At 74.9% G+C, this 57671-nt stretch carries 50 protein-coding genes (2 of these 50 cut by a window edge); 28 read left to right on the top strand and 22 right to left on the bottom strand.

Annotated elements, in window-relative coordinates; genetic code table 11:
• Positions 1-284, bottom strand: the 5' portion of a protein-coding gene (locus ACI79A_RS06960; RefSeq protein WP_457081359.1) for a PucR family transcriptional regulator. The gene continues 940 nt to the left of window position 1, outside the view; only the first 284 of its 1224 coding nucleotides appear in the window; it begins with the start codon at positions 282-284; the stop codon falls past the left edge of the window.
• A gap of 96 nt (positions 285-380) precedes the next feature.
• On the opposite strand from ACI79A_RS06960, the gene ACI79A_RS06955 reads away from it, so the two are divergent.
• Entirely contained in the window at positions 381-1484 is a 1104-nt protein-coding gene (locus tag ACI79A_RS06955) for a ferredoxin reductase (RefSeq protein ID WP_457081357.1), read from the top strand.
• A 34-nt stretch (positions 1485-1518) separates the two neighbouring features.
• Positions 1519-2736, top strand: a complete 1218-nt coding sequence (locus ACI79A_RS06950; RefSeq protein WP_457081355.1) for a fatty acid desaturase family protein — start codon at positions 1519-1521, stop codon at positions 2734-2736.
• A 58-nt stretch (positions 2737-2794) separates the two neighbouring features.
• Here ACI79A_RS06950 and ACI79A_RS06945 read toward each other — a convergent pair whose 3' ends face one another.
• The 6 genes from ACI79A_RS06945 to pabB all read right to left on the bottom strand — a co-directional run bounded on the left by ACI79A_RS06945 (position 2795) and on the right by pabB (position 11754).
• On the bottom strand, positions 2795-4030 hold the full coding sequence (locus ACI79A_RS06945) for an esterase-like activity of phytase family protein (RefSeq protein WP_457081353.1): 1236 nt from the start codon (positions 4028-4030) through the stop codon (positions 2795-2797).
• 129 nt (positions 4031-4159) lie between these two features.
• Positions 4160-5563: a short-chain fatty acid transporter gene (locus ACI79A_RS06940; RefSeq protein WP_457081351.1), complete on the bottom strand. Its 1404-nt coding sequence runs from the start codon at positions 5561-5563 to the stop codon at positions 4160-4162.
• A 191-nt stretch (positions 5564-5754) separates the two neighbouring features.
• Positions 5755-7068: a glucose-6-phosphate dehydrogenase gene (locus tag ACI79A_RS06935; RefSeq protein ID WP_457081349.1), complete on the bottom strand. Its 1314-nt coding sequence runs from the start codon at positions 7066-7068 to the stop codon at positions 5755-5757.
• Positions 7065-7922 carry an NAD-dependent epimerase/dehydratase family protein gene (locus tag ACI79A_RS06930; RefSeq protein ID WP_457081347.1) on the bottom strand — a complete coding sequence of 286 codons (858 nt, stop codon included), beginning with the start codon at positions 7920-7922 and terminating at the stop codon, positions 7065-7067. Before ACI79A_RS06930 ends, ACI79A_RS06935 begins: the two co-directional genes overlap by 4 nt.
• A gap of 140 nt (positions 7923-8062) precedes the next feature.
• Positions 8063-9697 carry a glycoside hydrolase family 13 protein gene (locus ACI79A_RS06925; RefSeq protein ID WP_457081345.1) on the bottom strand — a complete coding sequence of 545 codons (1635 nt, stop codon included), beginning with the start codon at positions 9695-9697 and terminating at the stop codon, positions 8063-8065.
• A 272-nt stretch (positions 9698-9969) separates the two neighbouring features.
• Positions 9970-11754, bottom strand: a complete 1785-nt coding sequence (gene pabB, locus ACI79A_RS06920; RefSeq protein ID WP_457081343.1) for an aminodeoxychorismate synthase component I — start codon at positions 11752-11754, stop codon at positions 9970-9972.
• A 131-nt stretch (positions 11755-11885) separates the two neighbouring features.
• On the opposite strand from pabB, the gene ACI79A_RS06915 reads away from it, so the two are divergent.
• The 7 genes from ACI79A_RS06915 to ACI79A_RS06885 all read left to right on the top strand — a co-directional run bounded on the left by ACI79A_RS06915 (position 11886) and on the right by ACI79A_RS06885 (position 20697).
• A complete protein-coding gene (locus tag ACI79A_RS06915; protein ID WP_457081341.1) occupies positions 11886-13115 on the top strand; it encodes an ROK family transcriptional regulator in 1230 nt (409 codons plus the stop codon).
• 306 nt (positions 13116-13421) lie between these two features.
• Positions 13422-14999, top strand: coding sequence for a sugar ABC transporter ATP-binding protein (locus tag ACI79A_RS06910; RefSeq protein WP_457081339.1), 1578 nt, complete (start codon positions 13422-13424; stop codon positions 14997-14999).
• Positions 15000-15078: 79 nt separating this feature from the next.
• Positions 15079-16245, top strand: a complete 1167-nt coding sequence (locus tag ACI79A_RS06905) for an ABC transporter permease (protein WP_457081337.1) — start codon at positions 15079-15081, stop codon at positions 16243-16245.
• Between the two features lie 96 nt (positions 16246-16341).
• Complete coding sequence (locus ACI79A_RS06900) at positions 16342-17397, top strand: substrate-binding domain-containing protein (protein ID WP_457081335.1); 1056 nt, start codon at positions 16342-16344, stop codon at positions 17395-17397.
• Between the two features lie 70 nt (positions 17398-17467).
• On the top strand, positions 17468-18667 hold the full coding sequence (locus ACI79A_RS06895; protein WP_457081333.1) for a Gfo/Idh/MocA family protein: 1200 nt from the start codon (positions 17468-17470) through the stop codon (positions 18665-18667).
• The gene (locus tag ACI79A_RS06890) at positions 18667-19674 is read left to right on the top strand and encodes a sugar phosphate isomerase/epimerase family protein (RefSeq protein WP_457081331.1); all 1008 of its coding nucleotides are present in this window, start codon (positions 18667-18669) and stop codon (positions 19672-19674) included. The genes ACI79A_RS06895 and ACI79A_RS06890 overlap by 1 nt, the downstream gene beginning before the upstream one ends.
• Positions 19675-19731: 57 nt before the next feature.
• The gene (locus ACI79A_RS06885) at positions 19732-20697 is read left to right on the top strand and encodes a serine/threonine dehydratase (protein ID WP_457081328.1); all 966 of its coding nucleotides are present in this window, start codon (positions 19732-19734) and stop codon (positions 20695-20697) included.
• A gap of 30 nt (positions 20698-20727) precedes the next feature.
• On the opposite strand, the gene ACI79A_RS06880 is transcribed toward ACI79A_RS06885, so the two are convergent.
• The gene (locus ACI79A_RS06880) at positions 20728-21990 is read right to left on the bottom strand and encodes an FAD-binding protein (RefSeq protein ID WP_457081326.1); all 1263 of its coding nucleotides are present in this window, start codon (positions 21988-21990) and stop codon (positions 20728-20730) included.
• Positions 21991-22381: 391 nt separating this feature from the next.
• Here ACI79A_RS06880 and ACI79A_RS06875 point away from each other — a divergent pair, with 391 nt between their 5' ends.
• Together ACI79A_RS06875 and ACI79A_RS06870 are read left to right on the top strand one after the other, a co-directional pair.
• Positions 22382-23410, top strand: a complete 1029-nt coding sequence (locus ACI79A_RS06875; RefSeq protein ID WP_457081324.1) for an LLM class flavin-dependent oxidoreductase — start codon at positions 22382-22384, stop codon at positions 23408-23410.
• 117 nt (positions 23411-23527) lie between these two features.
• Entirely contained in the window at positions 23528-24112 is a 585-nt protein-coding gene (locus ACI79A_RS06870) for a hypothetical protein (protein WP_457081322.1), read from the top strand.
• A 61-nt stretch (positions 24113-24173) separates the two neighbouring features.
• Here ACI79A_RS06870 and ACI79A_RS06865 read toward each other — a convergent pair whose 3' ends face one another.
• On the bottom strand, positions 24174-25718 hold the full coding sequence (locus ACI79A_RS06865; protein ID WP_457081320.1) for an ATP-dependent DNA ligase: 1545 nt from the start codon (positions 25716-25718) through the stop codon (positions 24174-24176).
• An 83-nt stretch (positions 25719-25801) separates the two neighbouring features.
• Between ACI79A_RS06865 and ACI79A_RS06860 the strand changes: the two genes are divergently transcribed.
• Genes ACI79A_RS06860 through ACI79A_RS06850 form a run of 3 tightly spaced genes read left to right on the top strand, consistent with a single transcriptional unit; the run spans position 25802 to position 27398 of the window.
• Positions 25802-26452, top strand: coding sequence for a class I SAM-dependent methyltransferase (locus ACI79A_RS06860; RefSeq protein WP_457081318.1), 651 nt, complete (start codon positions 25802-25804; stop codon positions 26450-26452).
• Positions 26449-27024, top strand: a complete 576-nt coding sequence (locus tag ACI79A_RS06855) for a hypothetical protein (protein ID WP_457081316.1) — start codon at positions 26449-26451, stop codon at positions 27022-27024. The genes ACI79A_RS06860 and ACI79A_RS06855 overlap by 4 nt, the downstream gene beginning before the upstream one ends.
• Positions 27021-27398 carry a DUF4267 domain-containing protein gene (locus ACI79A_RS06850; RefSeq protein WP_457081314.1) on the top strand — a complete coding sequence of 126 codons (378 nt, stop codon included), beginning with the start codon at positions 27021-27023 and terminating at the stop codon, positions 27396-27398. Before ACI79A_RS06855 ends, ACI79A_RS06850 begins: the two co-directional genes overlap by 4 nt.
• 107 nt (positions 27399-27505) lie before the next feature.
• On the opposite strand, the gene ACI79A_RS06845 is transcribed toward ACI79A_RS06850, so the two are convergent.
• Both ACI79A_RS06845 and ACI79A_RS06840 read right to left on the bottom strand, forming a co-directional pair.
• Positions 27506-27685, bottom strand: a complete 180-nt coding sequence (locus ACI79A_RS06845) for a hypothetical protein (protein WP_457081312.1) — start codon at positions 27683-27685, stop codon at positions 27506-27508.
• Positions 27682-27834, bottom strand: a complete 153-nt coding sequence (locus tag ACI79A_RS06840; protein ID WP_457081310.1) for a hypothetical protein — start codon at positions 27832-27834, stop codon at positions 27682-27684. The genes ACI79A_RS06845 and ACI79A_RS06840 overlap by 4 nt, the downstream gene beginning before the upstream one ends.
• A gap of 75 nt (positions 27835-27909) precedes the next feature.
• Between ACI79A_RS06840 and ACI79A_RS06835 the strand changes: the two genes are divergently transcribed.
• Positions 27910-29559, top strand: coding sequence for a bifunctional 3'-5' exonuclease/DNA polymerase (locus ACI79A_RS06835; RefSeq protein WP_457081308.1), 1650 nt, complete (start codon positions 27910-27912; stop codon positions 29557-29559).
• A gap of 84 nt (positions 29560-29643) precedes the next feature.
• Here the strand turns inward: ACI79A_RS06835 and ACI79A_RS06830 are convergent, their stop codons facing one another.
• Positions 29644-29862, bottom strand: a complete 219-nt coding sequence (locus tag ACI79A_RS06830) for a hypothetical protein (protein ID WP_457081305.1) — start codon at positions 29860-29862, stop codon at positions 29644-29646.
• A 238-nt stretch (positions 29863-30100) separates the two neighbouring features.
• Between ACI79A_RS06830 and ACI79A_RS06825 the strand changes: the two genes are divergently transcribed.
• Together ACI79A_RS06825 and ACI79A_RS06820 are read left to right on the top strand one after the other, a co-directional pair.
• Positions 30101-31204, top strand: coding sequence for a glycosyltransferase (locus ACI79A_RS06825; RefSeq protein ID WP_457081303.1), 1104 nt, complete (start codon positions 30101-30103; stop codon positions 31202-31204).
• Positions 31201-31929, top strand: coding sequence for a GDSL-type esterase/lipase family protein (locus tag ACI79A_RS06820; RefSeq protein WP_457081301.1), 729 nt, complete (start codon positions 31201-31203; stop codon positions 31927-31929). Before ACI79A_RS06825 ends, ACI79A_RS06820 begins: the two co-directional genes overlap by 4 nt.
• On the opposite strand, the gene ACI79A_RS06815 is transcribed toward ACI79A_RS06820, so the two are convergent.
• Positions 31906-32886 (bottom strand): patatin-like phospholipase family protein, encoded by a 981-nt coding sequence (locus tag ACI79A_RS06815; protein WP_457081299.1) that lies wholly within the window; start codon positions 32884-32886, stop codon positions 31906-31908. The genes ACI79A_RS06820 and ACI79A_RS06815 overlap by 24 nt on opposite strands.
• Positions 32887-33078: 192 nt before the next feature.
• Between ACI79A_RS06815 and ACI79A_RS06810 the strand changes: the two genes are divergently transcribed.
• From ACI79A_RS06810 to ACI79A_RS06795, 4 genes are read left to right on the top strand one after another with little or no spacing between them, the layout of a single operon-like run.
• A complete protein-coding gene (locus ACI79A_RS06810; RefSeq protein ID WP_457081297.1) occupies positions 33079-35544 on the top strand; it encodes a molybdopterin oxidoreductase family protein in 2466 nt (821 codons plus the stop codon).
• Positions 35541-36023 (top strand): hypothetical protein, encoded by a 483-nt coding sequence (locus ACI79A_RS06805; RefSeq protein WP_457081294.1) that lies wholly within the window; start codon positions 35541-35543, stop codon positions 36021-36023. The genes ACI79A_RS06810 and ACI79A_RS06805 overlap by 4 nt, the downstream gene beginning before the upstream one ends.
• Entirely contained in the window at positions 36023-36706 is a 684-nt protein-coding gene (locus ACI79A_RS06800) for a GPR1/FUN34/YaaH family transporter (protein ID WP_457081292.1), read from the top strand. The genes ACI79A_RS06805 and ACI79A_RS06800 overlap by 1 nt, the downstream gene beginning before the upstream one ends.
• A gap of 34 nt (positions 36707-36740) precedes the next feature.
• A complete protein-coding gene (locus tag ACI79A_RS06795; protein WP_457081290.1) occupies positions 36741-38096 on the top strand; it encodes a DUF2254 domain-containing protein in 1356 nt (451 codons plus the stop codon).
• A 27-nt stretch (positions 38097-38123) separates the two neighbouring features.
• Here the strand turns inward: ACI79A_RS06795 and ACI79A_RS06790 are convergent, their stop codons facing one another.
• Positions 38124-38729 carry a copper chaperone PCu(A)C gene (locus tag ACI79A_RS06790; protein ID WP_457081288.1) on the bottom strand — a complete coding sequence of 202 codons (606 nt, stop codon included), beginning with the start codon at positions 38727-38729 and terminating at the stop codon, positions 38124-38126.
• Positions 38730-38888: 159 nt separating this feature from the next.
• Here ACI79A_RS06790 and ACI79A_RS06785 point away from each other — a divergent pair, with 159 nt between their 5' ends.
• Together ACI79A_RS06785 and ACI79A_RS06780 are read left to right on the top strand one after the other, a co-directional pair.
• Positions 38889-40436, top strand: a complete 1548-nt coding sequence (locus tag ACI79A_RS06785) for an LLM class flavin-dependent oxidoreductase (protein WP_457081286.1) — start codon at positions 38889-38891, stop codon at positions 40434-40436.
• Positions 40437-40782: 346 nt separating this feature from the next.
• On the top strand, positions 40783-41670 hold the full coding sequence (locus ACI79A_RS06780) for a hypothetical protein (RefSeq protein ID WP_457081284.1): 888 nt from the start codon (positions 40783-40785) through the stop codon (positions 41668-41670).
• Between the two features lie 207 nt (positions 41671-41877).
• Here ACI79A_RS06780 and ACI79A_RS06775 read toward each other — a convergent pair whose 3' ends face one another.
• Positions 41878-42171, bottom strand: a complete 294-nt coding sequence (locus ACI79A_RS06775; protein ID WP_457081282.1) for a hypothetical protein — start codon at positions 42169-42171, stop codon at positions 41878-41880.
• Between the two features lie 157 nt (positions 42172-42328).
• On the opposite strand from ACI79A_RS06775, the gene ACI79A_RS06770 reads away from it, so the two are divergent.
• Together ACI79A_RS06770 and ACI79A_RS06765 are read left to right on the top strand one after the other, a co-directional pair.
• Positions 42329-44092 carry a DUF2207 domain-containing protein gene (locus ACI79A_RS06770; protein ID WP_457081280.1) on the top strand — a complete coding sequence of 588 codons (1764 nt, stop codon included), beginning with the start codon at positions 42329-42331 and terminating at the stop codon, positions 44090-44092.
• Between the two features lie 38 nt (positions 44093-44130).
• The gene (locus tag ACI79A_RS06765) at positions 44131-45594 is read left to right on the top strand and encodes a protein adenylyltransferase SelO (RefSeq protein ID WP_457081277.1); all 1464 of its coding nucleotides are present in this window, start codon (positions 44131-44133) and stop codon (positions 45592-45594) included.
• Between the two features lie 10 nt (positions 45595-45604).
• Here ACI79A_RS06765 and ACI79A_RS06760 read toward each other — a convergent pair whose 3' ends face one another.
• Entirely contained in the window at positions 45605-46639 is a 1035-nt protein-coding gene (locus ACI79A_RS06760; protein ID WP_457081275.1) for a 5-methyltetrahydropteroyltriglutamate--homocysteine methyltransferase, read from the bottom strand.
• 50 nt (positions 46640-46689) lie between these two features.
• Positions 46690-47364: a M23 family metallopeptidase gene (locus tag ACI79A_RS06755; RefSeq protein ID WP_457081273.1), complete on the bottom strand. Its 675-nt coding sequence runs from the start codon at positions 47362-47364 to the stop codon at positions 46690-46692.
• 161 nt (positions 47365-47525) lie between these two features.
• Here ACI79A_RS06755 and folP point away from each other — a divergent pair, with 161 nt between their 5' ends.
• The gene (gene folP / locus ACI79A_RS06750) at positions 47526-48398 is read left to right on the top strand and encodes a dihydropteroate synthase (protein ID WP_457081271.1); all 873 of its coding nucleotides are present in this window, start codon (positions 47526-47528) and stop codon (positions 48396-48398) included.
• Between the two features lie 190 nt (positions 48399-48588).
• Here the strand turns inward: folP and ligM are convergent, their stop codons facing one another.
• The 5 genes from ligM to ACI79A_RS06725 all read right to left on the bottom strand — a co-directional run bounded on the left by ligM (position 48589) and on the right by ACI79A_RS06725 (position 53840).
• On the bottom strand, positions 48589-49986 hold the full coding sequence (gene ligM, locus ACI79A_RS06745) for a vanillate/3-O-methylgallate O-demethylase (RefSeq protein ID WP_457081269.1): 1398 nt from the start codon (positions 49984-49986) through the stop codon (positions 48589-48591).
• Positions 49987-50058: 72 nt separating this feature from the next.
• Positions 50059-50925, bottom strand: a complete 867-nt coding sequence (locus ACI79A_RS06740) for a methylenetetrahydrofolate reductase (RefSeq protein ID WP_457081267.1) — start codon at positions 50923-50925, stop codon at positions 50059-50061.
• A gap of 202 nt (positions 50926-51127) precedes the next feature.
• On the bottom strand, positions 51128-51985 hold the full coding sequence (gene folD, locus ACI79A_RS06735) for a bifunctional methylenetetrahydrofolate dehydrogenase/methenyltetrahydrofolate cyclohydrolase FolD (RefSeq protein ID WP_457081265.1): 858 nt from the start codon (positions 51983-51985) through the stop codon (positions 51128-51130).
• Complete coding sequence (gene purU / locus ACI79A_RS06730; protein ID WP_457081263.1) at positions 51985-52893, bottom strand: formyltetrahydrofolate deformylase; 909 nt, start codon at positions 52891-52893, stop codon at positions 51985-51987. The genes folD and purU overlap by 1 nt, the downstream gene beginning before the upstream one ends.
• A 239-nt stretch (positions 52894-53132) precedes the next feature.
• On the bottom strand, positions 53133-53840 hold the full coding sequence (locus tag ACI79A_RS06725; protein ID WP_457081261.1) for a class I SAM-dependent methyltransferase: 708 nt from the start codon (positions 53838-53840) through the stop codon (positions 53133-53135).
• A 178-nt stretch (positions 53841-54018) separates the two neighbouring features.
• Between ACI79A_RS06725 and ACI79A_RS06720 the strand changes: the two genes are divergently transcribed.
• Positions 54019-55188, top strand: coding sequence for a Na/Pi symporter (locus ACI79A_RS06720; RefSeq protein WP_457081259.1), 1170 nt, complete (start codon positions 54019-54021; stop codon positions 55186-55188).
• Positions 55189-55677: 489 nt separating this feature from the next.
• Positions 55678-57671: the 5' portion of a DEAD/DEAH box helicase gene (locus ACI79A_RS06715; protein WP_457081257.1), read on the top strand. 67 nt of this gene lie beyond the right edge of the window; the window shows 1994 of its 2061 coding nt (coding positions 1-1994); it begins with the start codon at positions 55678-55680; its stop codon lies beyond the right edge, outside the window.

Genomic DNA, 57671 nt, shown 5'->3' with positions numbered 1-57671 from the left:
AGTGCGTAGGCCCCGGCCAACGCCGGCGCGATCGGCCGGCTGGGGTCGACGCCGCCGCCGTCGGCGGCCAGCTCCAGGAACCCGCCCAGGGCGACCTGGACCGCCCGCTGGATCGCCTGGCCCATCTCCCCGGCGAACGCCCCGGCGTAGCTGGGCACCTCCACCACGATGCTGGCCACGGTGCGCTCGGCGACCGACGGCAGCTCGGCACGCATCGCCGCGGCGACGGCCGGTGGGAAGGTCATCGGGTCTGCGATCGGCGGGGCCGGTGGGTCAGCGGTCATTCCCGGGGCTCCTTTGTTCTGGGCGAACAGAAGCTACCGCTCGATTCACGTCCGATTGACAGGTGATTGATCGCGAGGCTGGGAAAGACTCAATTCATGACCGCCACCGTCCCGCGCCCGGGCACCGCCCGTCCGGTCCTGACGACGCTGCGTGACCGCGCGCTCAAGCTGGCCGAGCTGGTCACGACGCCGCTGCTGCCCAGCGACTACCTCGACCTCGTCGACCCGCTGCGCTCCGGCGCCGCGCTGCGCGGCCGCATCGAGGCGGTCCACCGCGAGACCCGCGATGCCGCGACCCTCGTCATCCGCCCCGGCCGGGACTGGCTGCCGCACACCCCCGGCCAGTACGTCCGGCTCGGTGTCGACGTCGAGGGCGTGCGGCTGTGGCGGGCCTACTCGATCACCTCGGTGCTCGGCCGGGCCGACGGCTGCTTCACCGTGACGGTCAAGGCGATCCCGGACGGCAAGGTCAGCAACCACCTGGTGCACCGCACCGAGCCCGGCACGATCGTCCAGCTCGACCAGGCCACCGGTGACTTCGTGCTCCCGGCGGAGCGGCCGGCCAAGGCGCTGTTCGTCACCGCCGGCTCGGGGATCACGCCGGTGATGGGCATCCTGCGCAACCACGTCGACGAGCACGAGGACGTCGTCCTGGTGCACTCCGCGCCCACCGCCGACGACGTCATCTTCGGCCGGGAACTTCGGGAGCTGGCGGCCGCCGGCCGGATCCGGCTGGTCGAGCGGCACACCGCCACCGACGGGCTGCTCGACGCCCCGGCCCTGGCCGACCTCGTGCCCGACCTGGCCGAGCGGTCGACCTGGGCGTGCGGGCCGATCGGGCTGCTCGAGGCGCTGGAGGAGCACTGGGCCACCGAGGGGATCGCCGACCGGCTCTACACCGAGCGCTTCCGCCCCCGCGTGCTGGTCACCGGTGAGGGCGGCACCGTCTCCTTCGCGAAGTCCGGCCGGGACGTCGAGGTCGACGGCTCGACCCCGATCCTCGACGCCGCGGAGGAGGCGGGCCTGCTCATGCCCAGCGGCTGCCGGATGGGCATCTGCTACGGCTGCGTCCTGCCGCTGCGCGAGGGCGCCGTCCGCGACCTGCGCAACGGCGAGCTGACCGTCGCCGCCCACGGCGACGGCGTGCTCGTCCAGACCTGCATCAGCGCCGCCGCCGGCGCCTGCGACATCGACCACTGACCCACCCGACCCAGCACTCCGGAGGAGCCACCTCGTGACCGTCCTGCAGAAGAAGCCCGACAACCCCGTCGCCCACCTGACCCCCGAGGACATCGAGGCGATCGGGCGCGAGCTCGACGCCATCCGTCAGGGCGTGGTGGACAGCCGCGGCGAGTCCGACGCCGCCTACATCCGCCGGGTGATCGACGTCCAGCGCAAGCTCGAGCTGGGCAGCCGGGCGGTGCTGCTGTTCTCCAAGTTCCCGCCGGCCTGGGTGCTGGGCACCGCCGGGCTGTCGGTGGCCAAGATCCTGGAGAACATGGAGATCGGGCACAACATCCTGCACGGGCAGTGGGACTGGATGCGCGACCCGAAGATCCACTCCACGACGTGGGAGTGGGACATGGCCAGCCCGGCCGAGCAGTGGAAGCACTCGCACAACGAGCTGCACCACACGTACACGAACGTGATCGGCAAGGACAACGACCTCGGCTACGGCATCATGCGCGTCGACGAGGACCAGCGCTGGGTGCCGATGTACCTGCTCCAGCCGGTGTGGAACTTCATCAATGCCTGCTTCTTCGAGTACGGCATCGCCGCCTACGACCTCGAGCTGGGCAAGAACCTGGCCACGCCCGAGCGACGGAAGAACCCGGCGTTCCGGGCCGCGGCCAAGCAGGTGCTGAAGAAGATCCGCAAGCAGGCGACCAAGGACTACCTGGTCCACCCGGCGCTGTCCGGGCCGTCGTTCCTGCCCACCCTGGCGGCCAACTTCACCGCCAACGTGGTGCGCAACCTCTGGTCGCACTCGGTGATCATGTGCGGCCACTTCCCGGAGGGCGTGGAGACCTTCGAGAAGAAGTCGATCGACGGGGAGACCCGCGGTGAGTGGTACCTGCGCCAGATGCTCGGCTCGGCCAACATCTCCGGCAGCAAGGCCATGCACATCATGACCGGCAACCTCTCCCACCAGGTCGAGCACCACCTGTTCCCCGACCTGCCGAGCAACCGGTACGCCGAGATCGCCCCGCAGATCCGCGACCTCTTCCAGCGCTACGGCCTGCGGTACCACACCGCGTCGCTGCCGCGTCAGGTCGCGTCGGCCTGGCACAAGGTCATCCGGCTGTCGCTGCCCAACGGCTGGTTGGCCGAGACCACCCCGGCCAACGCCCCGGCCCAGGTCGCCAAGCTCTACAAGATGACGACCGGCGGCCCCAAGGTCCGCCGTCAGCTGCAGGGCGCCGCCTGGAACCAGGGCAGCCAGGCCGCCTGATCACCGCCTGACGCGCAACGGCGCCCCGACCTGACGGTCGGGGCGCCGTTGCGTGTGGTCAGCGGCGGCCGCGGGCGTTGATCGCGGCCAGCGCCGGGTCGACCTGCAGGTCCTCGTCCACCTGGATGACCACGTACTCGTTGTCGTCGGGCACGCCGGCGGTGCGCCCGGCCGAGCCCGGGTAGTTGTTGTCGTTGCCGACGATGATGCGGTGGTCGTCCAGGACGGCGATCTGCTCGATGGTGACGAACGGGAAGGTGAAGTAGCCCCCCGCCGTGCCGCCGACGCCCTGCGGGTCCGGGATGGCCATCAGGTTGGCGATCAGCCGCTTGTCGGCGTAGCCGTCCCGGTCGATGTCCCGGGTGTCGATCAGGTAGACGGCCTTGAGCTGGGCGGTCGGCCCCTGGCCGCCGTCCCGCTCCAGGATCAGGAAGCGGTTCTGGTCCAGCGCCACCATGTCGCCCAGGGCGTTGTTCGGGACCTCGAACTTCACCTTCGCCTTGAGGCCGGTGTACTTCCCGCGGTTGGTGTCGAAGGAGTAGATCCGGCGGGTGGCCGGGTCGTCACCGGCGACCGCGCCCTCCAGCATCGGGTACAGGGTGTGGCCGTCGACGCCGAGGGCCATCCCCTCGAAGCCCCTGCTCGAGCCCAGCGTCGGGGCGGCACCGCCCAGGTTCCAGGCCTCGGGGGAGCGGACGCCCTCGGGCTGGACCGGTGCGGACAGCACCCGGCCCTTCGCGTCGACGTGCACCAGGCTGGGGCCGAACTCCTCGCCGATCCAGAAGGTGCCGTCGGGCATCCGCTGGAACGACTCGGGGTCCAGGTCGGCGCCGGTGAGCCGGCGGTCGCTGCGGGTCAGCGGGAACGGCAGCTTGCGGTCGGGGTCGGACAGGCTGAAGCCACCGTCGAGCACCGTCGTGCGCTGGGTGGCGGTGTCGATCCGCAGCTTGACCACGCGCAGCAGGAAGTCGCCGCTGTTGGCCTCGGTGCCGTACCCGTTGTCCTCGAGCACCAGCCAGTCGTCGCCGTCCCGCAGCAGTCCGGAGAAGCCCTGGATCGGCTGGGCCGCGAACGGCGGGGTGACGCCGTTGGCCGGGCTGGCCAGGGCGCCGGAGGGGACCTGCTCGCCGAACGTGGCCGACGGCAGGACGGAGCGTCCGACGAGTTGGGCCTGCTGGGTTCCGTTGCCCTGCGGCACGGTGGGGGCGGTGCCGGCGACGGCCGGGACCGAGACGGCGGTGAGCAGACCTGCGGCGGTGAGGGTCAAGGCGGCACGGCGGGACGGACGGCGCACGGGGCATCTCCCTGGCTCGGGCGGTGGAGCTGGCCGGCCGACCGTGTCGCGGGGAGACGGCCGGCGGTCGGCGCCTCTGTGGCCGCGCTGTGAGGAGTCGGTGAACGGGCCGGCGACCCGCCCCGGCGGTCAGGCCAGCAGCCCCAGCAGCAGCGTCACGGTGCCGAAGACCAGACCTGACGCGATCAGCGTCACCGTCGTGTAGCCGAGGATGTCGCGCATCTTGAGCCCGGCGATGGCCAGCACCGGCAGGGCCCAGAACGGCTGGATCATGTTGGTCCACTGGTCGCCGTAGGCGACCGCCATGATCGCGACCGCTGGGTCGACCCCCAGGCTCTGGGCGGCGTCGAGCATGACCGGGCCCTGGACGGCGAACTGCCCGCCACCCGAGGGGACGAAGAAGTTGACCACCCCGGCGGAGAGGAAGGCCAGCAGCCCGAACGTCGCCGGGGAGGCGATGTCGACGACGGCGTCGGAGAACACGGCGATCAGGCCGGTCGTCGACATGATCCCCATGATCCCGGCGTACAGCGGGAACTGGAGCAGGATCTCCCCGACGTTGGCGGCGGCGTTCTTCACCAGCGCGATGAGCTCGAACGGGTTGCGGACCAGCAGGAAGATCAGCGCCAGGAACGTCCAGTTGACGATGTCGAGGGTGGCGGTGCCGCCGTCGGCGTAGTGGTGCACCAGGTAGGCGGCCAGGGCCAGGCCGACCAGGGTGGTCAGCAGTCGGCTGCCGTCGACCCGGTCGGCCGGGGTGACCACCTCGTCGTCCAGCGGCACGGCGTCGGAGTCGCGCACGCTCGCCGGGAGCTCGACCACCCGATCACCGCCGCGGGGTGCGACCGCGGCCAGCGCGAGGCCGACGACCAGGATGGTGGCCACGGCGGCGGTGATGTTCCACCAGGTGAAGATCGTCTCGCTGACCGGGACGGTCCCGCCCAGCGTCTCGGCGAGGAAGGAGTCCTCGGTCGCGGCGGTGAGCGGCCCGGAGCCGGAGTAGCCCATGTGCCAGATGACGTAGCCGGAGTAGCCGGCGGCCACCAGCAGCGGGAAGTGCAGGCGCAGGCCTCGCTCCCGGCCCTGGACGGCGAGCTCGCGGGCGAGCAGCGCACCGACGACGAGGCCCAGCCCCCAGGTGATCAGCGAGGCCAGCGCCGCGATCACGAAGACGTACAGGTAGGCCTGCAGCGCCGTCCGGGGTACGGCGGCCAGCCGGGTCAGCAGCCGCCGCACCGGCCCGGTGTTGGCCAGCGTGTGCCCGAGCAGCAGGATCAGCGCCATCTGGGTCATGAAGGCCAGCAGCCCCGACAGCCCGTCGCCCCAGCCGTCCAGGACCTCGATCGGGCCGGCATCGGTGAGGAGCAGCGCCAGCGCGGCCACGACGAACGTCAGCACGACGGCGAAGACCAGCGCGCTGGGGATGTACCGCTCGACGACGGCGTTCACCGGCCGCATCAGCGAGGCGAGGCCGCCCGCCCGGCCTGGCGAGCTCGATCCGGCGTCGGGCCGGGTGCCTGGCGTCCTGGTCATCGGGCCTCGCTCTCGGGTGGGTCGGCGGGCCCGGTCACGCAGGGGGCCAGGCCGGGTCGGCGGACGGGCGTCGGCCACCACGGCGAGAGGGCCCGACGACGGCAGCGGCGACGACCCGGATCCTGGCATCCGGGTCGTCGCCGCGCACGCGGCGCCGCGCCGGTCGCTGGAGCCCGCCGGTGCCGTGCGGGTCAGCTGTCGGCGCGGGGCCCGGCGGAGCCGGCGGGGTACTCCAGCAGCGGCGGCTCACCGGCGGACCAGGCACGCCGCACCGGGTCGACGAAGCGCCAGGCCTCCTCCGCCTCGGCGGCGCTGACCGCGGTGCGCGTGCCGCCGGAGAGGACGTCGGCGAGCACCGCGCCGTAGGCGGTGCGCTCGCCCGGGGCGTGCACCGCGAACCCGGGGGTGGCCTGGTGCGCGCCGTCCAGGGCGATCTCCAGCCGGTCGTCGGCGACCCGCTCGACCCCCGCCGGGCACTCCGGGGGCGCGGGTGTCCGGAGGTGCAGCTCCACGCGCTTGCGGTCGGCCGCCATCGCCTTGCCGGTGCGCAGCACGAAGCGGGTGCCGGCCCAGCGGGGTGTGTCGACCTCGAGGACCAGTTCGGCGAAGGTCTCGGTGCCGAGGGCCGGGTCGACGCCGTCCGCGGCCACGTAGGCGGGCCCGGCGGGGCCGGCGGTGTAGCGCGCCCGGCGGGTGGCCGTCACCTCGGGCACCCGCACCGACCGGAGCAGGTCCAGCCGCACCCGGTGCAGGTCGTCCTCGGCCGGCGTCGCCGGCAGCTCCATCGCCAGCAGCGTGAGCACCTGGACCAGGTGGTTCTGCAGCACGTCACGCAGTGCACCGGTGCGGTCGTAGAACCCGGCGCGGCCCCCGACGTCCAGCGTCTCCTCCCAGACGACGTCCACGCGGGCGACGTGCTCGGCGCCCCACCGCGCCGCCAGGGCACTGCCCGGCGCGCGCAGCCCGGGCAGTGCGGCCACCGCGGGCATGCCCAGGAAGTGGTCGACCCGGAAGGCGGCCCGCTCGGCGCCGCCGGTCGCCTCGGCCAGCAGCGCGTTCAGCGACCGCGCGTCCGCCAGGTCCCGGCCGAACGGCTTCTCCACCGCGATCCGGCTGCCGGGCGGCAGGCCCGCCGCCCCCAGGGCCCGGACGGCGGCGGGGAACAGCGACGGGGGCAGCGCCAGGTACGCGGCGACCGGACCGGCACCGGGGAACGCGCCGACCGCGGCCGCGACGGTGCCCGGCTCGCCGAGGTCGACCCGGCGGTAGCGGGCGGCCGCCGCCAGGCCCTGCCGGACGGCGGGCGGCACGTCACCGGCGTGCTCGTGCAGCCGGGCGGCGACGTGCTCGGCGAACCGGGCGTCGTCCCAGTCCTGCTCGGCCGCCCCCACGAGCTGCAGGTCCTCGGGCAGCCGCCCGCCCGCGCTCAGCTCGGCGAGCGCAGGCAGCAGGAAGCGGCTGGCGAGGTCGCCGGTGGCGCCGACCAGCAGCAGCCGGGTGATCACCGGGCTCCGGAGTTCCGCCAGGAGTGCTCGGGCTCGAAGCCGAGCAGCCGGCGGGCCTTCTCGATCGACAGCAGCGTCTCGTGCTCGCCCAGCTCCCGGGTCACCGGGACGTCGGGGAAGACCTCGGCGGCCAGCTGCGCCGTCGGCCGGGACATCACCGTGTCGGCGTTGGCGACGATGAACACCTCCGGCCCGGGCAGCCGCTGCTCCAGGGCGCGGCGCACCGCCTGGGCGCCGTCGCGGGCGTCGATGTAGCCCCACAGGTTCCACCGGCGCAGCTGCGGGTCGGCGTCGAAGGCACCGAAGCCCGCGTACTCCTCGGGGTACATCACGTTGCTGAACCGCAGGCCGGTCATCGACAGGTCCGGGTGCCACCGGCACAGCTGCCGGGCCAGCTCCTCCTCCAGGGTCTTCCCCAGCGAGTAGGTGGTGGTCGGCCGCGGCGGGTACTCCTCGTCGACCGGCAGGTACGGCGGCGCCTCGTCGAACGGCAGCCCGAGCACGGTCTCGCTGGAGGCCCACACGATGCTGCGCACGCCCGCGCGCAGCGCCGCCGTGTGGACGTTGTACGACGCCGTCATGTTGTTGGCGAACGTGGTCGCGTTCGGCACCAGCCCCGGCGCCGGGACGGCGGCCAGGTGCACCAGGGCGTCGACCGGACCGTGCTCGTCGAACCCGCTGAGCGCCTCGACGGCCTGGCCGGCGTCGGTCAGGTCGACCACCGCGGACTCGACGTCGGCCCGTGGGCTCGGCACCCGGTCCAGGGCCAGCACGTCCCACCCGTGCTCGACCAGGTGGTCGACCACCACCCTGCCGAGCTTCCCGCTGCTGCCCGTGACCGCGACCCGCGCCATGCACCTCTCCTGTCCTCGGAACCGGCGCTCAGCCTGACCCAGCCCGGCCACGCCCGCAGGCTGAGAGGCGAAGAGAGCTCTGCACCCGGTCCTGGCGCGGGAAGCGGGTGCAGTGCTTCTTCGCCTGAGGAGCAGGCGGGTCAGCCCTCGGCGAGCCAGACGGCGCTGTCGGCGGGCAGCGCGACGCGGCCGGCCGAGCGGCGGACGCGGGTGGTCGAGGCGAGCAGCACCGTCCCCGCCGTGCGCACCAGGGTGGTGCCCGCGCCCATGTTGACCACGCAGCGCACCACCGATCCGTCGGCCGCCGTACAGCGCACGGTGAGCACGTCGCCGCGGGTGCTCACCGTCGCCTCGCCCGCCCCCAGCGCCGGGTGCGCCTCGCGCAGCGCGAGCGCCCGCCGGTAGAGGGTGAGCATCGAGCCGCCGTCGCGGGCCTGCCGGGACACCGCCCACCGCCCCCAGTCCTCCGGGACGGGCAGCCACGGCTGGACGGCGTCGTCGGTCGAGAAGCCCACCCCGGTGGCGTCGTTCCACGGCATCGGGACCCGGCAGCCGTCCCGGCCGGCCCGGGCGCCGCCGCTGCGGTGGAAGATCGGGTCCTGCTTGGCCTCGTCCGGGACGACGGCCTGCGGCAGCCCCAGCTCGTCCCCGGCGTAGACGTAGGCCGAGCCCGGCAGCGCGAGCATGAGCAGCGCCGCCGCCCGGGCCCGCGCGGTGCCGACGTCGCCGCCGCCGAAGCGGGTGACCTGCCGGTCCTTGTCGTGGTTGCCCAGCACCCAGGAGACCGGGGCGCCCACGGCGCCGAAGGCGTCCAGCGCGCTGCGCACGCCGTCGGCGAAGGCCCCGGTCGACCAGGGCGACTTCAGCAGCCGGAAGGAGAACGACTGGTGCATCTCGTCCGGGCGGGAGTACAGCGCCACCTGCTCGAGGTCGGCCAGGCAGACCTCGCCGACCAGCATCGTCCCGGGGTACTCGTCGCAGATCGACCGCCAGCGCCGCCAGACGTCGTGCACCTCGGGCTGGTTCCAGGTCATCGCCTGCTCGGGCCCGTGCCCGAAGAGGGTGGGGGAGTAGGCGCCGGGGTTGTCGCGCAGGCCGGCGTCCTTGAACAGGCCGTAGGCGACGTCCACCCGGAAGCCGCTGACGCCGCGGTCCAGCCAGAAGCGCAGCGTGTGCTCGAAGTCGGCGGCCACGGCCGGGTCGCGCCAGTTCAGGTCGGGCTGCTCGGGGGCGAACAGGTGCAGGTACCAGCGGCCGTCCGGGGTGCGCGACCACGCCGGCCCGCCGAACAGCGACTGCCAGTTGTTCGGCGGCTGCTCCGACGGGGGCGCGAAGTGGTAGCGCGCCGCCTCGGGGGAGCCGGGGTCGGCCAGCGCGGCCCGGAACCACGGGTGCTGGTCCGAGGTGTGGTTCGGGACGACGTCGAGCACCACCCGCAGGCCCAGCTGCCGGGCGTCGGCGACGAGGGCTTCCAGGTCAGCGACGTCGCCGTAGTCCGGGTCCACCGCGCGGTAGTCGCTGATGTCGTAGCCGCCGTCGGCGCCGCCGGAGGGGTAGTGCGGGTTGATCCACAGCGCGTCGACGCCCAGCCAGGACAGGTAGGGCAGCCGGGACCGCAGGCCGGCCAGGTCGCCGATGCCGTCGCCGTTGCTGTCGGCGAAGGAGCGCAGGTAGACCTGGTAGACCACGGCCGAGCGCCACCACGGGTCGGCGGTGAGCTCCGGGGTGATCGTCTGCTGCGTGGAGGTCCGCGCCGTTGCGAGCCGAGCTGCCATGACCCGATCATCGGCAGCTCCTCGCCGCGTCCTCTGTGGCGCGGGTCACGAACATCGGCGGGGAAGTTCGGCGGTTCTCGACAAGGCGGTGCGCTACCGACCCCTGGACCTGCGGCTTCCCCCGCTGCCCGCCGGCATGATCACCCCGGGCCGAGCGGGGTCACCCCGGCCTCCAAGGCGCTCTCCGCTCGGTGATGAGTGGCTGTCGGCGCCCAGCCTGCTCGGCGGTGGGCGGCCCCGAGAGCCGGACGTCCCGGACCCGTGGCCGCTGGTCAGCCGGGGGACGGGGCGTCCACCAGCACCGCGGGGCGCCAACCGCGCAGCGAGCTGACCAGCGCCAGCTCCTCGGCGCCGGCCAGGTCGGCGATCCGCAGCACCCGCTCGCGCAGCACGCCGGCGTCCAGCAGCCGGCCGCGCTCCACCCCGGGCAGGCAGCCGACGTCGACCGGCGGGGTCCACCAGGTGCCCCCGATCCGCACGGCCAGCGATGCGACCGTCGTCTCGGTGACCTCGCCGCGCTCGTTGACCAGCACGACGTCGTCGGCCTCCGGGTGCCGCGCGGCCCGCGCGGTGTACACCTCGCGCCGGGTCGTCTTGTGCTGCAGCCAGCGGCTGCCGGAGTCGACCGGCTCGGGATCGACCGCCAGCCGCACCGGTCCGGACGGCGCCGGCGGCAGGTCGGCGAGCTGCACCGTGACCGCGCCGGCCCGGTCCAGCAGCAGCCGGACCCGCGCCCCCGTGCTCCGTCCGGCCACGGCTCCGGCCACCGCGGCGCGCACCCGGTCCGGGTCGCAGGCGAACCCGAGGAAGGCGGCCGAGTCGGCCAGCCGGGCCAGGTGCCGGTCCAGGTTGCGCACCGCACCGTCGGGGTCCGCAGCGGGCTGGAACGCCATCGTCTCGATGAGCTGGTGCTCGCCGGCCGGCTCGGTCAGCACCGCGGCCTTGGCCCGCACCTCGGCGCGCTCGGCGGCCGGATCCGAGCCCCAGGTGATCCCGCCGCCCACGCCGTAGACCGCCGCGCCGGTGCTCCGGTCGACCACCACCGTGCGGATGGCAACGTTGAACCGGGCCCGGAACGGCGCCCCCGGGGGAGCGACCAGGCCGACCGCACCGCAGTACACCCCGCGCGGTGCCGGCTCGAGCTCGGCGATCAGCTGCATGGTGCGCCGCTTGGGCGCCCCGGTCACCGAACCGCAGGGGAACAGCGCCCGCAGCACGTCGACGAGGCCGACGTCGGCCCGGGTGCGCCCGGTGACCTCCGAGGTCAGCTGCCACACCGTGGGGTAGCGCTCCAGGGCGAAGAGCTCCGGCACCGCCACGCTGCCCACCTCGGCCACCTGGGCGACGTCGTTGCGCAGCAGGTCGACGATCATCAGGTTCTCCGCCTGCTCCTTGGCGCTGGCCCGCAGCGCGGCGGCCTGGACGGCGTCCTCGGCGGTGGTGCGGCCGCGGGCCGCGGTGCCCTTCATCGGCCGGGTGCGCAGCCGTGCGCCGTCCCACTCGAAGAACAACTCGGGGCTGGCGCTGGCGATCACGAAGCGGCCGAGGTCCAGGAACGCGTTGTAGGCGCCCCGCTGGGCCAGCGCCAGGTCGGCGTAGAGGCGCTCGGGGTCACCGACGTCGCGCGCGCGCAGCCGGTCGGTGAGGTTGCACTGGTAGGTCTCGCCGGCGGCGATGTGCTCGCGGACGGCGGCCACCGCGGCGGCGTGCTCGTCGTCGGTCCAGTCCGGTGCCCAGTGCGCGGGCGGCCGCTCCCCGGGCGACGGTGCGACCGGCGGCACCACCTCGGGGGCGCCGCAGAGACCGAACCAGGCCAGCGGCAGGCCGTCGCCGGTGGGCGGGGCCACGGGCAGCGCGGGGTCCAGGCCGGCGGCCGCCTCGTAGGCCAGGTAGCCGAACGCCCAGCTCCCGGCCGCTGTCGCCCGCTCCACCTCGGCCAGCACACCGGCCACCTGATCGGCCCGCTCGGCGACCAGCACCCGGTCCGGGGGCGGGCAGCGCAGCGCGGTGCCGGCGACCAGGTCGTCGAACCGGGCGCCCGGCGCGGTCGCGGTCACGGCTGCCCTCCTGGAGACGACGTCGGTGTCCCGGTGATCTTCGCCCACCGGCCCCCGTGGTCGGGACCGGGTGTGCCGAACCGGTCGCTCGGAGGGGTCGGCCACGGCTCCGGCGTGCGACGATGGCGGCCGTGGCGCACCCCTCTGCCTCGGCCGGCGCACTGCTGCGGCACGTGCGCGCCGGCCGGGCGCGGAGCCGGGCGGAGCTGGTCGCGCTCACCGGGGCGGCCCGCAACACGGTGAGCGCGCGCGTCGACCAGCTGATCGCCGCCAACCTGCTGGAGGAGGGCGGCCGCGGCTGGTCCACCGGCGGCCGGCCGCCCACCCTGCTCCGCTTCAACAGCCGCGCGGGGTGCGTGCTCGCCGTCGACCTCGGGGTCACCAGCGTCGACGTCGCGGTCACCGACCTGTCCGCGCAGATCCTGGCCACCGTCGGGCACCCGATCGACATCGGCGAGGGGCCCGGCCCGGTGCTGGCCGAGGTCGACCGGCTGGCGCAGCAGGTGCTCGCCGAGGCCGGGCTGTCGACCGAGGACGTCTGCGCGATCGGCATCGGGGTGCCCGGCCCGGTCGAGTTCTCCACCGGCCGGCCGGTGCACCCGCCGATCATGCCCGGCTGGCACGACTTCTCCATCCCCGGCGCCTTCGCCCGGTACGACTGCCCGGTCTTCGCCGACAACGACGTCAACGTGATGGCGCTGGGCGAGATGGGCGTCGCCGGGTCGGACGAGGACGTGCTGGTCGTCAAGGTCGGCACCGGCATCGGCTGCGGCATCGTCGTCGACGGCCAGGTCTACCGCGGGGCGCAGGGCAGCGCCGGGGACATCGGGCACATCTCGGTGCCCCCACCCGGTGGGCGCCCGGTGGTCTGCCGCTGCGGCAACGAGAACTGCCTGGAGGCGATCGCCGGCGGCGGGGCGCTGCTGCGCGACGCGATCGCGGCCGGCCTGCCGGCCAGCACGACCCGGGAGCTGGTGCAGCTGGCGGCCCACGGCGACGGGCCCGCGCTGGAGCTGGTGCGCAACGCGGGGCGGACCATCGGCACGGTGCTGGCCAGCCTGGTCAACTTCTTCAACCCGCACCGGATCGTGATGACCGGCGGGGTGGCCCAGGCCGGGCCGCCGCTGCTGGCCGGGATCCGGGAGGCTGTCTACGGCCGGTCGCTGCCGCTGGCGGCCCGCACGCTGGAGATCACGGTCAGCGACGCGCCGGACCTCTCCGGCCGGCTGGGTGCCGCGCTGATGGCGATCGAGGGCTTCCTGGACGAGGAGTCCGTCTACGAGTCGGCCCGCAGCGACATCCCGGTGGCCGGCCTCCCAGTCGCCCCGGTGCCGGCAGTCGGCACCCCGTCCGCCGGCTGAGCCCCGCCCCCTGAGCCGCCCCCTGAGCCCCTGCCCGCGCGCCGCCCGCAGCGGGCGAGTAGCCGCCGGGGACTGCGCGCCGCGTACCCGCTCCCCGCCAGGAAGGGCACCGGGCGCCCAGGGCTGCGCCTCGCGGGCGCCTGCCCACCGCTCCGTGGTTGCGGTTCGGTAACGCGCGACCGCGGCCTTGACCCCTGTGTGACCCCAACCATAGTCTCCTGTTGCGCGTACTTCTGTTCACCGTTGAGCAAAAGTCAGGAGATACCCGATGACCGTCGTCCGGTTCCCCGCTCCGGGGACGCCCGCGTGAACGCGCCCGCCGCACCACCGCGGACGCCGCTCCGGGAGGACCCGCTGCTGGAGATGCGCGGCATCGTCAAGCAGTTCCCGGGTGTCCGGGCCCTGGACGGCGTCGACCTCGACGTCCGCGCCGGGGAGGTGCACTGCCTGCTCGGCCAGAACGGCGCCGGCAAGTCGACCCTGATCAAGGTGCTGGCCGGCGCCCACCAGCCCGACGAGGGCGAGATCCGCTGGGACGGCGAGCCGATCACCCTGGGCGACCCTCAGGCCGCGATGAGCCGGGGCATCGCGACGATCTACCAGGAGCTCGACCTGGTCGCCGGCCTGACCGTCGCCGACAACGTCTTCCTCGGCCGGGAGCGTTCCCGGCTGGGCCTCACCCGGCCGGCCCAGGCGAACCGGGCCGCCGGTGAGCTGCTCGCCCGGCTCGGGCACCCGGAGATCCGGCCCACCGCCGAGGTCGGCTCGCTGTCGGCAGCTGCCCAGCAGATGGTCAGCATGGCCCGCGCGCTGTCCCAGGACGCCCGGCTGATCGTCATGGACGAGCCCTCCGCGGTGCTCGACGGCGAAGAGGTCGACCACCTGTTCCAGGTCGTCCGCGACCTCACCGCCGACGGCGTCGCCGTCGTCTACATCTCCCACCGGCTGGAGGAGATCCGCGAGGTCGGCGACCGGATCACCGTGCTCAAGGACGGCCGGACGGTGGCCACCGGGCTGCCGGCGCGGGAGACCTCCACCGGCGAGGTCATCACGCTGATGACCGGCCGCACGATCGAGTACGTCTTCCCGGAGCGCCGCGAGTCCGCCGGCCAGACCGCCGAGCCGGTGCTGGAGGTGCGCGACCTGTCGCTCGCCGGCACGTTCAGCGCCGTCTCCTTCGATGTCCGGCCGGGGGAGGTGCTCGGCCTGGCCGGGCTCGTCGGCTCCGGCCGGTCGGAGATCCTCGAGACGATCTACGGCGCCCGGCGGGCCACCACCGGCACGGTGCACGTCGCCGGACGCCGGCTGCGGCCCGGCGACGTCGCGGCCGCCGTCGGCGCGGGGGTCGGGCTGGCGCCGGAGGAGCGCAAGAGCCAGGGCCTGCTGCTGGGTGAGCCGATCTACCGCAACATCACGCTGTCCAGCCTGGCCCGGTTCGCCCGCGGCGGCTTCCTGGGCGGAGGGCCGGAGCGGAAGGCCGCGCGCGACCAGGCCGAGGCGCTGGACCTGCGGCCGGTCGACGTCGACCGCGAGGTCCGCACCCTCTCCGGCGGCAACCAGCAGAAGGTCGTGCTGGCCCGCTGGCTGCTCCGGGACTGCAGGGTGCTGTTGCTCGACGAGCCCACCCGGGGCGTCGACGTCGGGGCGCGCTCGGAGATCTACGCGCTGATCCGGGCGCTGGCCGACCGCGGGGTCGCCGTGGTCGTCGTCTCCAGCGAGATCCCGGAGGTGCTCGGCCTCGCCGACGAGGTGCTGGTGGTGGCCGACGGCGCCGTCATCGCCCGCCGTCCGGCCGACGAGCTCGACGAGCACCAGGTGCTCGACATGGTCATGGAAGGAGCGGCCCCGACCTCGGGTGCCGCACGCGAAGGGGACGTGGCGTGATGACGGTTGACGGAGCATCGCAGCGAGGGACGAGCGAGGAGCGGACGGCGGCCGGAGTCGCGCCCGGAGGTGTGGCGTGATGAGCGAGACCACCACTGCGGCACCACCGTCGGGCAGTGCGGCCGGCGCCGAGGACGGCGGCCGCGGCAAGGGCCCGGGCCTGCTCGCCGGCCCGCTGGGGCGCAACCTCGGGCTGGTCGTGGCCCTGGTGCTGCTCTGCATCGTCGGCGCCGTCACCGCGCCCGGGCGCTTCGTCGACGTCGACAACGTGCTGACGATCCTGCGGCTGGCCGCCGTCGTCGGCGTGGTCAGCGTCGGGATGACGTTCGTGATCATCGGCGGCGGCATCGACCTGTCGGTGGGGGCGCTGGTCGCGCTGTCCTCGGTCTGGGCGACGACGCTGGCCACCCAGGCGATGGCCGCGGACTTCCACTGGATCGTCATGGTCGGCACCGCGATCCTGGTCGGCGCCGGTGCCGGACTGGTCAACGGCATCGTCATCGCGTACGGGAAGCTGGTCGCCTTCATCGCCACCCTGGCGATGCTCGCGGCCGCCCGAGGCCTGGCCGAGATCATCGCCAACCGGCGCACCCAGATCGTCCAGGACCGCGGGTTCATCGAGTTCTTCGGCGGCGACGTCCTCGGCATCCCCACCCTGGTGATCATTTTCGCCCTGGTCGCCGCGGCCGGCTGGGTGCTGCTCAACCGCACCACGTTCGGCCGCCGCACCTTCGCCGTCGGCGGCAACGCCGAGGCCGCCCGGCTGGCCGGCATCCGGGTGCAGCGGCACACCGTCTGGCTGTACGTGCTGTCCGGCGTCACCTGCGGCATCGCCGCGGTGATGCTGATGGCCCGGACGACGACCGGCAGCTCCACCCACGGCACCCTGCTGGAACTGGACGCGATCGCCGCCGTCGTGATCGGCGGGACGCTGCTGGTCGGCGGGCGCGGCACCATCGTCGGCACCGTCCTGGGCGTGCTGATCTTCACCACGCTCGGCAACGTCTTCACGCTGAACAACCTGTCCAGCTCGGCACAGGCCGTGGCCCGCGGCGTGATCATCGTGCTCGCCGTGCTGCTGCAGCAGCGGCTGGCCGCCGGCGGGGCGCGTCCCCGCAAGAAGGCCCGCGGCGGCGGTGCCGCGGCGCCCGGCAACCCGGCCGGCGCCCTGCCCGGCGGCTCGGCCGCCGCCGGTGGGCCGGCCGGCGCCCGCCCCGGCGACTCCGGCGGCCGCCCGCCGGCCTGACCCCGCCCCACGACCACCGGCAGGCCACCCGGCCCGCCGGCGCACCACCCGACTCCCTGGCGGCGCAGCCAGGGCGGCGATCAGCGAGGAGAGAACATGTCTGCAACGAAGCAGCGTCCGTACGGTCGCCTGCTGTCCACCGCCGTCTGCCTGGTCGGCGCCGGTGCCCTGGTGGCCGGCTGCACCAGCAACACCCCGGAGAGCTCCGGCTCCTCCGACGGCGGCAGCAACGTCGCCAGCTCGAACGACGAGACCGGCGAGACGGTCCGGATCGGCTTCTCCGCGCCGGCCGCCGACCACGGCTGGATGGCCGGCATCAGCAATGCCGCCCAGGCCGAGGCCGACCGGCACGAGGACGTCGACCTGATCGTCGCCGAGGGCACCAACGACGTCAGCGCGCAGATCGCCCAGGTCGAAACGTTCATCAACGAGGGCGTCGACGCGATCGTGCTCCTGCCCTTCGACGGCGCCGCGCTGACCCCGGTCGCGCTGCGGGCGATGGAGGCCGGCATCCCGGTGATCAACGTCGACCGGGAGTTCTCCAGCCCGTTCGCCGCCCGGGCCACCATCCTGGGCGACAACTACGGGATGGGCGTCTCCGCCGGCACCTACATCTGCTCCCGGCTGGGCGACCAGCCCGACGCCGTGGTCGCCGAGATCGCCGGTATTGACTCGCTGCCGCTCACCCAGGAGCGCAGCCAGGGCTTCGCCGACGCGCTCGCCGACTGCGGCCTGGACGTCGACAACCGGGTGGCCGCGGAGTTCACCGTCGAGTCCGGCGAGGAGGCGGCGGCGAACCTGCTGCAGGCCGCCCCGGAGATCGACGCGCTGTGGAACCACGACGACGACCAGGGCGTCGGCGTGCTGGCCGCGATCAACAACGCCGGCCGCGACGAGTTCTTCATGGTCGGCGGGGCCGGTTCGGCCAACGCGATGCGGGACATCCAGTCCGGTGACTCGGTGCTGGAGGCGACCGTCATCTACCCGGCGACCCAGGCCGCCGACGGCATCTCGCTGGCCCGGCTGATCGCCCAGGACAAGAGCCTGTCCGACCTGGTGTCCCAGGAGGTGCCGCGGGAGATCGTGCTCAACGCGCCGGTGGTCACCAGCGAGAACGTCGACCAGTACATCGACGACGCGTTCGAGTCCTGACCGCATCCCAGGTGCCGCCGGTGACCACCTCCGGTCACCGGCGGCACCGGTCCCATCCCTGGAGCCTGCAATGACCCACCCCGCCCGGCCGCCGTTGCGCGTCGGCCTCATCGGCTACGCCTTCATGGGCGCCGCCCACTCCCACGCCTGGCGCACCGCGTCACGCTTCTTCGACCTCCCGCTGGATCCTCAGCTGACCGTGCTCGCCGGCCGGGATGCCGCCCGCGTCGCCGAGGCCGCCGACAAGCTCGGCTGGTCGTCGACCGAGACCGACTGGCGCCGGCTCCTCGAGCGCGACGACGTCGACCTGGTCGACATCTGCACCCCCGGCGACACCCACGCCGAGATGGCGATCGCCGCGCTGGCCGCCGGCAAGCACGTGCTGTGCGAGAAGCCGCTGGCCAACTCCGTGGCCGAGGCCGAGGCGATGGCCGCCGCGGCCGAGCGGGCCGCCGCCTCCGGCGTCCGCGCGATGGTCGGGTTCACCTACCGCCGGGTGCCCGCGATCGCCTTCGCCCGGCAGCTGGTCGCCGACGGGCGGCTGGGGGAGATCCGGCACGTGCGCGCCCAGTACCTGCAGGACTGGATCGCCGACCCCGCCGCCCCGATGTCCTGGCGGCTGCAGAAGGAGAAGGCCGGCTCCGGCGCGCTCGGCGACATCGGCGCGCACATCGTCGACCTCACCCAGTTCATCACCGGCGAGCGGCTCACCGGGGTCAGCGCGCTGCTGGAGACGTTCGTCCGCAAGCGCCCGCTGCCGGCCAGCAGCGGCAAGCTGGGCGGCGTCGGGGGCGAGGGCATGGGCGAGGTCACCGTGGACGACGCCGCGGTGTTCCTCGGCCGGTTCACCGGAGGAGCGCTGGCCACCTTCGAGGCGACCCGCTTCGCGCTGGGTCGCAAGAACGCCATCCGGATCGAGGTCAACGGCTCGGCCGGCAGCCTGGCCTTCGACTTCGAGGACATGAACGTCCTGCACTTCTTCGACGGCGCCGAGCCGGCGGCCACCGCGGGCTTCCGCCGGATCGTGGTCACCGAGCCCGAGCACCCCTACATCGGCGCCTGGTGGCCGGCCGGGCACGGGCTGGGCTACGAGCACGGCTTCACCCACCAGGTCGTCGACCTGGTCACCGCGCTGGCCGCCGGTGAGCAGCCCACGCCGTCGTTCGCCGACGGCCTGCAGGTGCAGCGGGTGCTCGCCGCCGTCGAGCAGAGCGCTGCCGACCGTTCCACCTGGACCGAGATCGCCACCGACCACCCGGGAGAGAACTGATGCCCCGCCCCGTCACCCTGTTCACCGGCCAGTGGGCCGACCTGCCGTTCGAGGAGGTGTGCCGCCTCGCCTCCGGCTGGGGGTACGACGGCCTGGAGATCGCCTGCTGGGGCGACCACCTCGACGTCGCCCGGGCCGCCGAGGACGACTCCTACGTGCGTGACCGGCTCGACCTGCTGGAGCGGCACGGCCTGCAGGTGTTCGCGATCTCCAACCACCTCAACGGCCAGGCCGTCTGCGACGACCCCATCGACGAGCGGCACCGCGGCATGGTGCACCCCCGGGTGTGGGGCGACGGCGACCCCGAGGGCGTGCGGCAGCGGGCGGCGGAGGAGATGAAGCTCACCGCCCGGGCCGCGCGGGCGCTCGGTGTGGACGTCGTCGTCGGCTTCACCGGCTCGAAGATCTGGAAGACCGTGGCGATGTTCCCGCCGGTGCCCGAGTCGATGATCGACGACGGGTACGCCGACTTCGCCGCCCGCTGGAACCCGATCCTGGACGTGTTCGACGAGGTCGGGGTGAAGTTCGCGCACGAGGTGCACCCCTCGGAGATCGCCTACGACTACTGGACGACGGTGCGGGCACTCGAGGCGATCGGGCACCGCGAGGCGTTCGGGCTGAACTGGGATCCGTCGCACTTCGTCTGGCAGGACCTGGACCCGGTCGGCTTCCTCTGGGACTTCAAGGACCGGATCTACCACGTCGACTGCAAGGACGCGAAGCGCCAGGTGGGCAACGGCCGCAACGGCCGGATGGGATCGCACCTGCCCTGGGCCGACCCGCGGCGCGGCTGGGACTTCGTCTCCACCGGCCACGGCGACGTCCCGTGGGAGGCGTGCTTCCGGATGCTGAACACCATCGGCTACGCCGGGCCGATCTCGGTGGAGTGGGAGGACGCTGGGATGGACCGGCTGGTCGGGGCACCGGAGGCGTTGGCGTTCGTCCGCCGGCTCGCCTTCGACCCGCCCGCTGCCGCCTTCGACTCGGCGTTCGCCAGCGGGAACTGAGCCGTCCGTGTCCCCGGTCCCCGCGAGGGCTGGGGACACGGATCTAGCCTCGTCGGCGTGACAGCCGAGGAGATCACCCTGCCCGCACCGGTCACCCGGGCGGAGGTCGAGGCGGCCGGCGTCCGGCTCGGCGGGTGGGTCCGGCGCACCCCGACCATCGTCTGGGAGGTGCCGCTGGCCGGCCGCCGGCTGCCGGTGGTGCTCAAGCTGGAGCAGCTGCAGCACACCGGGTCGTTCAAGGCCCGCGGCGCGTTCCACCGGCTCCTGGCCGTGCCCGAGCTGCCGGAGCTGGTGGTGACCGCGTCGGGGGGCAACCACGGCCTGGCGGTCGCGCACGCCGCTCGCGAGCTCGGCGTCCCGGCCGAGGTCTACGTGCCCGAGACCGCACCGCCGGTGAAGGTCGCCGGCATCCGGCAGCGTGGCGCGACCGCGGTGCTCGCCGGCTCCTCCTACGCCGAGGCGGCCGCGGCGAGCAGCGCCCGGGCGTCGGCACCGGGCGCGCTGTACGTGCACGCCTACGACGACCGGGACGTCGTCGCCGGGCAGGGCACCGTCGCCAGGGAGCTGGCCGGGCAGGCACCCGACCTGGACACCGTGCTGGTGGCGACCGGCGGCGGTGGGCTGATCGGCGGCATGGCGGCGTTCTACGCCGGGTCGGTCCGGGTCGTGTCGGTCGAGACGCGCGGGACCCCGACCATGTCGGCCGCGCTGGCCGCCGGGCGCCCGGTCGACGTCGAGGTCTCCGGGCTGGCCGCGGACTCCCTGGGCGCCCGGCGGATCGGCGGGCACGGGTTCAGCACCGCGCTGGCCACCGGGGTGCAGTCGGTGCTGGTCGACCCCGACGCCGTCCGGGCCGCCCGGCACCTGCTCTGGCAGGACCTGCACGTCGCCGCCGAGCCCGGCGGTGCCACCGCGCTGGCGGCGCTGCTCGCCGGTGCCTACGTGCCGGCGGCGGGGGAGCGGGTCGGCGTCGTCGTCTGCGGCGCCAACGCCGACCCGGCCGACCTGGGCACCGGCGCCTGAGCCGCTCCGCGCGACCTGCTCCCGGCCGGCTCAGCCGGCGACGTACCGCTCGAACCAGTCGTTGCGGAAGGCGCCGCGGGGGTCCAGCCGCTCGACGAGCGACACGAAGTCGCCGTGCCGCGGATAGCGGGCGGCGATCGTCGCGGCGTCGGCGAGGAAGAGCTTGCCCCAGTGCGGTCGGGGGCCGAACGGCTCCAAGGCCGCTTCCAGGTGCACCAGCAGCTCCTCGACGGCGGCCTGGTGGGGCAGCCACGTGAAGTGGAGGCCGACGCTGGGCTCGTCGTGGGCGGTGCTCATCCAGAGGTCGTCGGCGGCGATGGTGCGGATCTCGCAGGTCTGCAGCAGCGGGCGGATCCGGTCGCCGAGCGAGCGCACCGCGTCGATCGCCGCCACCGCGTGCCGGTGCGGCACCAGGTACTCGGACTGGATCTCGTCGCCGTTGCTCGGGGTGAAGCCCATCCGGAAGTGCGGCAGCCGGTCCGACCACGGCCCGGGCACCCCCTGCTGCAGGGTCGCCGGGCCGGACGGCAGTCCGGGGATCGGGTGCCGCTCCCCGTCGGCCTCCACTGCACCGAACAGCTCGCCCGCGGGGCCCTCGCCGGCGTCGGTGCGGGACTTCACCCAGGCCATGTCCACCGCGTCGCCGAAGAGGGTGAAGAGGCTGACGCTGTACCCGGCCGACATCACCTCGTCGAACCGCTCGGCCAGGGTCGTCCAGGGCAGCCCCTCGAACACCCGCTGCCGCACCTCGAAGGCTGGCTCGACGTCGAGCGTGACGCGGGTGACCGCCCCCAGCGCGCCGAGGCCGACGACCATGCCGGCGAAGTCGGCGTCACCTCGGGCCGCCTGCACCACCTCGCCGGTGGAGGTGACCAGCTCCAGCCCGGCCACCGCCGCGGCGAGGTTGCGGTTGGCGACGCCCGACCCGTGCGTGGCGGTGGCCACCGCGCCGGCCACCGAGATGTGGGGGAGCGAGGCCAGGTTGTGCAGCGCCAGGCCCTGCTCGCGCAGCACCTCGGTCAGCTGGCCGTAGCGGACGCCGCCGTCGACGGTGATCGTGCGCCGGTCGGGCGAGACGACGGCGGTGCCGGTCACCGCCTCCAGGGAGAGCAGCTCGGCGGAGTCGGCGACGTCGGTGAAGGAGTGCCGCGAGCCCAGCACCCGCACCCGGGGTGCGGCGGCCACGGTCTCCTGCACCTCCTCGACGCTCGACGGGCGGTGCAGGCGGGTGGCGCGGTAGGTGTAGTTGCCGGCCCAGTTGCGGGCCGCGGTCAGTTCCGCCGTGTCGGTCACGCCCCAGTGTCCCGCAGCCCCGGGCCGGCCGCCCGGGAACCGGTCGAGCGACGTGCACCCCCTTCGACACCGTCGCGGCCGACACCGGGGAGTCATGGTGCGGGACCTGGTCGAGGAGTTCACCGGCGTCCAGCGCGCGGTGCTGCACCGCGGGAGCGCGGGGGTCGCCGTCGTCCTGCCGGTCACCTCGATGTACCAGTGGCGCAGCCGCTCCGGGTCGGGGACCTCCGGCCCGGTGGCGTCCTCCGGGGCGCGGGCGAGGAGGTGGTGGCGGCCGAGGGGGAGTGTCCGGGAGGCTGACGCCCGGCCGCGGAACGTGCGGTCTGGTTCACTGTGGTTGAACGTTGAACCTGATCGGTCCGGTCCGCTGCCCCACCCACCTGGAGGACCCGTGCACCTCGGCGTCGACAGCTTCGTCTCGGCCGTCACCGACCCCTCGACCGAGCGCCTCATCGGCCCCGAGGAGCGGATGGAGCACCTGCTGGAGGAGATCGCCCTCGCCGACCAGGTGGGGCTGCACTCCTTCGGCATCGGTGAGCACCACCGGGCCGAGTACTACGACTCCGCGCCCCCGGTCATCCTCGCCGCGGCCGCGGCCCGCACCTCGCGGATCCGGCTAGGCAGCGCGGTCGCCGTGCTCAGCGCCGCCGACCCGGTGCGGGTGTTCCAGCAGTTCGCCACGCTCGACCTGATCGCCAAGGGGCGGATCGACCTGGTGGTCGGGCGCGGGTCGTTCACCGAGGCGTTCCCGCTGTTCGGGCTCAGCCTGGCCGACTACGACGAGCTGTTCGAGGAGAAGCTGGACCTGCTGCTGCGGATCCGCGACTCCGAGCACGTCACCTGGTCCGGCCGGCACCGCCCCGCGCTCACCGGGCAGGGCGTCTACCCCCGCCCGCTGCAGGACCCGCTGCCCATCTGGGTCGGCGTCGGCGGGACGCCGGAGTCCTTCGTCCGGGCCGGGCTGCTGGGGTTGCCGCTGATGGTGGCGATCATCGGCGGGGAACCCCGTCAGTTCGCGCCGCTGGTCGACCTCTACCGGCGGGCCGGCGCCCAGGCCGGGCACGCCCCCGAGACCCTGCAGGTGGGGCTGCACGTGTTCGGGTACGTCGCCGAGAGCACCCAGGCGGCCGCGGACACCATCTACCCCGGCTGGCACCAGATGTTCACCTCGGTCTCCCGCGAGCGCGGCTTCGCCCCGCCGACCCGCGCCCAGTTCGACGCCACCAGCGGCCCGAACGGCGCCTTCTTCATGGGCGATCCCGACACGGTGGCCGACAAGCTGGTGCGGGTCTCCGAGCAGCTGGGTGGGGTGCAGCGGATCTCGCTGCAGATGACCAACCCGCGGCTGGCGCACGCCGACCTGCTGCGCGGCATCGAGCTGCTGGGCACCGAGGTCGCGCCGAGGGTGGCCACGGCCTGACCGGTCGCGGTTCGACCGGTCGCGGCCTGACTGGTCGCGGTGTGTGCGCGGCCGGGTGCGGGTAGTCGACGGAGGTCTGAGCCCACGGACACCCGGCCGACAGAGGAGGCCGCACGCATGAGCACCAGCGACAACCACGTCCTCGCGCAAGCCGTCCACGACCTGGGCTCCGCGCTCTGGTTCGGGGGCACGGTGATGGGCGTCGCCGGCGTCAACAAGTCCGGCGCCGACCTGGAGCAGGGCATCGACCGGGTGCGGGTGGCCAGCGCCGCGTGGGGCCGGTTCGCGCCGGCGCAGTGGGCCGGAATCGGCGCCACCCTGGTCGCGGGGCTGCGGCTGACCCAGGTGGGCGGGCGCCGGGTGGCGCTGCAGCAGGGCTTCGGCACGGTGGGCGCGGTGAAGGCCGGCCTCGCCGTGGCCGGCGCGGGCGCCACCGCCTTCGCCGCCTACAGCGGCGCCCGGATCGGCCGGCTGGCCGAGGAGGCGGAGCGCCAGACGGGCTCCGTCGAGGTCAAGGACGCCACCATCCCCGCCGCCGGCACCCCGGCGGAGATCGCCACCTGGCAGCGCCGGCAGCGGATCACCCAGTTCGCGGTGCCGGTGCTGGCCGGGGCGAACATCGTCTGCAACTCCTGGCTGGTGCAGTCCTACCGGGCCGGCGCCACTCTCAAGGGCGTGGCCAAGCGGCTGCTGCCGAACTGACCGCCCGGGGTGAGCCGGCCTGCCGCCCGGTGCGCCGCGGCCGGACGGACGGCGGCGCGGCTCACCCTCCGGCGAACAGGGCGCGGACCGCGTCGAGGGTGTCCGCCTCGGCCGGCGTCTTGTCCGGGCGGTACCGCACCACGCGGGCGAACCGCAGCGCCACGCCGCCGGGGTAGCGGGTGCTGCGCTGGGCTCCGTCGACGGCGATCTCCACCACCAGCTCCGGGCGCAGCCGCACACCCCAGTCGGCCTGCTCCACGGCGGAATCGGGGAAGGTGCGGGTCTGCCAGGCCAGCAGCTCGTCGGTCATCCCCTTGAACGTCTTGCCGACCATCACCGGCTCGCCGCCGTCGGGGTCGCGGGCGCCGAGGTGGATGTTGGACAGCGTGCCGGTGCGCCGCCCGTAACCCCACTCGGCGCCGAGCACCACCAGGTCCAGGGTGTGCACCGGCTTCACCTTCTGCCAGGCGCGGCCCCGGCGGCCTGCCGCATAGGGCGCGTCCAGGGCCTTGACCACCACGCCCTCGTGCCCGTGGGCCAGCGCGTCGTCGAGCACCGCCGCGGCCTGCTCCGCGGTGGGACGGCGGACGCCGGGCATCCGCAGCGGCGCGTGCTCGGGCGCGGCCAGCAGCCCGGCCAGTGCGTCCAGCCGCACCGTCAGCGGCTCGTCGAGCAGGTCCCGGCCGTCCAGGTGCAGCAGGTCGAAGAAGAACGGGCTGAGCAGCAGGCCGGCTCCGCCGTCCCCACCCGCCCCGTCGCTGCCGAACCGGCTCATCGTGTCCTGGAAGGCGCGCGGCCGGCCGTCGTCGTCCAGCGCGAGGGTCTCCCCGTCGAGCACGCAGGCCCGGCACGGCAGCGCGCGCACCCGCTCGACCAGCTCGGGCACCCCGTCGGTGACCTCGCGGAGCGTGCGGGTCCACACCCGCACCAGCTCGCCGTCGCGGTGCACCTGGATGCGCGCGCCGTCGAGCTTGAACTCCACGGTGACCTCGCTGCCGAGATCGGCCAGTGCGGCGTCCAGCGACGAGCCGGGGCCGGCCAGCATCGGCCGCACCGGGCGGCCGACCCGCAGCCGCTCGGCGTCCAGCGCCGCCACCCCGCCGGTCAGCGCCGCGGCCGCCGTGCCCGGCAGGCTGCCCGACAGCATGAACGCCCGGCGCACGCTCGCGGCCGGGACGTCGGCCGCGGTGGCGATGGCGTCGAGCACCACGCCCTCCAGCGCGCCCTGCCGCAGCTCGCCGGTGAGGAGCCGGACCAGGAACTGCTGCTCGTCCGCGGTCGCCGCACCCAGCAGCGCGCTCAGGGCCGCGTCGCGCCGCGCCGCGGAGCCGGTGCCCGACGTCGTCGCCAGCTCCTCCAGCGCGGCGTCCACGCCGCCGACGCCGAGCGACGGCGCCTCCGCCGGGCTCCCGGCCAGCCGGGACAGGGTCCGCCAGCCGACGCCGAGCCGGCCCTGGCGGGGCTCCCCGGCCAGCCACCCGGTGACCGCGCCGACTTCGTCGGCGTCCGCCCGCCGCAGCAGGTCGGCGATCGCGCTGGCCTTGGCGGTGCGCGACCGGGTGGCCGCGACGGCGGCGGAGGCGGCGACGACGTCGGCGAGCAGCACGCCGGCCAGGGTGCCAGCCGCCCGGGGTGAGGCGCCCGGACACCGCACGGTTGTGCCCGCGGTCGCGCGGGCACCACCGGACCGTGCCCGAGACGACTGGTCCTGCCGACTCCCGAACCCCGGGGGTGCCGCCGACGCTCGTCGACGGCACCCGGCTGTGGGTCGACGCCCGGCTGCGGGCCCTCGTGCAGCGCCGCGCGGAGGCCGCGATCCTCCACCGGCTGGGCGGGGACGTGCCCGGTGGCCGGGCCCTGGAGCTGGGCACCGGTCGGCGCGGCACCGGCCTGCGGCTGGCGGTGGAGCGCTTCGGCGCCGAGCACGTCACCGGCATCGAGCTCTTCCCGGCCTCGGTGCAGGCCTCCCGCACGGCGACCCGCGACCTCGGCGACCGGGTCACCGTGCAGCAGGGCGACGCCACCGCGCTGACCCTGGACGACGCCTCCGTCGACGCGGTGTTCGGCTACCACGTGCTGCACCACGTCGGCCCGTGGCGCGACGTCGTCCGGGAGGCGGCCCGGGTGCTGCGCCCGGGCGGGCGCTTCTACTCCTGCGAGATGACCGCCCGGCTCATCGACAGCCGGCCGCTGCGCGCCGTCTCCCGGCACCCGGCCGACGGCGACCGCCCCACCCCGGAGGCAGTCGCGAGCGCCTGCCGGGACGCCGGACTCACCGTCGTCGCACAGGAGACGAGGCTGGTCGGCTGCTGGACCGGGCTGGTCGCGGCCCGCTCGTGACCGGCCCGGAGGCCCGCCCCGGCGCCACGCTGGGTGCCGCGCTGCGGCTGCTCGGCCGGCGGTGGCGGGCCGCCTACCTGGCTGCGCTCATCGCGGCGTCGGTGAACGCCGTCCCCGACGTGCTGCGGCAGGTGCTCGTCTGGGACGACCCGCGCTACGCCGCCGCCCTGGCCGTCGACGTCGTCGGCTTCGCCACGGGGCTGGTCGCCCAGCTGTGGGTCACCGGGGCGGTCGCCGGGCTGCCGGACGGCGGCCCGCTGCGGTCGGCCGGTGCGCTGCGCCGGGGGTTCGCGATCGCGCTGCGCGCCGTCCGCCGGGCGCCGGGCGCGGTGCTGGCCGGCGTCGTCGCCGGCGGAGCGGTCTCGGCGCTGCTCACCATGCCGCCCTCGGTGGCCGCGCTCGGCCTGGACCGGGTGATCGGGCCGCTGGACTCCCCGGGCGTCGTGCCGTTCGCCGTCGCCACGGTCAGCGACTGGGTGGCCAGCACCGCCACCCTGCCCTTCCTGGCCCTCGTGCTCGTGCTGCTGGGTGCCGGTTGGCCGGGCCCGCGACCGGGCACCAGCCGGTCATGACTCGCGACTGGGACGTCACCCGCAAGACCATCGGCTCGCTGTCGGTGTGGCTGGGCACCGGCGCGCTGTTCGCGCCGCGGGCGATCGCCGGCGTGCTCGGCGTCCGCGAGCAGGCGGCGCGGGGCGACGTCGCGCTGCCGCTGCTGGTGCGCCTCATCGCCGCCCGGAACATCGCCATGGGCGCCGCCCTGCTGGTCACCCCCGCGCCGCAGGCCCGCCGGACGACGGAGGTGACCCTGCTGCTCACCGCGCTGGACGCGGCCGCGGTGCTCGTGGCCCGCCGGGGACGGGACGTGGCGGGCCGCAGCGCCGGGCTGTCGCTGGTCGTCGCGTCGCTCGCGGCGGCCGGCGCGGTGCGCTGGCACCGGCGCTGACCGCCGCGGGTCAGGTCAGCCGGCCGGGCGACTGCTGCGATCTCGGGGTCTCCCGAGCACGGAGACCACGGGATCGCAGAGGTCGCCGCGGCGCGGACGCCCGCGGGCTAGGCGGGGACGCCGTCCGGATCGTCCGGGCCATCCGGGTCGACGGTGGGCTCGACCGGCAGGTCCGGCTCGGGTGGGGCCGGGGGCAGGTCGTCCGGGGTGTCCGGCAGCAGCGGACCGGGGTCGTCCGGCATCGGTGCGTTCGGGTCCAGCGGCGGGTACTCCGGGTCGGCGGTCACAGCAGCCGGTCCAGGTCGTCGGGGCCGGGACCCGTCCCGCCGGAGTCACGCAGCGGGGAGGTCTCGGGCAGGTCGTCGTCCGGCGGCTCGGTGGCCACCGGACCCTCGGCGTACAGGGAGTCGGGGTCCCTCGGGTCGATCTCGGTCATCCGCCTGCCCTACCCGGGCGACGCGCCCTGACGCACGGTGGCGCCGTTGTCGGACCCCTCGGCGAGACTGGGCGGGTGGAGCGGCTCCTGCTGGTGCGGCGGGGCGGGAACGTCGAGGTGCGGGCGCACGCCGGCGGCGAGGTGGAGGTGACCCGGCTGCCGGCCGCGGAGCTGCCCGGCTTCGTGGCCGCGCGGGAGGGGCCGCCGGTCCGCTGGATCTGGGACGACACCACCCGCTGGTACCCGGCGTTGCTGGACGCCGGGGTGCGGGTCGGGCGCTGCACCGACCTGCGGCTCTGCCACGCCCTGCTGCGCCGCTCCCCGTTCGTCGACCAGGCACTGCTGGCCGGCCCGGACACCGCGGGCTGGGACGCGCTCCAGCCCGTCGTCGCCGCCGACCCCGCGCTCATCCCCCTCGCCGACCCGGCCGACGCGCTCGACCCGGCGGCCGAGGACCGGCGACAGCAGGCCGCGCTGGCGGCCGCCGCCCAGCGCGGCCGGCTGGGGCTGCTGCTGGCCGCGGAGTCCTCCGGGGCGCTCGTCGCCGCGGAGATGACGCACGCCGGCCTGCCCTGGCGGACGGACCTGCACGAGCGGCTGCTGACCGACCTGCTGGGTCCGCGACCCCCGGCAGGTCAGCGCCCGGCGGTGCTGGAGCGGCTGGCCGCCGAGATCCGCAGCGCGCTCCGGGCGCCGGAGCTCAACCCCGACTCCCCGGGCGGGCTGCTCCGGGCCCTGCAGACCGCCGGACTGCCGGTCGAGGACACCCGCTCCTGGACCCTCGAGCAGCTCGACCACCCGTGCGTCCCGGCCGTGCTGGAGTACAAGAAGCTGTCCCGGCTGCTGGCCGCGAACGGCTGGAACTGGCTGCACACGTGGGTCCGCGGCAACCGGTTCCGGTCGGTCTTCGTGCCCGGCGGGGTGGTCACCGGGCGCTGGGCGTCGAACGGCGGCGGCGCCCTGTCGGTGCCCACCCAGATCCGCCCGGCGGCGGTCGCCGACGAGGGCTGGCGGTTCGTCGTCGCCGACGTCGCCCAGCTGGAGCCGCGGGTGCTGGCCGGGATGAGCCGGGACGCCGCGATGGCCCAGGCGGCGCGGTCGGCCGACCTGTACGCCGGCATGGTCGCCGACGGCACGGTGGCCACCCGGGCTGAGGCGAAGGTCGGCATGCTCGGGGCGATGTACGGCGGCACCCGCGGGGAGAGCGGGCGGATGATGCCGCGGCTGACCCGCCGCTACCCCCGGGCGATCGGGCTGGTCGAGGAGGCCGCCCGGGCGGGCGAGCGTGGCGAGGTGGTGCACACCCTGCTCGGCCGCGGCTCGCCGCTGCCCACCGGCTCGTGGGCGGAGCAGGCGGCCGACCTGGGGGAGCCGCCGGAACCGGCCGGATCGCGGGAGGACGCCGACCGGCGCCGCCGCGCATGGGGGAGGTTCACCCGCAACTTCGTCGTCCAGGGCACCGGTGCCGAGTGGGCGCTGTGCTGGCTGGCCGACCTGCGCAACCGGCTGTGGCAGCTGGGCGAGGGAGCGCTGACCGACCGCCCGCACCTGGTCTTCTTCCTGCACGACGAGGTGCTGGTGCACACCCCGGCGCGGTACGCCGACGACGTCGCCGCCGCGGTGCGGGACTCGGCCGCGGTGGCCGGGCGCCTGCTGTTCGGGGAGTTCCCGGTCGACTTCCCGCTCGACGTCGCCGTCGTCCGGTCCTGGGCGGATGCCGGCTGACCTCCCCGGCGGCGGAGCGCAGCGGGCCCCGCGGTCGGGTGACCGCGGGGCCCGCTCATGTCCGTGCGGAGTGCTGGGCCGACCTCAGGCGAGGCCCTCGTTGTGCGGCTCGATGCTGGCCGAGGGGTCGACGCCCTCGTCGGCAGCGGGCTGTACGGGTCCCTCGCCGGGCTGCGAACCGCTGCCGGCCGCGGTGTTGCGCGAGGAGCGCTCCGGGTCGTTCACGTCGGTGGTGGTGGGCGCCTGGCCGATCCGCTTGGCGGCCTCGCCCGTGCCGGTCTCCTCGATCTCGTGCTCGCTCACGTCTCCTCCATCCGATGGATACGGTCAGCTGCGTCCGGGTTCCTACCCGGGGCGCCGCGGACCACGCACCGATCGCGCGGCCCGGCCCGGTCCCGAGGTCGACGTTCGGTCACGCAGAGTTCGCCGGGGCTTCAGCCGCCCCCGTGCGAGTGCGGCCCGGGTCGCGTCCGCAGCACGGGCAGGCTGGGGGCATGCCCGGAGCACCGACCCCGGAGGCCCGACGCGGGTGGACCGCGGGATGAGGGTCCTGCAGGCGGCCAACTTCGTCTCGGCCACCTCGGGGGGACTCCGCACCGCCCTCGACCACCTCGCCGCGGGCTACGCGGCAGCGGGGCACGAGGTGGTGCAGGTCGTCCCGGGAGCCGCGGACGAGGTGGTCCGCACCGGCTGGGGGCGCCGGGTCGTGCTGCGAGCCCCTGCCCTGGTGGTGGCCCCCGGGTACCGCGCGCTGCTGGACCGCCGGCGGATCCGGTCGGTGGTCGAGCAGATGGCCCCGGACACGGTGGAGGTGCACGACCGGACCACCCTGCGCTGGCTGGGGCGCTGGGCGCGCGGCGCGGGCGTGCCGGCGCTGGTGGTGAGCCACGAGCGGCTCGACCGGTGGGTGCGGCAGTGGACCGGGCTGCCCGGGGCGGCGGTGGCCGACCGCACCAACGCCCGCCTGACCCGCGACTTCGACGCGGTCGTGTGCACGACCGAGTGGGCCGCCGAGGAGTTCCGCCGCATCGGCGCACCGCACCTGGCCGTCGTCCCGCTGGGCGTGGACGCCGGCACCTTCGCCGCCCGCACCGGCGAGCGGCCCGAGCCCACCGGGGAGGTGCGGCTGGTGATGGCCAGCCGGCTGTCCTGGGAGAAGCGCCCGGACCTGGCCGTGGCGGCGCTGCGCGAGCTCCGGCGCCGCGGCGTGCCGGCCCGGCTGGTCGTCGCGGGGGAGGGGCCGCTGCGCCGGCCGCTGCAGGCGGTCACCCGGGGCCTGCCGGTCGAGTGGCTGGGGTTCGTCCGGGGGAGGGACCGGCTGGCGCAGGTGCTGGCCGACGCCGACGTCGCCCTGGCCCCCGGCCCCATCGAGACGTTCGGGCTGGCCGCCCTGGAAGCGCTGGCGTGCGGCACCCCGGTGGTCGCCGCGTCCCGCTCCGCGCTGCCCGGGGTCCTCGGCCCGCGGGCCGGTCGTGCCGCGGCGGGCACCGGGGCGGCCTTCGCCGACGCCGTGCAGGACCTGGTCGGCGTCCCGGAAGGCGTCCGGCGCCGGGCCGCCCGGGCGCGGGCCGAGGAGTTTCCCTGGGGCTCGACGGTGCAGGGGTTCCTCGCGGTGCACACCGGCGCGCGGCAGGTGGCGGTGTGACGCTCGTGGCGGCCCTGGGCGACAGCCTCTCCTGCGGTGAGGGCGTCGGGCTGCGCATCGAGGTGGAGCGCACCTGGGTGGGGCTGGTGGCCGCCGCGCTGCCGGGGGCCCGGCTGGTGCCGCTGGCGACCGCCGGCGCGCGGGTGGCCGACGTCCGGGACCGCCAGCTGCCCCGGGTCCCCGGCGAGCTGGACCTGGCGACCGTGCTGGTGGGTCTCAACGACGTGGCGCGCTCGGGCTTCCTCCCCGACGCGGTGGGCGGCGGCCTGCTCGACGTCGTCACGGCCCTGCGGGCGCGGCGTGCCGAGGTGCTGGTCGGCCGGCTGCACGACCCGGCCGCGGTGCTGCGCCTGCCCGGGCCGGTCGCCCGCGCGGTGCGGCAGCGCGTCGCGGTCGTGAACGCCGCGGTCGACGCCGCGGCGGAGCTGCCGGGGGTGCACGTCGTCGACCTGGGAGCCGTGCCCGCGCTGGCCGGTGCACCCGGCTGGGCGGCCGACCGGGTGCACCCCAGCCGGGCCGGTCACCGGGGCCTGGCCGCCGCCGCGACCGAGGTGCTGCGGGCGGTGGGCTGGAGGCTCGGCCGGGTGGCGGCACCGGAGCCCGGTGGAGGCCCGACGACGGGGGAGCGGGCCTGGTGGGCACTCCGCCACGGGCTGCCCTACGCCGTCGGCCACGCCCGTGAGCTGGGCGGGCCGGTGGCCTCAGCGGTCCTGCGTCGCGGCTGAGGCGGCCCACGGCCGACCGGCGAGCCAGCGCCCGGCCGTCGCCCGGCCGGCCTGCAGGAGCTCGGTGGTACGGCGGACGTCGCGTGGCCCGGCCGGCAGCGTCTCCAGCAGCCCGGCGGCCCAGGCGTCGGCGACGTGGGGCAGCACCGCCACCCGCGGGTCGTCGAGCGCCTCGCGGACGGCGGCGCGGTTCGCCGCGGCCCGGGCCACGGTGAACGACCGCAGCACCGCGTCCAGCGCCCCCGGCCCGCTCTCCTCCGGTGCCACGTACGCGGCCCGGCCCTCGGTCACCGGGACGCCGCAGGCCAGGGCCGGGACGACGTCGGACGCGGCCGCGCAGACGTCCACCCGGCCGGTCACCGGGGCCAGACCGCAGTCGAGCACCAGGATCCGGTCGTCGGGGCCGGCGACCTCCAGCGCAGCCGACACCGGGACGCCGTCGACGATGCCGCCGTCGACGTGCCGGTGCCCGTCGGGCAGCAGCACCGGGCGGAAGAGCCCGGGCAGCGCGGAGCTGGCCACCAGGGCGTCACCCACCGCGCCGGTGGCGTGCCGGGCGGCCGTTCCACAGTCCAGGCAGGTGGTGGTGACGGTGACCGGCACCGACAGCTCGGCCAGGTCGTGCGCCGGCACGTGGGTGGCGATCATCCGGCGCAGCGGCCGGTCGTCGAGCAGCGCGCCTCCGCGGCGCAGCGAGCGCGCCAGCCCGGCGGTGCGGGAACGCCAGCCGGGGCGCAGCACACCGGTCAGGACCGGGTCCTGCCACAGCCCGGCGAGCTCGTCGGCGCGGCGGGCGTCGGGGCGGACGGCGAGGAACGCGGCGTTGATCGCGCCGACGGAGGCGCCGTGCAGGTGGTCGACCTCGACCCCGGCCCCGAGGAGCGCCTGCAGCGCGCCGGCCTGGAAGGCGCCCAGTGCGGCGCCGCCGCCGAGCACGACGTGGGTGCGTTGGGGCACGCGGGTCCTCCTCTCCGGTCCGGGTGAGCGCTCCACGCTACGCGCGGCCGGGCGGAACGCCGGTCCGTCACCGGGCCGGCGCCACCGGCAGCTGGTGAACATCGACCTGCCGACCGCGCCGGGGGTGTGCCCGGCCGCGGGACGGGGCACGGTCCGCGGTGACGACGACGCCGAGCGAGCTGGGGACTTCCGATGCAGCGGACCGACCGCATCGCCGAACCGTGGGGCACGCGGACCCCGTACGGGCCGGGGGAGACCTGGCCCACCCGGGTCGACAGCCACCTCGCCGAGGGCCTCACCGAGGCCGACGTCGACCGGTGGGTGCAGTCGGCCACGATCCTGCACTCCAACGGCGACGGGCTGGACATCGCCGTCAAGGACGGCGAGATCGTCGGCGTCCGGGGCCGCGCGGAGGACCGGGTCAACCACGGTCGGCTCGGCCCCAAGGACCTGTTCGGCTGGCAGGCCAACAACTCACCGGACCGGTTGACCACGCCGCTCATCCGGCGGAACGGGGAGCTGGTGGAGACCGACTGGGACACCGCCATGGACGCGGTGGTCGGCCGTGCCAAGGACCTGCTGGACGAGCAGGGCCCCAGCGCGATCAGCTTCTACACGACCGGTCAGCTGTTCCTGGAGGAGTACTACACCCTCGGGCTGATCGCGCACGGCGGCATCGGCACCAACCACGTCGACGGCAACACCCGGTTGTGCACCGCCACCGCGGCCGCGGCGCTGAAGGAGTCCTTCGGCAGCGACGGGCAGCCGGGCTCCTACACCGACATCGACCACGCCGACGTCATCGCGCTGTTCGGGCACAACATGGCCGAGACCCAGACGGTGCTCTGGACCCGCATCCTGGACCGGCTGGCCGGCCCGAACCCCCCGCAGGTCATCTGTGTCGACCCGCGGGAGACCCCGGTGGCCCGGGCGGCGACGGTGCACCTGGCGCCGCGGCCGGGCACCAACGTGATGCTGATGAACGCGCTGCTGCACGAGGTGATCGCCAACGGCTGGGTGGACGACGAGTACGTGCAGGCGCACGCCGTCGGCTTCGCCGAGCTGGAGAAGCGGGTGGCCGACTACCCGCCCCCGCTCGCCGCCCAGATCTGCGACGTGCCGGTCGAGCAGATCCGCGAGGCGGCCCGCATCCTGGGCACCGCCGAGCGGCTGATGTCCAGCGTGCTGCAGGGCTTCTACCAGTCCCACCAGGCGTCCGCGGCGGCCACGCAGGTCAACAACCTGCACATCATCCGGGGGATGCTCGGCAGGCCCGGCTGCGGGCTGCTGCAGATGAACGGCCAGCCGACGGCGCAGAACACCCGGGAGTGCGGCGCCGACGGCGACCTCCCGGCCTTCCGCAACTGGTCGAACGAGGCGCACGTCGAGGACCTGGCGAGGGTCTGGAACCTCGACCCGATGCAGATCCCGCACTACTCGCCGCCCACGCACGCCATGCAGATGTTCCGGTACGCCGAGGAGGGCTCCATCCGGTTCATGTGGGTGCAGGCCACCAACCCGGCGGTCTCCCTGCCGGAGCTGGGCCGGATCCGGGAGGTCCTGGCGCAGGAGCGGCTGTTCCTCGTGGTCCAGGACATCTTCCTCTCCGAGACCGCGCAGCTGGCCGACGTGGTCCTGCCGGCGGCCACCTGGGGCGAGAAGACCGGCACGTTCACCAACGTCGATCGGACCGTGCACCTCTCGGACAAGGCGGTCGAGCCGCCCGGCGAGGCCCGCCCCGACCTGGACATCTTCATCGACTTCAGCCGGCGGATGGGCCTGCAGGACAAGGACGGCGAGCCGCTGGTGAAGTGGGACGACCCGGAGGGTGCCTTCGAGGGCTGGAAGGAGTGCACCCGCGGCCGGCCGTGCGACTACACCGGGCTGAGCTACGAGAAGCTCCGCGGCGGCAGCGGCATCCAGTGGCCGTGCAACGACGAGCACCCCGACGGCACCGAGCACATCTACGTCGACGGCCAGTTCTGGGCCGCACCGGACCACTGCGAGAGCTACGGCCGGGACCTGGTCACCGGCGCACCCGTCTCGCAGACCGAGTACAAGGCGCTCAACCCGCACGGCAAGGCGGTCCTCAAGGCCGTGGAGTACGTGCCGCCGCATGAGATCCCCAGCCAGGAGTTCCCCTTCCAGCTGATCACCGGGCGGACGCTCTACCACTTCCACACCCGCACGAAGACCGCCCGCGCGCCGCAGCTGCAACGCGCGGCGCCGGAGGTCTGGGTGGAGCTCTCGGTCAGCGACGCCGCGGACCGCGGCTGGGCCGAGGGCGATCTGCTGGAGGTCAGCACACCGCGCGGCCGGGTGCAGGCCCGGTTGCGGATCAGTGGCATCCGCCCCGGCGTGGCCTTCCTGCCGTTCCACTACGGCTACTGGGACGAACCAGGCGGCCACCAGCCCGACGGCGAGCGCGGCCGCGCCGCGAACGAGCTGACCATCACCGACTGGGACCCGGTCTCCAAGCAGCCGCTGTTCAAGGCCGCCGCCGCCCGGGTCGAGCGGATCGCGGCCGGCGACGGGCACTCGGCCGCGCCGACGACCACCGGATCCCGGCCGGTGACGGGCGACGTCCCGCCGACCGTGGGCGGCCCCGCCGCGGAGAGCACCGAGGAGCTCGCGACCGTCACCGGAGGTGCACGATGAAGCTCGGCCTGGCCATCGAGGAGCTCCACCGCTCGGAGAACCACCTGGCGGGGGCGCTGCTCGCCGCCTCGGACCGGCACAAGGCCGACCACGAGGTCTTCCACGTCGCCCGCGACATCGCCCGGTGGTCGCAGGACCACGTGCAGGCGCTCGCCGCGATCGGGCAGGACTACGGCCTGCAGCTCGACGCCGAGCCGGAGGGCGACCCCAGCCTGCTCGCCACCCTGCGGCAGAAGGCGTCGGAGGCGGTGGGCCGGCGGTCGGAGCCGGGGATGTTGCTGCTGGCCGACCTGCGGCACATCTACCGCGAGGCCGCCGGGGTCTCGCTGGACTGGGAGCTGCTCGCCCAGGCGGCCCAGGGGGCGCGGAAGCCCGAGCTGCTGGAGCTGGCCGAGCGGTGCCACCCGGAGACGCTGCGGCAGATGCGTTGGGCCAACGCGAAGCTCAAGGAGTCCGCGACCCAGGCGCTGGTCAGCTGATGCCCGGCCCGCACCGGGCGCCGGCCCCGCCGTCCACCCAGGTCGTCCTCCGCCCGCTGGCCACCCCCCTCCCGCTGGGCTTCCTCGCCCTCGCGCTGGCGACCACGGTGTTCAGCGCCGTACAGCTGGGGTGGGTCGACCCGGACCAGGGCCGGATCGCCGCGATCACCGCACTGGCCGCGACCGTGCCGCTGCAGCTGCTCGCCTCGGTGTTCGGCTTCCTCAGCCGGGACCCGGTCGCCGCGACCGGCATGGGCATCCTCAGCGGCACCTGGGCGGTGGCCGGGTTCACCACGCTCACGCTGCCGCCCGGCAGCACCAGCTCGGGACTGGGCGTGTTGCTGGTCGTCGCCGGGCTGGCCATGCTCGTCCCGGCGGCGACGGCGGTCAGCAGCAAGGTGCTGCCGGCCCTGGTGATGGCGGTCGCCGCCGCCCGGTTCGGAACCACGGGGGTCTACGAGATGACCGGCTCCTCGGACTGGAAGGCGGTCGCCGGGTGGGTGGGCATCGCGCTGGCGGCGGTGGCGTTCTACACCGCCCTGGCCCTCGAGCTGGAGGGCGCGCAGGAGAAGACGGTCCTGCCGGTCGGCCGGCGCGGACCCGGACGCTCGGCGATGGACGGGGAGGGCTCGCTGGACCCGTCCGCGCTGGCCGCGGAGGCCGGCGTCCGGCCGCAGCTGTGACCCCGACCGCCGGCGCACCCGGAGGAGGCCGGCGGTGAGCCGGCTGCGTGCGGGCCCGCTCGGAACCCTGGCCGACCAGGTGCGAGGCTCGCTGTGGCCGATCCCGGTCATCGGCATCGTGCTGGCGGTCAGCCTGGGCATCCTGCTGCCCGCGGTCGACGACCGGCTCACCGACTTCGGCGACGACCCGCTGACCTTCGCCTTCGGCGGCGGGCCCGCCGCAGCGCGGGACCTGCTCAACGCGATCGCCGGCTCGCTGATCTCGGTGACCGGTCTGGTGTTCTCGCTGACCGTGCTGGCGCTGCAGCTGAGCAGCAGCCAGTACTCACCCCGGCTGCTGCAGACCTTCGTCACCGACCGGGTCGTGCAGCTGACCCTCGCCCAGCTGGTGCTCACCTTCGTCTACGCCCTCACCGTGCTCCGGACCGTGCGGACGGCGGACGCGACGACGGGGGAGTCGGCCTTCGTCCCGCGGCTGTCGATCAGCGTCGCCTACCTGCTGACCCTGGGCAGCGTGGTGGCGCTGGTGCTCTTCCTCGGCCACCTCGCCTCGGTCCTGCGGGTCGAGACGATGCTGCGCGACGTCCACTACGAGTCCAGCGGCACCATCGCCCGGGAGCTCGGCACCCGGGAGGACCACCACCGGCCGGACCCGGGCGCACCCGGCGTCACCCGCGGCCGGGAGCTGCTGCTGACCGCCCGGTCCAGCGGCTTCCTGGTCGGGGTCGACGCCCGGGCCGCGGTGGCCGCCGCCGTCGAGGCCGGCGCCGTCGTGGAGCTCGGGGTGCGGATGGGTGACTCCGTCGTCGAGGGCACCCCGGTCGCCCGGGCCTGGCTCGAGCCCGGCGCGGACCCGGACGTCCAGGCACTGACCGACCGGCTCGACGAGACGCTGCGGCTGCACTTCGAGCGCTCGGCCAGCCGGGACGTCGCCTACGGCCTGCGCAAGGTGGTCGACATCGCGCTGCGGGCGCTGTCGCCGGGGATCAACGACCCGACGACGGCGGTGCACGCCCTGTCCCACGCCTCGGCCCTGCTCGGCCGGCTCGCGGTCCACCCGGCCGACGAGCGGGTGTTCCGCGACGAGGCGGGGACGGTGCGGCTGGTCCTGCCCCCGTGGGACCTGCCGGCCCTCCTGCAGCTGGCGATGGAGGAGCCGCTGCACTTCGCCGACGGCCAGCCTGCCGTGCTGCGCCGGATGGCCGGCCTGCTGCGCGAGTTCGCCTGGCGGGCCCGCGGCCGCGGCGTCGACGACCTGGTGCTCCACTACGCCGACGCCGTCGCCGAGAGCGCCCGGCGGTCCACCCAGGTCCCAGAGACGGAGACCCGTGCCTGGCGCGACCGGGTGGCGCAGGCGCTGGCCGGGGAGTGGCCCGCCGGTCGACGCTGACCGGCGGGCGCTCCCGGCCGTAGCGGGTCAGCCCTCCGACGGGGTCTCGCCCGACGGGTCCTGGTCCGGGTCCGGGAAGTCGTAGGTCGGCCGCGGGTCCATGTCCTCGGCCGAGACCATCGCGTCGATGGTGACCTCGCCGGCCCGCTCGAAGGTGAAGGTCACCGGGATCGACTCGGACGAGCGCAGCTCGGTCTGCAGGTCGACCAGGGTGATGGCCGGCATGCCCTCCGCTCCGACGTAGACGTTGTCGTTGGCGGCGACCTCCAGGGAGATGTCGTCGCCGCCGGCGGTGCCGTCGGCTCCGGCGATCCGGGCGTCGGCGAAGTCCGGACCGCTCACGTCGACGAGGGTGTCCGCCTCGGTGCCGTCGTTGGCGATGCCCAGGAACAGCGAGGCGTCCTCGCCGGCCTCGTACACGCCGTCCAAGGGGTACTCCAGCTGCACCTGCAGCAGCTTGATGTTCTCGCTCACGTCCTCGTCGGGACCGACGGCGCCACCGGTCACCTCCAGGGCGGACGTCTCCCGGGGTGCGTCGTCGTCGCTCCCGCATCCGGCAGCGCCCAGCAGGGCGACCGCGCCGGCAGCGGCTGCGAGCACGCGCCGCCGGGGCGTGCGGTTGGTGGTGTCCACGGTCTGGTCTTCCTCCTCCGGTCGGTGACGGCCGGGCCGGCCGCCGTGGGACTCCCCGGCCACTACCCGGGACCGGCACTCGGTCGAGCGCCGGTCCGGGATCCGTGAGGGAACCGTGATGCGCACAGGTCCGGCGAGTCGGCGTGCGAGAGTCGGCGGGTGAGCGACCCCGGCCACCCGCTGTCCTTCGGTGCCTTCCTGACCCCGGCCAACGCCGACCCCGACCGGACCGTCGCCCTCGCGGTGCTGGCCGAGCAGGTGGGGCTGGACCTGGTCACCTTCCAGGACCACCCCTACCAGCCCGGCTTCCTGGACACCTGGACGCTGCTCAGCTACGTGGCCGCGCGCACCGGCACGGTCCACCTGGCCGCCAACGTCACCAACCTGCCGCTGCGGCCGCCGGCCGTGCTGGCCCGCAGCGTGGCCAGCCTCGACCTGCTCAGCGGCGGGCGGGTGGAACTGGGCCTGGGCGCCGGCGCCTTCTGGGACGCCATCTCGGCGATGGGCGGCCGCCGGCTGACCGGTGGGCAGGCGGTGCAGGCGCTGGAGGAGGCGATCGAGGTGGTCCGCCAGACCTGGGACGCCGACGCGCGGGGCGGCGTCCGGGTCGAGGGGGAGTTCCACCGGGTGGTCGGTGCCAAGCGCGGCCCGGCGCCCGCGCACGACGTCGGCATCTGGCTGGGCGCCTACAAGCCGCGGATGCTCGCCCTGACCGGCCGCCGGGCCGACGGCTGGCTCCCCTCGCTGAGCTACCTGCAGCCCGGTGACCTGGCCCGCGGCAACGCGATCGTCGACGAGGCCGCGGTCGCGGCCGGGCGGTCCCCGGCGGACGTGCGCCGGCTGCTCAACATCACCGGCACCTTCACCACCACCGGCCGCGGCCCGTTGCAGGGACCGGCCGAGCAGTGGGCCGAGGAGCTCGCCGAGCTCGCCCTGGAACAGCGGATCGGCACGTTCGTCCTGGGCAGCGACGACCCCGACGACCTGCGCCGCTTCGCCGCCGAGGTGGCTCCCGCGGTCCGGGAGCTCGTGGCCGCCGAGGGCGCGGTCGTGGCAGGTCCTGCCCCCGCCGTGGAGGAACCCGCGCCCGCGGTGGCCGGCGGGGCGTCCTCCTTCCCCGTCGTCCCCACGCCCGACGACGGGACCCGGCGCAGCGAGCGGCAGGTGTGGGACGAGTCGACCCGCCCGACCGGGCCGGCGCCGGACCCCGCGCGCAGCTACACGCCGGACCAGCTGGCCCAGGGGCAGCACCTGGTCGCCATCCACGACGGCCTGCGCGCCGAGCTGGCCCAGGTGCAGTCGCTGGTCGACCAGGTGGCCGCCGGCACGATGGACGTCGGGACGGCGCGGTCGCACATCAGCGTGATGACCATGCGGCAGAACAAGTGGACGCTGGGCACCTACTGCGAGGCCTACTGCCGGATCGTGACCACGCACCACACCATCGAGGACCAGTCGATGTTCCCGCACCTGCGCGCCGGCGACGCCCGGCTGGGCCCGGTCATCGACCGGCTGGAGCAGGAGCACCACGCCATCCACGACGTGCTCGAGGGCGTCGACCGGGCGCTGGTCGAGTTCGTCTCGGCACCGGACGGGATGGCCGGGCTGCGCGCCGCGGTCGACCTGCTCAGCGACACGCTGCTGTCGCACCTGGCCTACGAGGAGCGGGAGCTGGTGGAGCCGCTGGCCCGGCTCGGCATGCACTGACCGCGGGGGTGATCCCGCCTCCCACGCTCCCCGTGCGCACTTCCCGCGCTGCAGCACGGGGGGAGCGCCCACAGCCCGTGGGAAGTCGGCGCAGACGATCGGGATGGGAGCACTGGGACGCGAGGGGCGTCACTCGACGAATCGCCGACGGTGGATTGTCACGACTCCACAACGCACCTACGGTGGCTGGGTCCGGTCGGCCGTCCCGCTCCTGCGCGGCGAGGTCCGAGTGGACGGCACCGACGCCCGCCCCGTCATCGTGGGGACGGCGCGCCCGGTGGACCACCGCAGCCCGCGGCGCCCCTTCCCGGGGCTCGCCGCCCGCCGTCTCGGAGCCCTCCTGCTCATGCGCCCTCGTACCACCGCTGCCCGCCGTACCCCGGTGGCCGGCCGCACCCCGCCCACCGGGCTGCGCCGCCCCTCGCTCTACCTGGCCGTCGCCGCCGCCGGCGCGGTCGGGATGAACGTGCTCACCGGGCCGGATCCCGTCGCCCGGGCGGAGGCGGCCCCCACCGAGACGGTGAGCGTGGCCGAGGCGCTCGGCCTGACCGCCGGTGCCCGCCCGGTCGACCCGACCCGTGACCTGGCGCCGCTGGAGCAGATGGCCGCCAGCCGCAGCAGCCGCGAGGACGCCCAGGTGGCGGCGCAGCAGGCGCAGGCCGCCGCCGACCAGGCCGAGGTCGACCGCCTGGCCGCCGAGGCCGAGGCGAGGGCCGCGGCCGAGCGCGTCGCCGCCGAGGAGGCCGCGGCGAAGGCCGCCGCCGAGGAGGCCGCCGAGGCCGCCGCGCAGCGGGAGGCGGCACCGGCAGCCCGGCCTCGGGGCGGCACCGCCGCCGCCGCGACGACCGCCGCCGCGGCGGCCGCCGGCGCGGTGGCCCGGATCAGCAACAGCGCGGGCGGCGTCCGGCCCGTGGTCCAGGCGGCGGCGGACGCCGTCGTCTCCGCCGTGCCCGGCGCCGGCAGCATCACCCTCGGCGGCACCCGTGCCAGCGCGGCCGACCCCGGCGGGCACCCCTCCGGCCTCGCGCTGGACTACATGGTGATGACGAACGCCGCACTCGGGGACGCCATCGTGGAGTACCACCGCGCGCACTGGGCCGAGCTGGGGGTCGACTACCTGATCTGGGAGCAGCGGATGCTCTCCTCGCCGTCGGGTTCCTGGAAGGCCATGGCGGACCGGGGCAGCGGCACGGCGAACCACTTCGACCACGTGCACGTGAACTACCGCGGCTGATCCCGCCGGGCGCCCGGCCGTCCGGCCCGGCGCCGCCTGACCAACGTCCCTGCCCCTCGAGCACCGGCAGCACGTGCGCACGCACGGGGAGGACCTGCCGGAGATCCAGCAGTGGCAGTGGACGCCGGCCGACGGGCACGTGCGGGTGGGGCGGAACGAGCCGCTGCACGAGCCGTCCTGACGCCGGGCGCCGCCGGGCGGGTGCGGTCAGGGGCGCGGGTTCGTCCGCGTCCAGCCGCGCTCGTCCCGGCGGGCGCCCATGCCGGCCCGGCAGCGGCGGCAGACCTCGACGACGGCGTCGGCGTGCCGGCCGGACTCCGGCTGCGCGTCGGCCCAGCTGACGTGCGGGAACCGGCGCAGCCGCGACCGGCTCAGCGACAGGCCGCAGACCGTCTCGTTGCGCCCGGACTGCCAGGCGTGCACCTCACCGGCCGGCCGGCGGATCCCGTCGGGATCGGTCCACTGGTCCGCGGCGGCGACCGCCGCGCTCCCTGTTCCCATGCGGTCCGCCCTACCCACTGCCCCCGCCTCCCGCACAGACCGCTGCACGGCCCGCCGCGTTGACCGGCCGTCGCCGCGCGGCGATCCTCGGTCGGCTGCAGCTGGCACGACGGCGACAGGGACACGACGGCGACAGGGACGGATGGACGGGGCGCACATGGACGGCACGGGCACACGGCGGGCACTCGCGACGGGCGGGCTGCTCGTCCTCGGAGCGGTGCTGCTCGCCGGCTGCACCGGCGACGGACCGGCGGAGGCGATCCGGTCCTACGACGTGCGGGTCGAGGCGGCCGCCGATGGCTCGCTGCGGGTCACCGAGACGATCGACTACGACTTCGGCGACGAGGAGCGGCACGGGATCGAACGGCTGATCCCCGAGCGGCTCCCCTACGAGCAGACCCGCGACCGGCTGCACCCGATCAGCGACGTCAGCGTCGACAGCCCCACCGACGCGCCGGCGGACACCGAGCTGACCCGCGAGGACGGCGTGCTGACCATCCGGGTCGGTGACGAGGACACCGAGGTCAGCGGCCGGCACACCTACCAGATCGAGTACCGGGTGGCGGGCGTCGCCGACGCCGGCTCCGAGGTCGACGAGCTGCGGTGGAACGCCGTCGGCACCGGCTGGCAGGTGCCCATCGACGACGTCGACGTCCGGGTCACCGGGCCGGCGGGCGCCGCGCCGGTCGGGGCGGACTGCGTCGTCGGCGGCGAGGGCTCGCGCACCCCGTGCGACGTCGCGGTCGAGCCCGGCGGCGAGCTGCACGCGCAGGCGTCCGGGCTGGGGCCGGAGGAGGGCGTCACCGTCGCCGGGCGCTGGCCGGCGGGCACCTTCGCCGCCGCGGAGCCGGTCCTGGACGACACGTTCAGCCCGGCGCAGGCCTTCCGGGCGACCCCGGCCACGGTGGCGCTGGGCCTCGCCGCGCTGCTGGCCCTCGCCGGCCCGGTCCTGCTGCTGGCCCGCCGCGGGCGTCCCCGCGGGCAGTCCGGCCCGGTGCCGCCGCAGCTGACCCCGCCGCAGGACGGGCGTCCCGCGCAGCTGGGCACCGTGCTCGACGGGCACGCCCAGCGGCACGAGGTGACCGCCACGCTGCTCGACCTGGCCGTCCGCGGTCACCTGCGGATCGAGGAGACCAGCGGCGCCGCAGCCGACGACGGGGCCGAGGACGCCGACGACGCGCCGGCGGACTGGCGGCTGGTCCGCACGGCGGCCGACCCGCGGGGCCTGCGCCCCTACGAGCGGCTGCTGCTGGACGGCGTCTTCGCCGAGGGCGACGTCCTCACCCTGTCCGACCTGCAACCCCGGTTCGGCGGGCTCGACGGCCGGGTCCGCTCGGCGATCTACGCCGACGTGGTCGACCTCGGCTGGTTCACCGCCGACCCGGCCGCGGTCCGGCGCCGCTGGTACGGCCGGGGCGCCGCGCTGCTCGGCCTCGGCGTCGTCCTGACCGTCGTGCTCGCGGCGACCACCACCTGGGCGTTGGCCGGTCTGGGCGTCGTGCTGGCCGGGCTGGTCGTGCTCACCCTCGCCGGGCGGATGCCGCAGCGGACTGCGGCCGGCGCGGAGGTGCACCAGCAGGTGGTGGCGTTCCGCGAGACCCTGGCCGCGTCGGACGCGCTCGCGCGGGTGGCCGCCGGCCGGGTCGACGACCTCGCGGGCGACCCGCGCGCCCGGTACCTGCCGCACGCGGTCGCGCTGGGTGTCGCGACGGAGTTCGCCCGGACGCTGGAGGCGGCCGGCACGGCGCCGGCGCCGGACTGGTACGTGCCCGCGCACGGCGCCGGGTACGCCGGGATATGGCCGGCCCTGGTGGCCTTCTCATCGCCGGACAACCCGGTGCTCTCCCCGCCGGTGAGCAGCGGCGCCGGCGCGACGTCGGTGGGCGGAGCGGCCGGTGGAGGTGGCGGCGGCAGCTGGTGACCCGGCCGGGAGCCGCGCACGCTCGTACGCTGGTCGGGGTGAGCATCGCCCCGGGACCGACCGTCCGCCTCGACGACCGCTTCGCCCGCGAGCTGCCCGAGCTGGCGCTCCCGTGGCAGGCCGAGGAGGCGCCCGCCCCGGCGCTGCTGGTCCTGGACGAGGAGCTGGCCGGGGAACTCGGCCTGGACGTCGACTGGCTGCGCAGCCCCGAGGGCGTGCGCTTCCTCGTGGGCAACGCCGTGCCCGAGGGGGCGAACCCGGTGGCGCAGGCCTACTCGGGCCACCAGTTCGGCAACTACTCACCCCGGCTGGGCGACGGGCGGGCGCTGCTGCTCGGCGAGCTCGTCGACGACCGTGGCCGGCCGCGCGACCTGCACCTGAAGGGTTCCGGCCGCACGCCGTTCGCCCGCGGCGGCGACGGGCTGGCCGCGGTCGGGCCGATGCTGCGCGAGTACGTGGTCAGCGAGGCGATGCACGCCCTCGGCATCCCGACCACCCGCTCGCTCGCCGTCACCGCCACCGGGCGGGACGTGCGCCGGGAGACCCTGCTGCCCGGTGCGGTGCTGGCCCGGGTGGCCAGCAGCCACCTGCGGGTGGGCACGTTCCAGTACGCCCGCGCCACCGGCGACGTCGACCTGCTCCGCCGGCTGGCCGACGTCGCGATCGCCCGGCACCACCCCGCCGCGGCCGACGCCGAGCAGCCCTACCTGGCGCTCTTCGAGGCGGTCGTCGCCGCCCAGGCGTCGCTGGTGGCGCAGTGGATGCTGGTCGGCTTCGTGCACGGGGTGATGAACACCGACAACGTGACGATCTCCGGCGAGACGATCGACTACGGCCCCTGCGCGTTCCTCGACGGCTACGACCAGGCCACCGTGTACAGCTCGATCGACACCGGCGGCCGCTACGCGTACGGCAACCAGCCGCTCGCCGCGGAGTGGGACCTCGCCCGGCTCGCCGAGGCACTGCTGCCGCTGCTGCACGACGAGCAGGAGCAGGCGGTGCCGATCGCGGTCGAGGCGCTCGGGCGGTTCCGCGCCGAGTACAACGCCGTCTGGGGCGCCGGCATGCGGGCCAAGCTGGGCCTGGGCGCGGGCGTCGACGAGGAAGCGGCCACCGCCGTGGTGGAGGAGCTGCTGCCGCTGCTGCAGGAGAGCCGGGCCGACTGGACGTCGTTCTTCCGCGCCCTCGGCACCGCCGCCCGCGGCGACGCGGAGCCGGCCCGCCGGCTGGTGCTCGACCTGGCCGCGTTCGACGGCTGGCTCGACCGCTGGCTCGCGCTCACCCCGGACGCCGACCTGATGGACCGCACCAACCCGGTGTACGTCCCCCGCAACCACCTGGTCGAGGAGGCCCTGGACGCCGCCACCGCCGGCGACCTGGCGCCCGTCCAGGAACTGGTCGCCGTGGTGAAGCGACCCTTCGACGAGCGGCCCGGCCTCGAGCGGTACGCCGCACCCGCGCCGGACACGTTCGGGCCCTACCGTACCTTCTGCGGCACCTGACCCGTTCCCGCTACAGCTCCGTGCGCAGCACCGCGGCGGCCTCGGCGAGCGAGCGCATCTTGCCCGCCGCCGACTCCCTCGGCAGGTACTTCAGCCCGCAGTCGCTGGACAGCAGCAGGCGGTCGACGTCGACGGAGTCCAGCGCGCGGCGGACCCGGTCGGCGATCACCTGCGGGGTCTCCACCTCCGGGGTGGACAGGTCGAGCACGCCCAGGGCGATGCCCTTCCCGCGCAGCGGCCGGAGCGTCGCCGGGTCCAGGTGCGACTGGGCGGTCTCCACCGAGACGGCGGCGACCGGGACGTCGGCGAGCTCGGGGAGGAACGAGTAGCCGGCCGGCCGCTCGGCGACCATCGCGGCGTAGCCGAAGCACAGGTGCACGTGCACCGGCCCGGGGGCGCCCTCGACGGCGCGGGTGAGCGCCTCGGCGCCGTACCGCCGGGCGATCTCCGGGCGGGCCTGCAGCCACGGCTCGTCGACCTGCACGATGTCGGCGCCGGCGGCGAACAGGTCGGCGATCTCCTCGCGGACCACGTCGGCGTAGGCCAGCGCCAGGGCCCGGTCGTCGGGGTAGTGGTCGTTCTGCGCCTGCTGCGCCATGGTGAACGGCCCGGGCACGGTGATCTTCACCGCCCGGTCGGTGTGCGCGCAGAGGAACCGCACGTCCTCCACCTGCACCGGGGCGGGGCGCCGCAGCTCGCCGGTCACCCGGGGCACCGGGATGTCGATGCCCGAGCGGTTGCGCACGTGCCCGGGGGCGTCGAGGTCCAGCCCGGCCAGCGCGGTGGCGAAGTGGTTGGAGTAGGACTCCCGGCGGATCTCCCCGTCGGTCACCACGTCCAGCCCGGCCTCCTCCTGGGAGCGGATCGCCGCCAGCGTGGCGTCGTCCTGGGCCTCGGCGAGGTGCTCGGCGGGGATGCGCCACAGCTCGGCGGCCCGCACCCGCGGCGGGAACTGGTGGCCCAGGCGCTCGCGGTCGATCAGCCAGTCGGGCTGCGGCAGGCTGCCGACCACCATCGTGGGCAGGGGCGGGAGCTGGCGTGGCATCCGCCCATCCTGCCGGGCCGGCCGGCTGCGCGCGTGCCCGGGGCGGGCGGTCAGCGGGGCTCGACCACGTCCAGTTCGCCGGGCATGCCGCGCGGCACGTCGGCCGGCGGCCCGCCGCCCGCCGGCCACAGCCGCAGGTCGGTGAAGAGCATCGGTACCCCGCGGGCCCGGAACGGGTCGGCGTCGTCCATCACCTGCAGGTGCACGTGCGGCTGGGTGGAGTTGCCCGAGTTGCCGCACGCGCCGACCGGCTCGCCGGGTTCGAGGTGCTGGCCCACGCGCACGCCGACCGACCCGGCGCGCAGGTGCGCGAGGACGACGAACGCACCGTCACCGGCTGCCAGGACCACGTGGTTGCCCGCCAGCGCCCCCGCTCCGCCCCGGGCCCGCGACGCCTGGGTGAGCGCGTACGACATCCGGGCCGGCGCCGACCGCCGCGCCGCGTGGTCCGGCTCGCCGTCGTGCACGGTCACCACCCGGCCGGCCGCGGGGGAGAGCACCGGCTGACCGAAGGCGACGAACCGCTCCGGTGGCTCGGTGGACAGCGCCGTCCGCCAGTCCCGGGTATGGGCGGTGTCCTGCCCGGCGACGGCGACGAAGTCGATCGCGTAGGTGGTGGCGAACAGGTGGCTGCCGTGGCTGGGCACCCGTCGCGCCGGGCTGTTCACCGCACGCCAGGTGCCGCGGAACGGCAGCCGGAGGACGACGGGCTCGTATCTGGGCATGCGGCTCCTCGGGTCCGGCGTGGGCACCCGGAGCATCCACCGGGAACGGGTCATCTGTCTCGGTCCGGGTGGGGCAGTGGCCCGATTTGCCGCGCCCCGGGCATCCGTAGCGTCGACGGATCGGCGGCCGCCCGGCGCCGCCCCGTCCCAGGGAGCACCGCGTGGCCACCGTCGTGAACCCGCCCAGTGCGCCGCCGCTGGTCCACCCGCTGCTCCGTCGGTCCGGCCGGTGCACCGTGCTCGGCGTCCTCAACGTCACCCCGGACTCGTTCTCCGACGGCGGGCTGTGGTCGACCCCGGACGCGGCCGTGGCCCACGGCCTGGCGATGGCCGCCGACGGCGCCGACGTCGTGGACGTCGGTGGCGAGTCGACCCGCCCCGGCGCCGACCGGGTGGCGGTCGCCGAGGAGCTGCGCCGCGTGGTGCCGGTGGTCGCCGAGCTGACCGCGGCCGGCGTGGCGGTCAGCGTGGACACCACCCGGGCGGCGGTGGCCGAGGCGGCGATCTCCGCCGGTGCGGTGCTGGTCAACGACGTCAGCGGTGGGCTGGCCGACCCGGCGATGGCCCGCGTGGTCGCCGACGCCGGGGTGCCCTGGGTGCTCATGCACTGGCGCGGCCACAGCCGGGACATGTACGCCGCGGCCCGCTACCGCGACGTCGTCACCGAAGTGCGGGCCGAGCTGACCGCGCGGGCCGACGCCGCCGTCGCCGCCGGCGTGGACGCAGGCCGGCTGGTGCTCGACCCCGGGCTGGGGTTCGCCAAGCGCCCGGAGCACGACGTGGCGCTGCTGCGGCACCTCGACGAGATCGTCGACCTGGGCCTGCCGCTGCTGGTGGGCGCCTCGCGCAAGCGGTTCCTGCAGGCGGTGCTCACCGAGCAGGGCGGGGTCACCCGGACGGCGGAGCAGCGTGACCCGGCGACCCTGGCCACCTCGGTGCTGGCCGCGCAGGCCGGCGCCTGGGGCGTGCGCGTGCACGAGGTGGCCGGCACCGCCGACGCCCTGCGCATCCTGTCCGCCGTCACCGCCGGCTGATCGCGGCGCCGGGCCGGCGCTGGTGCGTGATCACCTCGCGTCCAGCGGGGCCTCGGAGCCGGGATGACCCCGATGGGCGCGGGGTGATCACGAGGGCGAGCGGCCGGTGGCCTGAGCCCGCAACGACCAGGGGCCGGGGAGCGCTGCGGCTGCAGCACTCCCCGGCCCCTGGTGCGACCGGCCGGTCAGGTCAGTCGCCGGTGCGCCAGCCGGGCTGGTAGCTCTCGCGGGCCATGGCGGTGTACGGCGCCGGGCTCACGATGGCGCGCACGCTGAACTGCTCGTGCGGCTCGACGGTGGTCTTCTTGCTGCCGCCGTTCGGCTCGCCCCAGATGACCCGGACCTCGGCGCCGTGGGGGACGCTCGGGTCGACGGTCGCCAGGGACAGCGCGACGCGCTCGTTGGAGCTGTAGCCGGTGAACATCGACAGGCCCAGCAGGCTGCCGTCGGCGTCCTCGACCCTGTCGAAGCTCGACGAGCCGTAGTTGGCGTTCGGCAGGTCGAAGAACTGGTAGCCGGGGCCGTTCTTGTCGACGGGCGAGGCCAGCAGCTTGGCGACGTCCTCGGCGTTCCACTCCAGCGTGACCTTGCGGCGCTGGCTCTCCTTGTCGACCGCCTCCAGCGCGTCACGGCCGATGAAGTCGTGGTCGAACTTCACGAAGCCGCCGTAGCCCAGCTCCCACGGGTTCTGGTAGTAGTCCTCGATGTTGTCGGACACGTAGCTGCCCGCGAGGGCGTTGGTGGCCTCGTAGCCGTCGGCGGGCAGCCACTCGCGGTACTCGCGCAGGCCCTCGCTGGTGTAGACGGCGGGCAGCGGCGACGGGATCCAGCCCGACTCCAGCGTGTTGCTCGAGTAGGCGCGCGAGCCGCAGGGCTCGATGCCGAACTCCTGGCCCGCCTCGAGGATGGCCTCACGGGTCTGGTCGTAGGTCTCGTACGGGCCCCAGATCTCCAGGCCCGGGGCACCGGCCATGCCGTGGCGCAGGGTGCGCACCTGGTTGCCGGCGATGTTCATGGTGCTCATCCGGAAGAACTTGAGCTGCTCGACCGGGCCGCCGTTGAGCTTCTCGATGACGTCCCAGGCGCGCGGGCCCTGGATCTGGAAGCGCCAGACGCTGCGGGTCACCTGCTTGCCGTAGGGGCGCGAGGGGGAGCGGGGGTCGTTCTCCAGCTCGACGTCGTAGCCCTTGCTGCCGTGGAACATCAGCCAGTTGGCCACCGGCGCGCGGCCGACGAAGACGAACTCCTCCTCGGCCAGCCGGAAGAGGATGCCGTCACCGATCACGCCGCCCTCGGGGGAGACCGGCACGAACTGCTTGGCGCTGTTGACCGGGAAGTTCGCGGTGCTGTTGACGCCGGTGTCGGTCAGCAGCTTCAGCGCGTCCGCGCCGCGGACGTAGGTGTTGAACATGTGGTGCGACTGGTCGAACAGCACGGCGGTGTTCTGCCAGGACTTGACCTCACGCCGGAAGTTGGTGAACTCCGCGGGCACCACGGGGTAGATGTAGGCCCCGATCTGCGAGTCGCGCAGCAGCTCGACGGTGTTGCCCTTCTGGTCCAGCAGTTCCTGCAGGTTCTTGGCGCTCATCTGGGTCCGTTCGTCGTCGATGGTTTCCCGGTGCCGTCCAGGAGGGCGGCGGGCTGGTGCGGTGGTGCCGACCTACTGCTCGGCGAGGCGGGACAGCATCTGCTGCCGCCACGCCTCGGTCGGCGCCAGGTCGTTGAAGGTGAAGACGTGGAACTTCTCGATCCGCTGGTCGGGCGCGCCGATCGAGGGGGCCAGGCCGCGGATGATCCCGTCGGGGCTGTAGCCGCCCGGCAGGAAGAAGCGCCACAGCAGGTTCTGCTGCTTCTTGAGGAACTTCGCCGACTCCCCGACGCCCAGCCCGTTGGAGACCCGCAGCAGCTTCTGCCGGGTCACCGCGCCCGGGATGCCGATGTGGATGGGCAGGTCGATGCCGCGCCGGCGCAGCTCGCGGGCCCAGTCGAGGATCCGCTTGCTGTCGAAGCAGATCTGCGTGGTGATGTGGTGGGCGAAGGGCGCCTTGTCGGCGAGCGCACCGTAGAGCACGTCGTCGGAGACCGACGGGTGGCCCTCCGGGTGGCCGCCGATGCCCACCTCGGTGAACGGGTGGCCGATCTCCTTCATCGCCAGCAGCAGCGCGTGCGCGTCCCGGAACTCGGTGGGGGTGTCGGTGGGGTCACCGCCGACCACGAACACCTCGGTGATGCCGGCCTCGCGCACCTGGGCGATGACGTCGGTCAGGTGCGCCCGGTCGGAGATCTGCTGGGCGCTCAGGTGCGGGGCGACGGTGTAGCCGGCCTTGGTCAGCCGGACGGCCAGCTCGACGGTGGCCTTCATGCCCTTGGCGGGGGAGGCGGTGACCGTCAGGCGCACGTCGGTGGGCACGTGCTCCTGGACGTCGTCCCCGGTCTTCTTGAACGGGATGACCTCGTAGCCGAGGGTCTCGAAGGTCCGGCGCAGGGCAGCGCGGGTTTCGGGATTGCGCGGAAGCGACCTGTTCACTCCGTGTCCCTTCCTCGTGTGGTGCGCGCCCGGGGCCGGGGCGCGGGCGGCGGGGTCTGGGCGGGCCGGCCGGTGCCGTTCGTCCTACGGTCACGATAGGGACGACCTTGTGACCGGCGGCACAGTGCAATGGCGGGACCACTGCGGCCGGGTGCGGCAGCCGCGGACGGGTCAAATGTCGCGCGGGTGGACACGACCGGGCTCAGCCGGCCTCGGCCTGGGCGCGGGCGGCCAGCAGCGTGTTCTGCAGCAGCATCGCGATGGTCATCGGGCCGACGCCGCCGGGGACCGGGGTGATCAGCGAGGCCCGCGCCGCGGCGGCCTCGGTGTCCACGTCACCGACCAGGCCGGAGTCGGTGCGGTGGATGCCGACGTCGACCACGACGGCGCCGTCCTTGACCCAGTCGCCCTGCACCAGCCCGGCCTTGCCGGCAGCGGCGACGATGACGTCGGCGCGTCGGCAGACCTCGGCGAGGTCGCGGGTGCGCGAGTGGCAGACGGTCACCGTGGCGTTGCGCTGCAGCAGCAGCTGGGCGACCGGCTTGCCCACCAGCTCGGAGCGGCCGATGACCACGGCATCGGCGCCCTCGAGCGGCACGTCGTGGGCGTCGAGCAGCTCGATCACCCCGGACGGCGTGCACGGGCGCAGACCCGGACGCCCCTGGGCCAGCAGGCCCGCGCTGAGCGTGGTCAGCCCGTCGACGTCCTTCTCGGCGGGGATCAGCTGGATCAGCGGGCCGGCGTCCAGGCCGCGGGGGAGGGGCAGCTGGAGCAGGATGCCGGAGACGTCGGGGTCGGCGGCCAGCTCGCTGAGGACCGCGGCCACCTCCTCCTGGGTCGCCGTCGCCGGGAGGAGCCGGTGGTGGTCGGTCATCCCGGCCGCGACGCACTGCTTGCGCTTGCTGGCCACGTAGACCGCCGACGCCGGGTCCTCGCCGACCAGCACCGTGGCCAGGCCCGGTGCGCGCCCGGTGCGCGCGGTGAACTCGGCGACCTCGGCCGCCGTCCGCTCGCGCACCCGCGCGGCGAGTGCCTTCCCGTCCATCAGGGTGGCGGCCATCAGAGCACCACGGTCGCGTTGCCGTGCCGGAACACCCGGTCCTCGACGTGCCAGGCGACGGCGCGGGCGAGCACGGAGCGCTCGACGTCGGCGCCGCGGCGCTGCAGCTCCGCCGAGGTCTGCGCGTGCGACACCCGGGTGACGTCCTGCTCGATGATCGGCCCCTCGTCGAGGTCCTGGGTGGCGTAGTGCGCCGTCGCGCCGATCAGCTTCACGCCGCGGGACTTCGCCTGCACGTACGGGTTGGCGCCCATGAACGCCGGCAGGAACGAGTGGTGGATGTTGATCACCGGGCAGCCGACGTTCTCGAGGAAGGTGCTGCTGAGGATCTGCATGTACCGGGCCATCACGACCAGGTCGACGTTGCCGCGCAGCACGTCCAGCTGGCGGGCCTCGGCCTCGGCCTTGGTGTCCTTGGTGACCGGGATGTGGATGAACGGGACGCCGAAGGCGCGCACCTCGTCGGCGAGGTCCGGGTGGTTGCTCACCACCATGATCGGGTTCATCGCCAGCTCGCCCCGGCCCACCCGCCACAGCAGGTCCAGCAGGCAGTGGTCGTAGCGGGAGACCATGATGCCCACCCGCTTCGGCTCGTCGGCCCGGGTGAGCGACCAGTCCAGCTCGAACGTCGCCGCGACCTGGGCGAACTCCGCCTCGAGGCGCTCCTGCTGCGCCGACAGCCCCTCGAGGTGGAAGACGGTGCGCTGGAAGAACCGGCCCCCCTCCGGGTCGGTGGAGTACTGGCCGAGCTCGATGATGTTGGCCCCGTGCTCGGCCAGGAAGGTCGAGACCGCGGCGACGACGCCGGGGCGGTCGTCGCACTGCACCAGCAGGCGGCCGACGTCCCGGGTTCCGGGCATCGGGGACGCTGCCGCACGCGGGGCGCCGAGGGTGACCATCTGACTCATGGGGGAGGCTCCTGGCAGGGGTCGCTGGGACGGCGGTGGGCGACCGGGATCGACCGGCCACCTCTCTCAGTGCACGGTAGGAATGAGCTGCGTCACTCCGGATCGCGCGGATGACGGGAACGGGGCGCGCACTCGTCGCGGGCGTCCCGAGACAAGTGACGTAGCCGGTGGACGACGTGGTCGACGAGCGGCGGGACCGGCCGGACGGCGGCACGCCTGGGGCGTCCGGTGCGCGACCGTCACGCCGCGACCGCGGTGACGAACGTGCAGACGCCCTCGCCGTCGGCCGCGCGGTGCCGGAGCCCGATGACCCGGAGGGCGGCTGTCTCGACCCGGTGGACCAGCCGGCGGAGCCCGCGGTACTCAGTGCTGCCCGCCGTGGTCACCTCGATCCGGTCGAAGCCGGCCTGGCGCACGTGCTCGGTGAGCATCCAGTCGGGCAGGATCGTGATGTGCCCGGGCTGGTAGTAGTGCTCCGGGCCGAAGATGTACGGGGCGCCACGGAGGAACATCTTCAACCGTGAGTGCGGGTGCGTCACGTTCGGGGTGCTGACCAGCAGCCGGTCGCCGACCCGTAGCAGGGACCGGATCGACCGGAGCACCTGGCGCGGGTTCTCCACGTGCTCCAGGGTCTCCACGCAGACCACCATGTCGAAGGGGCCGCGGGTCTCCTCGGTCCACTCCGGGTGGTCCAGGTCCAGGCGGTGGATCCACTCGTGCGGCGGGTCCAGGTCGGTCGGCACCACGTCGAAGCCGGCGTCGCGGAGCCGGAGGGCCAGCGCCCCGGACCCGGCACCCACCTCGAGGATCCGGCCGCCCTCGGGCAGGGCGGCGCGGACCAGCGTCACCGCGTACTCGTGCACGCCGGGCGCTGCGTGCACCGACTGGCCGCGGTAGGAGCGCCTGCTCGCCGTCCGCTGGATCGTCTGCCGCGCCCCTGGCGTCACGAGCGCAGGCTCCCATGCCGGGGGCGGTCCTGCCCGGCGAAGGAGCCGGGCGTCCCGGACGGGACCCGGCGGGTCCCGGTCCAGGGGACAGCACCCGCAGTTCGCCCCGACGTCACCCCGGCGTCGACCGGGCGGGTAGCCCCCGGGGCGTCGAGCACCGATCCAGGGGGGGACCGCCGTGACCGACCGGCAGGACGAGGCGACGACGGACGACACCGCACCGACGCAGCGGATGAGCCGGGGGCAGGTGGCAGGCCGCGCCGTCCTGGCCCTCCTGCTGCTCTACCTGTTCCTGGTCGGGGTGGGGGTGGTCGAGGACGGGATCGCCCAGATGGGCGAGGGGTTCAACGACGCGGTGCTGGCGGGGGTGAGTCATCCCCTGTCCGGTCTGTTCGCCGGCGTGCTGGCGACCATCCTGGTGCAGTCGTCGTCGGTGTCCACCTCGGCGATCGTGGGCATGGTGGCCGCCGGCGTCATCCCGGTGGAGCTCGCCGTCCCGATGGTCATGGGCGCCAACATCGGCACCACCGTGACCAACACCGTGGTCACCCTGGTGAGCATGCAGCGCCGGGGCGAGTTCCGGCAGGTCGTCGCGGCCGCGACCATGCACGACATGTTCAACATCCTGGCGGTGGTGGTGCTGCTGCCGCTGGAGCTGCTCACCGGCTTCCTGTCGTCCACGGCCCGCTGGCTCGGCGGCCTGGTCGGCGACGCCGGCGTCTCCGGGGTGGAGTTGCAGAGCCCCCTCGCCCTCGCGACGGACCCGGCCAACGCCGCGGTGGAGACGGTCCTGGGGGCGATGGTCCCGGCCGGTGCCTTCCTCGGCACCGTCATGCTCGTGCTGGGGATCGCGGCGCTCTACGTGACGATCAGGTACATCAGCAAGAACATGCGCGCGGTGGTCAGCGGGCCGCTGCAGGAGAAGGCCAACCGCTCGGTCGGCAAGGCCGGCGGCCTGGTGGGCATCGGGGTGGGCACGGTCGCGGCGATCCTCGTCGTGAGCTCCTCGATCGTCACCGTCACGCTGCTCCCACTGGTCGCCGCGGGCGTGCTGACGGTCCGCAACGCGTACCCGATCACCATCGGCGCCAACCTCGGCACGACGGCCACCGCGCTGCTCGCCGCGCTGGCGACCGGTCAGCCGGAGGGCCTGGTCATCGCGCTGGTGCACGTGCTGTTCAACGTCACCGCGGTCGTCCTCATCTACCCGGTGCCGCAGATCCGCTACCTCCCGGTGCGGGTGGCCGAGGCCTTCGGCGCCTTCGCTGCGCGCCAGCGGTGGGCCATGCCGGCGTATGCCGGCGGGGTGTTCATCGCCCTGCCCGTCGCCGGGGTGGCCCTCGGCTGATCCCGGCGTGGCCCTTCCTCCGGGCCGGCGTGCTCCGGTGGACAGGCCGTCAGCGCGGCCCGCCCGGCGCGCGCTGCCCCGCGAGCCGGCAGGCGGTAGCCTCGGAGGAGCACCGATCGCGCGGCACGTGCCGCGTGTCTCGCGACGACGTCCTGCGTGCGGATGTCGGCCCGATCGTCGACGGGCGGCTCCGGGTCCTCCTTCGAGGGCCGGGCGTCAGGCGCCGCGGCGTCGATCCCTCGCCGGATCCCCCCCCGGGCCGGGTCATGGCTCGGGATGGTCACCGGAGGCCGCCTCCGGGAACGACCGTCGTCCGGTCGCGGGACGGTGCGCGGCACCGTGCCGTGGGCCACTCGGCCCGCGGCACCCAGAGGAGGAGTCTTGGGCCGATCAGGCCAGCGCTCGACGGGCCAGCGACGTGCGGCCCCGCGAAACCAGCGACGCGTCCCCGGGGACGTGGTCACGCTGCTGTCCCGCACCGTCCGATCGGTGGAGGCCGCCGTCCAGGCGGGCCGCGTCACCCCCGCGGTGCGCACCAAGTTCCAGGTCGTCGCACTGATGGTGCGCGAGGAGCACGCCCGGGTGCGGGCAGACGAGACGCTCAGCCCCGCCGCCCGGTCCGACCAGCTCAAGCGGATCGACGGGATCGGCACGATCCTGGCCAAGACCGCCGTGCGCGACCCCGGGCTGCTCGCGCTGCTGGCCGACGACGCCGTCGTCACCGGGGCCGCCCGGTCGCTGCAGCAGGAGATGCTTCGGTCGGTGGGGATCGAGCCGGAGCCCGAGCCGGAGCCCGAGCCCGAGCCGGCCGCCGCGCCGGCCGCGGCTCCCGAGCACCGGGTGGTGCCGCAGTCGGTCATCTCCCGGCAGCTGGCGAACCCCTTCCTCGCCCCCGACTTCTCGGCCGCGCCGCCGCCCGTCGCCCGGCCGCGCCGGCTGGCCGGCTGGGAGCTGATCGGCCCGCTGCTCAACTCCTTCGAGCGCGCCGGCGGCGGCGACGCGGCCTGCATGCCGCTGCCCGCTCCGTCCGCCCGGCCGCTGTCCGGGGGCGCCGAGCTGATGCCGCACCAGGCGCAGCTGGTCGCCGCCGCGGCCGCCGGGCACCGCACCTTCCTGCTCGCCGACGAGCCCGGCCTGGGCAAGACGGCGCAGGCGCTGCTCGCCGCGGACGCGGCCGACGCCTACCCGCTGCTGGTGGTCGTGCCGAACGTGGTCAAGACCAACTGGGCCCGCGAGGCCGCCCGCTGGACGCCGCACCGGCGGGCCACGGTCATCCACGGCAACGGGGAGACCGTCGACGGCTTCGCCGACGTCGTCGTCGTCAACTACGAGGTCCTGGACCGGCACGTGGGCTGGCTGGGGGAGTTCGGCTTCCGCGGCATGGTCGTCGACGAGGCGCACTTCATCAAGAACAAGACCTCCCAGCGCTCCCAGCACGTGCTCGAGCTCTCCGAGCGGCTCCGCACGCGCACGGTGCGGCCGCTGCTGATGGCGCTGACCGGCACACCCCTGATCAACGACATCGAGGACTTCCGGGCGATCTGGCAGTTCCTCGGCTGGATCGACGACGCCAAGCCGCTGGGCGAGCTCATGAACGCGCTCGAGGAGGTGGGCCTGACGCCGGCCGACCCCGGCTTCTACCCCGCGGCCCGCCGCTGCGTGATCGACATGGGCATCGTCCGCCGCCGCAAGGTGGAGGTCGCCGCCGACATCCCGGCCCGCCGGATCGCCGACCTGCCGGTGGAGCTGGACGGCGCGGCCGGCCGGTCGATCCGGGCGGCCGAGCGCGACCTCGCCCGCCGCATGGTGGCCCGGTACGAGACGGCGCTGGCCAACCGGCGCTCCGGTGAGCCGGTCGAGGGCATCGACGCGGACCTGGTCCGCACGGTGGCCCGCTGGGAGCTCAAGGACGCGACGACCTCCAGCAGCGGCGACAACGTGTTCGGCATGCTCCGCCGCATCGGCCAGGCCAAGGCCGACCTCGCCGCCGACTACGCCGCACAGCTCGCGCGCAGCGCCGGCAAGGTGGTCTTCTTCGCCAAGCACGTCGACGTGATGGACGCCGCCGAGCAGGTGTTCACCAAGCAGGGGGTGCGGTTCTCCTCCATCCGCGGGGACCAGACGCCCGGCGTGCGGCAGCGGAACGTCGACGCCTTCGTCAACGACCCGGACGTCGCGGTCGCCGTCTGCTCGCTGACCGCGGCCGGGGTGGGGCTGAACCTGCAGGTGGCGTCCAACGTGGTGCTGGCGGAGCTCTCGTGGACCGACGCCGAGCAGACGCAGGCGATCGACCGCAGCCACCGCATCGGGCAGACCGAGCCGGTCACCGCCTGGCGGATCATCGCCGCGCAGACCATCGACGCGCGGATCGCCGAGCTGATCGACAGCAAGGCGGGGCTGGCCGCCCGGGCGCTCGACGGCTCCGACGAGGAGGTGCAGTCGTCGGCGGACGTGCAGCTGGAGGCGCTGGTCGCGCTGCTGAC

Source organism: Modestobacter sp. SYSU DS0657 (genome assembly GCF_054050925.1).
This window is presented reverse-complemented; position numbering and strand designations above follow the sequence as displayed.

What these genes read in the sequence shown, in the direction of transcription:
- ACI79A_RS06870 (WP_457081322.1), top strand. Translation starts at nt 23,528, where the DNA reads ATGAGCACCAGCGACAACCACGTCCTCGCGCAAGCCGTCCACGACCTG.
- ACI79A_RS06825 (WP_457081303.1), top strand. Translation starts at nt 30,101, where the DNA reads ATGAGGGTCCTGCAGGCGGCCAACTTCGTCTCGGCCACCTCGGGGGGA.
- ACI79A_RS06755 (WP_457081273.1), bottom strand. Translation starts at nt 47,364, where the DNA reads ATGCCCAGATACGAGCCCGTCGTCCTCCGGCTGCCGTTCCGCGGCACC.
- ACI79A_RS06800 (WP_457081292.1), top strand. Translation starts at nt 36,023, where the DNA reads ATGCCCGGCCCGCACCGGGCGCCGGCCCCGCCGTCCACCCAGGTCGTC.
- ACI79A_RS06840 (WP_457081310.1), bottom strand. Translation starts at nt 27,834, where the DNA reads ATGACCGAGATCGACCCGAGGGACCCCGACTCCCTGTACGCCGAGGGT.
- ACI79A_RS06955 (WP_457081357.1), top strand. Translation starts at nt 381, where the DNA reads ATGACCGCCACCGTCCCGCGCCCGGGCACCGCCCGTCCGGTCCTGACG.
- ACI79A_RS06890 (WP_457081331.1), top strand. Translation starts at nt 18,667, where the DNA reads ATGCCCCGCCCCGTCACCCTGTTCACCGGCCAGTGGGCCGACCTGCCG.
- ligM (WP_457081269.1), bottom strand. Translation starts at nt 49,986, where the DNA reads ATGAGCGCCAAGAACCTGCAGGAACTGCTGGACCAGAAGGGCAACACC.
- ACI79A_RS06925 (WP_457081345.1), bottom strand. Translation starts at nt 9,697, where the DNA reads ATGGCAGCTCGGCTCGCAACGGCGCGGACCTCCACGCAGCAGACGATC.
- ACI79A_RS06895 (WP_457081333.1), top strand. Translation starts at nt 17,468, where the DNA reads ATGACCCACCCCGCCCGGCCGCCGTTGCGCGTCGGCCTCATCGGCTAC.
- ACI79A_RS06770 (WP_457081280.1), top strand. Translation starts at nt 42,329, where the DNA reads ATGGACGGCACGGGCACACGGCGGGCACTCGCGACGGGCGGGCTGCTC.
- ACI79A_RS06930 (WP_457081347.1), bottom strand. Translation starts at nt 7,922, where the DNA reads ATGGCGCGGGTCGCGGTCACGGGCAGCAGCGGGAAGCTCGGCAGGGTG.
- ACI79A_RS06810 (WP_457081297.1), top strand. Translation starts at nt 33,079, where the DNA reads ATGCAGCGGACCGACCGCATCGCCGAACCGTGGGGCACGCGGACCCCG.
- ACI79A_RS06780 (WP_457081284.1), top strand. Translation starts at nt 40,783, where the DNA reads ATGCGCCCTCGTACCACCGCTGCCCGCCGTACCCCGGTGGCCGGCCGC.
- ACI79A_RS06900 (WP_457081335.1), top strand. Translation starts at nt 16,342, where the DNA reads ATGTCTGCAACGAAGCAGCGTCCGTACGGTCGCCTGCTGTCCACCGCC.
- folD (WP_457081265.1), bottom strand. Translation starts at nt 51,985, where the DNA reads ATGGCCGCCACCCTGATGGACGGGAAGGCACTCGCCGCGCGGGTGCGC.
- ACI79A_RS06760 (WP_457081275.1), bottom strand. Translation starts at nt 46,639, where the DNA reads ATGCCACGCCAGCTCCCGCCCCTGCCCACGATGGTGGTCGGCAGCCTG.
- purU (WP_457081263.1), bottom strand. Translation starts at nt 52,893, where the DNA reads ATGAGTCAGATGGTCACCCTCGGCGCCCCGCGTGCGGCAGCGTCCCCG.
- ACI79A_RS06905 (WP_457081337.1), top strand. Translation starts at nt 15,079, where the DNA reads ATGAGCGAGACCACCACTGCGGCACCACCGTCGGGCAGTGCGGCCGGC.
- ACI79A_RS06940 (WP_457081351.1), bottom strand. Translation starts at nt 5,563, where the DNA reads ATGACCAGGACGCCAGGCACCCGGCCCGACGCCGGATCGAGCTCGCCA.
- ACI79A_RS06850 (WP_457081314.1), top strand. Translation starts at nt 27,021, where the DNA reads ATGACTCGCGACTGGGACGTCACCCGCAAGACCATCGGCTCGCTGTCG.
- ACI79A_RS06805 (WP_457081294.1), top strand. Translation starts at nt 35,541, where the DNA reads ATGAAGCTCGGCCTGGCCATCGAGGAGCTCCACCGCTCGGAGAACCAC.
- ACI79A_RS06775 (WP_457081282.1), bottom strand. Translation starts at nt 42,171, where the DNA reads ATGGGAACAGGGAGCGCGGCGGTCGCCGCCGCGGACCAGTGGACCGAT.